General features: G+C 67.3%; 63 protein-coding genes and 1 tRNA gene (2 of these 64 cut by a window edge). 44 read left to right on the top strand and 20 right to left on the bottom strand.

The genetic code is table 11. From position 1 onward, the window contains the following. Positions 1-753, bottom strand: the 5' portion of a protein-coding gene (gene dacB, locus ABID97_RS01685; protein WP_354396844.1) for a D-alanyl-D-alanine carboxypeptidase/D-alanyl-D-alanine endopeptidase. The gene continues 681 nt to the left of window position 1, outside the view; only the first 753 of its 1,434 coding nucleotides appear in the window; its start codon is at positions 751-753; its stop codon lies off the left edge, out of view. A 7-nt stretch (positions 754-760) separates the two neighbouring features. Further along, positions 761-1,348, bottom strand: coding sequence for an NUDIX hydrolase (locus tag ABID97_RS01680; RefSeq protein WP_354396843.1), 588 nt, complete (start codon positions 1,346-1,348; stop codon positions 761-763). Between the two features lie 80 nt (positions 1,349-1,428). Here ABID97_RS01680 and ABID97_RS01675 point away from each other — a divergent pair, with 80 nt between their 5' ends. From ABID97_RS01675 to pyrF, 6 genes are read left to right on the top strand one after another with little or no spacing between them, the layout of a single operon-like run. Further along, positions 1,429-2,193, top strand: coding sequence for a DeoR/GlpR family DNA-binding transcription regulator (locus ABID97_RS01675; protein ID WP_354401641.1), 765 nt, complete (start codon positions 1,429-1,431; stop codon positions 2,191-2,193). 57 nt (positions 2,194-2,250) lie between these two features. Further along, positions 2,251-3,267, top strand: a complete 1,017-nt coding sequence (locus ABID97_RS01670) for a DMT family transporter (protein WP_354396842.1) — start codon at positions 2,251-2,253, stop codon at positions 3,265-3,267. After that, entirely contained in the window at positions 3,260-3,988 is a 729-nt protein-coding gene (gene tsaB, locus ABID97_RS01665; RefSeq protein ID WP_354396841.1) for a tRNA (adenosine(37)-N6)-threonylcarbamoyltransferase complex dimerization subunit type 1 TsaB, read from the top strand. Before ABID97_RS01670 ends, tsaB begins: the two co-directional genes overlap by 8 nt. Next, entirely contained in the window at positions 3,985-4,527 is a 543-nt protein-coding gene (gene rimI / locus ABID97_RS01660; RefSeq protein ID WP_354396840.1) for a ribosomal protein S18-alanine N-acetyltransferase, read from the top strand. Before tsaB ends, rimI begins: the two co-directional genes overlap by 4 nt. Then, positions 4,524-5,270 carry a uracil-DNA glycosylase family protein gene (locus ABID97_RS01655; protein WP_354396839.1) on the top strand — a complete coding sequence of 249 codons (747 nt, stop codon included), beginning with the start codon at positions 4,524-4,526 and terminating at the stop codon, positions 5,268-5,270. Before rimI ends, ABID97_RS01655 begins: the two co-directional genes overlap by 4 nt. Before the next feature lie 33 nt (positions 5,271-5,303). Then, a complete protein-coding gene (gene pyrF, locus ABID97_RS01650; protein WP_354396838.1) occupies positions 5,304-6,128 on the top strand; it encodes an orotidine-5'-phosphate decarboxylase in 825 nt (274 codons plus the stop codon). Between the two features lie 12 nt (positions 6,129-6,140). Here pyrF and ABID97_RS01645 read toward each other — a convergent pair whose 3' ends face one another. Beyond that, positions 6,141-6,875, bottom strand: coding sequence for a helix-turn-helix domain-containing protein (locus ABID97_RS01645; protein WP_354396837.1), 735 nt, complete (start codon positions 6,873-6,875; stop codon positions 6,141-6,143). A gap of 138 nt (positions 6,876-7,013) precedes the next feature. Between ABID97_RS01645 and ABID97_RS01640 the strand changes: the two genes are divergently transcribed. The 7 genes from ABID97_RS01640 to ABID97_RS01610 all read left to right on the top strand — a co-directional run bounded on the left by ABID97_RS01640 (position 7,014) and on the right by ABID97_RS01610 (position 13,452). Continuing rightward, the gene (locus ABID97_RS01640) at positions 7,014-7,868 is read left to right on the top strand and encodes a hypothetical protein (protein ID WP_354396836.1); all 855 of its coding nucleotides are present in this window, start codon (positions 7,014-7,016) and stop codon (positions 7,866-7,868) included. A gap of 52 nt (positions 7,869-7,920) precedes the next feature. After that, complete coding sequence (locus ABID97_RS01635) at positions 7,921-9,876, top strand: MFS transporter (protein ID WP_354396835.1); 1,956 nt, start codon at positions 7,921-7,923, stop codon at positions 9,874-9,876. 148 nt (positions 9,877-10,024) lie between these two features. Beyond that, complete coding sequence (locus ABID97_RS01630; protein ID WP_354396834.1) at positions 10,025-10,528, top strand: YiaA/YiaB family inner membrane protein; 504 nt, start codon at positions 10,025-10,027, stop codon at positions 10,526-10,528. Between the two features lie 37 nt (positions 10,529-10,565). Next, on the top strand, positions 10,566-11,027 hold the full coding sequence (locus ABID97_RS01625; protein ID WP_354396833.1) for a hypothetical protein: 462 nt from the start codon (positions 10,566-10,568) through the stop codon (positions 11,025-11,027). Further along, on the top strand, positions 11,024-11,818 hold the full coding sequence (locus ABID97_RS01620; RefSeq protein WP_354396832.1) for a DUF2145 domain-containing protein: 795 nt from the start codon (positions 11,024-11,026) through the stop codon (positions 11,816-11,818). The genes ABID97_RS01625 and ABID97_RS01620 overlap by 4 nt, the downstream gene beginning before the upstream one ends. A 47-nt stretch (positions 11,819-11,865) precedes the next feature. Then, positions 11,866-12,975: a serine endopeptidase gene (locus ABID97_RS01615; protein WP_354396831.1), complete on the top strand. Its 1,110-nt coding sequence runs from the start codon at positions 11,866-11,868 to the stop codon at positions 12,973-12,975. 90 nt (positions 12,976-13,065) lie between these two features. After that, positions 13,066-13,452 carry a DUF3597 domain-containing protein gene (locus ABID97_RS01610; RefSeq protein ID WP_354396830.1) on the top strand — a complete coding sequence of 129 codons (387 nt, stop codon included), beginning with the start codon at positions 13,066-13,068 and terminating at the stop codon, positions 13,450-13,452. A gap of 74 nt (positions 13,453-13,526) precedes the next feature. Here ABID97_RS01610 and ABID97_RS01605 read toward each other — a convergent pair whose 3' ends face one another. After that, positions 13,527-14,315, bottom strand: coding sequence for an SDR family NAD(P)-dependent oxidoreductase (locus ABID97_RS01605; protein WP_354396829.1), 789 nt, complete (start codon positions 14,313-14,315; stop codon positions 13,527-13,529). A gap of 153 nt (positions 14,316-14,468) precedes the next feature. Here ABID97_RS01605 and ABID97_RS01600 point away from each other — a divergent pair, with 153 nt between their 5' ends. Next, on the top strand, positions 14,469-14,825 hold the full coding sequence (locus ABID97_RS01600) for a hypothetical protein (protein ID WP_354396828.1): 357 nt from the start codon (positions 14,469-14,471) through the stop codon (positions 14,823-14,825). Positions 14,826-14,845: 20 nt separating this feature from the next. On the opposite strand, the gene tgt is transcribed toward ABID97_RS01600, so the two are convergent. Beyond that, the gene (tgt, locus tag ABID97_RS01595) at positions 14,846-16,018 is read right to left on the bottom strand and encodes a tRNA guanosine(34) transglycosylase Tgt (RefSeq protein WP_354396827.1); all 1,173 of its coding nucleotides are present in this window, start codon (positions 16,016-16,018) and stop codon (positions 14,846-14,848) included. Positions 16,019-16,029: 11 nt separating this feature from the next. Next, on the bottom strand, positions 16,030-17,076 hold the full coding sequence (gene queA, locus ABID97_RS01590; RefSeq protein WP_354396826.1) for a tRNA preQ1(34) S-adenosylmethionine ribosyltransferase-isomerase QueA: 1,047 nt from the start codon (positions 17,074-17,076) through the stop codon (positions 16,030-16,032). A 128-nt stretch (positions 17,077-17,204) separates the two neighbouring features. Between queA and ABID97_RS01585 the strand changes: the two genes are divergently transcribed. From ABID97_RS01585 to ubiA, 6 genes are all read left to right on the top strand, one after another. Next, complete coding sequence (locus ABID97_RS01585) at positions 17,205-17,876, top strand: DUF4166 domain-containing protein (protein ID WP_354396825.1); 672 nt, start codon at positions 17,205-17,207, stop codon at positions 17,874-17,876. After that, the gene (locus ABID97_RS01580; RefSeq protein ID WP_354396824.1) at positions 17,873-19,369 is read left to right on the top strand and encodes a TIGR01777 family oxidoreductase; all 1,497 of its coding nucleotides are present in this window, start codon (positions 17,873-17,875) and stop codon (positions 19,367-19,369) included. The genes ABID97_RS01585 and ABID97_RS01580 overlap by 4 nt, the downstream gene beginning before the upstream one ends. An 11-nt stretch (positions 19,370-19,380) precedes the next feature. Beyond that, positions 19,381-21,495 (top strand): ATP-dependent DNA helicase RecG, encoded by a 2,115-nt coding sequence (recG, locus tag ABID97_RS01575; protein ID WP_354396823.1) that lies wholly within the window; start codon positions 19,381-19,383, stop codon positions 21,493-21,495. Positions 21,496-21,545: 50 nt separating this feature from the next. Then, positions 21,546-22,511, top strand: a complete 966-nt coding sequence (locus ABID97_RS01570; protein WP_354396822.1) for a LysR substrate-binding domain-containing protein — start codon at positions 21,546-21,548, stop codon at positions 22,509-22,511. Between the two features lie 139 nt (positions 22,512-22,650). Next, on the top strand, positions 22,651-23,223 hold the full coding sequence (locus ABID97_RS01565) for a Dps family protein (RefSeq protein ID WP_354396821.1): 573 nt from the start codon (positions 22,651-22,653) through the stop codon (positions 23,221-23,223). Positions 23,224-23,292: 69 nt separating this feature from the next. Beyond that, a complete protein-coding gene (ubiA, locus tag ABID97_RS01560) occupies positions 23,293-24,153 on the top strand; it encodes a 4-hydroxybenzoate octaprenyltransferase (RefSeq protein WP_354396820.1) in 861 nt (286 codons plus the stop codon). 25 nt (positions 24,154-24,178) lie between these two features. On the opposite strand, the gene proC is transcribed toward ubiA, so the two are convergent. Then, on the bottom strand, positions 24,179-25,036 hold the full coding sequence (gene proC, locus ABID97_RS01555; protein WP_354396819.1) for a pyrroline-5-carboxylate reductase: 858 nt from the start codon (positions 25,034-25,036) through the stop codon (positions 24,179-24,181). Then, on the bottom strand, positions 25,033-26,214 hold the full coding sequence (locus ABID97_RS01550) for an esterase-like activity of phytase family protein (RefSeq protein ID WP_354396818.1): 1,182 nt from the start codon (positions 26,212-26,214) through the stop codon (positions 25,033-25,035). Before ABID97_RS01550 ends, proC begins: the two co-directional genes overlap by 4 nt. Positions 26,215-26,428: 214 nt before the next feature. Between ABID97_RS01550 and rplN the strand changes: the two genes are divergently transcribed. The 19 genes from rplN (at position 26,429) to ABID97_RS01455 (ending at position 35,975) form a co-directional block, all read left to right on the top strand. Further along, complete coding sequence (rplN, locus tag ABID97_RS01545; protein ID WP_009124801.1) at positions 26,429-26,797, top strand: 50S ribosomal protein L14; 369 nt, start codon at positions 26,429-26,431, stop codon at positions 26,795-26,797. A 13-nt stretch (positions 26,798-26,810) separates the two neighbouring features. Next, entirely contained in the window at positions 26,811-27,143 is a 333-nt protein-coding gene (gene rplX / locus ABID97_RS01540) for a 50S ribosomal protein L24 (RefSeq protein ID WP_015867799.1), read from the top strand. Between the two features lie 11 nt (positions 27,144-27,154). Then, positions 27,155-27,694: a 50S ribosomal protein L5 gene (gene rplE / locus ABID97_RS01535; protein ID WP_013544114.1), complete on the top strand. Its 540-nt coding sequence runs from the start codon at positions 27,155-27,157 to the stop codon at positions 27,692-27,694. Positions 27,695-27,702: 8 nt separating this feature from the next. After that, positions 27,703-28,008: a 30S ribosomal protein S14 gene (rpsN, locus tag ABID97_RS01530; protein WP_015867798.1), complete on the top strand. Its 306-nt coding sequence runs from the start codon at positions 27,703-27,705 to the stop codon at positions 28,006-28,008. A 20-nt stretch (positions 28,009-28,028) separates the two neighbouring features. Continuing rightward, complete coding sequence (gene rpsH, locus ABID97_RS01525; RefSeq protein ID WP_354396817.1) at positions 28,029-28,424, top strand: 30S ribosomal protein S8; 396 nt, start codon at positions 28,029-28,031, stop codon at positions 28,422-28,424. A gap of 24 nt (positions 28,425-28,448) precedes the next feature. Then, positions 28,449-28,982, top strand: a complete 534-nt coding sequence (gene rplF / locus ABID97_RS01520; RefSeq protein ID WP_028258412.1) for a 50S ribosomal protein L6 — start codon at positions 28,449-28,451, stop codon at positions 28,980-28,982. A 14-nt stretch (positions 28,983-28,996) separates the two neighbouring features. Then, positions 28,997-29,362: a 50S ribosomal protein L18 gene (gene rplR / locus ABID97_RS01515; protein WP_038111818.1), complete on the top strand. Its 366-nt coding sequence runs from the start codon at positions 28,997-28,999 to the stop codon at positions 29,360-29,362. Between the two features lie 18 nt (positions 29,363-29,380). Beyond that, positions 29,381-29,899, top strand: a complete 519-nt coding sequence (gene rpsE / locus ABID97_RS01510) for a 30S ribosomal protein S5 (protein WP_354396816.1) — start codon at positions 29,381-29,383, stop codon at positions 29,897-29,899. A gap of 28 nt (positions 29,900-29,927) precedes the next feature. Then, positions 29,928-30,113 (top strand): 50S ribosomal protein L30, encoded by a 186-nt coding sequence (gene rpmD / locus ABID97_RS01505; RefSeq protein WP_009124818.1) that lies wholly within the window; start codon positions 29,928-29,930, stop codon positions 30,111-30,113. A gap of 11 nt (positions 30,114-30,124) precedes the next feature. Further along, a complete protein-coding gene (gene rplO, locus ABID97_RS01500; RefSeq protein ID WP_055807818.1) occupies positions 30,125-30,556 on the top strand; it encodes a 50S ribosomal protein L15 in 432 nt (143 codons plus the stop codon). Between the two features lie 26 nt (positions 30,557-30,582). Further along, positions 30,583-31,896, top strand: coding sequence for a preprotein translocase subunit SecY (gene secY, locus ABID97_RS01495; RefSeq protein ID WP_354396815.1), 1,314 nt, complete (start codon positions 30,583-30,585; stop codon positions 31,894-31,896). Positions 31,897-31,971: 75 nt separating this feature from the next. Beyond that, positions 31,972-32,085 carry a 50S ribosomal protein L36 gene (gene rpmJ / locus ABID97_RS01490; protein WP_013544106.1) on the top strand — a complete coding sequence of 38 codons (114 nt, stop codon included), beginning with the start codon at positions 31,972-31,974 and terminating at the stop codon, positions 32,083-32,085. A 23-nt stretch (positions 32,086-32,108) separates the two neighbouring features. Further along, positions 32,109-32,474: a 30S ribosomal protein S13 gene (rpsM, locus tag ABID97_RS01485; protein ID WP_013544105.1), complete on the top strand. Its 366-nt coding sequence runs from the start codon at positions 32,109-32,111 to the stop codon at positions 32,472-32,474. A 12-nt stretch (positions 32,475-32,486) separates the two neighbouring features. Next, positions 32,487-32,891, top strand: coding sequence for a 30S ribosomal protein S11 (rpsK, locus tag ABID97_RS01480; protein WP_009124825.1), 405 nt, complete (start codon positions 32,487-32,489; stop codon positions 32,889-32,891). A 130-nt stretch (positions 32,892-33,021) separates the two neighbouring features. Beyond that, complete coding sequence (gene rpsD, locus ABID97_RS01475; RefSeq protein WP_013544104.1) at positions 33,022-33,645, top strand: 30S ribosomal protein S4; 624 nt, start codon at positions 33,022-33,024, stop codon at positions 33,643-33,645. 128 nt (positions 33,646-33,773) lie between these two features. Further along, positions 33,774-34,763, top strand: a complete 990-nt coding sequence (locus ABID97_RS01470) for a DNA-directed RNA polymerase subunit alpha (protein ID WP_028258417.1) — start codon at positions 33,774-33,776, stop codon at positions 34,761-34,763. 84 nt (positions 34,764-34,847) lie between these two features. Next, the gene (gene rplQ / locus ABID97_RS01465; protein ID WP_354396814.1) at positions 34,848-35,246 is read left to right on the top strand and encodes a 50S ribosomal protein L17; all 399 of its coding nucleotides are present in this window, start codon (positions 34,848-34,850) and stop codon (positions 35,244-35,246) included. Between the two features lie 18 nt (positions 35,247-35,264). Next, a tRNA-Met gene (locus ABID97_RS01460) sits at positions 35,265-35,341 on the top strand. A 76-nt stretch (positions 35,342-35,417) separates the two neighbouring features. Continuing rightward, positions 35,418-35,975 (top strand): AacA4 family aminoglycoside N(6')-acetyltransferase, encoded by a 558-nt coding sequence (locus ABID97_RS01455; RefSeq protein ID WP_354396813.1) that lies wholly within the window; start codon positions 35,418-35,420, stop codon positions 35,973-35,975. Between the two features lie 86 nt (positions 35,976-36,061). Here the strand turns inward: ABID97_RS01455 and ABID97_RS01450 are convergent, their stop codons facing one another. Genes ABID97_RS01450 through ABID97_RS01425 form a run of 6 tightly spaced genes read right to left on the bottom strand, consistent with a single transcriptional unit; the run spans position 36,062 to position 42,963 of the window. After that, entirely contained in the window at positions 36,062-36,460 is a 399-nt protein-coding gene (locus ABID97_RS01450; RefSeq protein ID WP_354396812.1) for a RidA family protein, read from the bottom strand. Next, complete coding sequence (locus tag ABID97_RS01445) at positions 36,457-38,082, bottom strand: AMP-binding protein (protein ID WP_354396811.1); 1,626 nt, start codon at positions 38,080-38,082, stop codon at positions 36,457-36,459. The genes ABID97_RS01450 and ABID97_RS01445 overlap by 4 nt, the downstream gene beginning before the upstream one ends. Before the next feature lie 5 nt (positions 38,083-38,087). Continuing rightward, positions 38,088-39,281 (bottom strand): acyl-CoA dehydrogenase family protein, encoded by a 1,194-nt coding sequence (locus tag ABID97_RS01440; protein ID WP_354396810.1) that lies wholly within the window; start codon positions 39,279-39,281, stop codon positions 38,088-38,090. 4 nt (positions 39,282-39,285) lie between these two features. Beyond that, positions 39,286-40,140, bottom strand: coding sequence for an enoyl-CoA hydratase family protein (locus ABID97_RS01435; RefSeq protein WP_354396809.1), 855 nt, complete (start codon positions 40,138-40,140; stop codon positions 39,286-39,288). Continuing rightward, positions 40,137-40,613 carry a MarR family winged helix-turn-helix transcriptional regulator gene (locus ABID97_RS01430; RefSeq protein ID WP_055807832.1) on the bottom strand — a complete coding sequence of 159 codons (477 nt, stop codon included), beginning with the start codon at positions 40,611-40,613 and terminating at the stop codon, positions 40,137-40,139. The genes ABID97_RS01435 and ABID97_RS01430 overlap by 4 nt, the downstream gene beginning before the upstream one ends. Before the next feature lies 1 nt (position 40,614). Then, positions 40,615-42,963 (bottom strand): bifunctional salicylyl-CoA 5-hydroxylase/oxidoreductase, encoded by a 2,349-nt coding sequence (locus ABID97_RS01425; protein ID WP_503012800.1) that lies wholly within the window; start codon positions 42,961-42,963, stop codon positions 40,615-40,617. 155 nt (positions 42,964-43,118) lie between these two features. Here ABID97_RS01425 and ABID97_RS01420 point away from each other — a divergent pair, with 155 nt between their 5' ends. Together ABID97_RS01420 and ABID97_RS01415 are read left to right on the top strand one after the other, a co-directional pair. Beyond that, positions 43,119-44,387, top strand: a complete 1,269-nt coding sequence (locus ABID97_RS01420; protein ID WP_354396807.1) for a class I SAM-dependent methyltransferase — start codon at positions 43,119-43,121, stop codon at positions 44,385-44,387. Between the two features lie 12 nt (positions 44,388-44,399). Continuing rightward, positions 44,400-44,723 (top strand): DUF1840 domain-containing protein, encoded by a 324-nt coding sequence (locus tag ABID97_RS01415; protein WP_354396806.1) that lies wholly within the window; start codon positions 44,400-44,402, stop codon positions 44,721-44,723. Between the two features lie 71 nt (positions 44,724-44,794). On the opposite strand, the gene ABID97_RS01410 is transcribed toward ABID97_RS01415, so the two are convergent. Continuing rightward, a complete protein-coding gene (locus ABID97_RS01410; protein WP_354396805.1) occupies positions 44,795-45,808 on the bottom strand; it encodes a Bug family tripartite tricarboxylate transporter substrate binding protein in 1,014 nt (337 codons plus the stop codon). A gap of 63 nt (positions 45,809-45,871) precedes the next feature. After that, complete coding sequence (locus ABID97_RS01405) at positions 45,872-46,798, bottom strand: LysR family transcriptional regulator (RefSeq protein ID WP_354396804.1); 927 nt, start codon at positions 46,796-46,798, stop codon at positions 45,872-45,874. Positions 46,799-46,915: 117 nt separating this feature from the next. Between ABID97_RS01405 and ABID97_RS01400 the strand changes: the two genes are divergently transcribed. Beyond that, on the top strand, positions 46,916-47,677 hold the full coding sequence (locus tag ABID97_RS01400; RefSeq protein WP_354396803.1) for an SDR family oxidoreductase: 762 nt from the start codon (positions 46,916-46,918) through the stop codon (positions 47,675-47,677). A gap of 7 nt (positions 47,678-47,684) precedes the next feature. Here the strand turns inward: ABID97_RS01400 and ABID97_RS01395 are convergent, their stop codons facing one another. From ABID97_RS01395 to ABID97_RS01380, 4 genes are all read right to left on the bottom strand, one after another. Next, on the bottom strand, positions 47,685-48,107 hold the full coding sequence (locus tag ABID97_RS01395; protein ID WP_354396802.1) for a MarR family winged helix-turn-helix transcriptional regulator: 423 nt from the start codon (positions 48,105-48,107) through the stop codon (positions 47,685-47,687). Positions 48,108-48,119: 12 nt separating this feature from the next. Further along, positions 48,120-49,082 (bottom strand): alpha-ketoacid dehydrogenase subunit beta, encoded by a 963-nt coding sequence (locus ABID97_RS01390; protein ID WP_503012799.1) that lies wholly within the window; start codon positions 49,080-49,082, stop codon positions 48,120-48,122. After that, the gene (locus ABID97_RS01385; RefSeq protein ID WP_354396800.1) at positions 49,079-50,104 is read right to left on the bottom strand and encodes a thiamine pyrophosphate-dependent dehydrogenase E1 component subunit alpha; all 1,026 of its coding nucleotides are present in this window, start codon (positions 50,102-50,104) and stop codon (positions 49,079-49,081) included. The genes ABID97_RS01390 and ABID97_RS01385 overlap by 4 nt, the downstream gene beginning before the upstream one ends. Positions 50,105-50,217: 113 nt before the next feature. Continuing rightward, positions 50,218-51,165 carry a LysR substrate-binding domain-containing protein gene (locus tag ABID97_RS01380; RefSeq protein ID WP_354396799.1) on the bottom strand — a complete coding sequence of 316 codons (948 nt, stop codon included), beginning with the start codon at positions 51,163-51,165 and terminating at the stop codon, positions 50,218-50,220. Positions 51,166-51,400: 235 nt separating this feature from the next. On the opposite strand from ABID97_RS01380, the gene ABID97_RS01375 reads away from it, so the two are divergent. Continuing rightward, on the top strand, positions 51,401-52,549 hold the full coding sequence (locus tag ABID97_RS01375) for an ABC transporter substrate-binding protein (protein WP_354396798.1): 1,149 nt from the start codon (positions 51,401-51,403) through the stop codon (positions 52,547-52,549). Between the two features lie 54 nt (positions 52,550-52,603). After that, positions 52,604-52,842, top strand: the beginning of a protein-coding gene (locus tag ABID97_RS01370; RefSeq protein WP_354396797.1) for a cytochrome P450. It continues 979 nt past the right edge of the window; the window shows 239 of its 1,218 coding nt (coding positions 1-239); it begins with the start codon at positions 52,604-52,606; the stop codon falls past the right edge of the window.

The following is a 52,842-nucleotide window of genomic DNA, read 5'->3' as shown; positions in this document are numbered from 1 at the left end:
TGGAAGTGCGCCCAGGAAGCGGATGCGGTTCGGATCGCTGAAGTCCGGCTTGATCGCCGCGCGCCAGTCACCGCATTCGCCGGGCGCGAGCGCCACGGCGGGCTGCATCGACACGCTGGCCAGCGGCGGCTCGTAGCTCACGCGCGCCTGCTGGCCGCCGCGCTCGGGCGTGAAGATCATGTTGACCGACTTGAAGTTGACCAGCAGCGCGTCGGGCGAGGCGTTGTAGGGGCGCAGCGGCTCGCCGTCGAACGCGGCCGGATCGTTCTCGATCGTGTTCTCGAAGGCGCTGCGGTCGAGCACGATGTCGCCGCTCACCGTGGTGATGCCCAGGCCCTGCACGCGCCGCAGCAGCAGCCAGGCGCGTTCCAGCACCAGCTTGGGATCGCCCTGGCCCTTGATGTAGAGGTTGCCGTTGAGCACGCCGTTGCTCACCGTGCCGTCCACGTAGACCGGCGTGCTCCAGCTGTAGGCCGCGCCCAGCATGTCGAGCGCCGCGTAAGTGGTCACCACCTTCATGATCGACGCCGGATTGACCGGCACCTGCGTGCGCCAGGCCAGCCGCGGCGGGCGCGTGCCGTCGGCGTCGGCCACCAGCATCGTCACCGAGTCGCGCGGCACCTTGGCGCGCGCGAGGGCGCTCTCGACTTCGGGAGGGAAGGCCTGCTGCGCCAAGGCGGATGAAACGGCCCCCGCGGCGAGGGAGAGTGCGCAGGCGCAATGAACGAAGGAGCGGCGAAGAAGAACGGGCATCGCCCGATTATCCCGGCCCGAAAACATGCAGTTGCGCGTGATACAGCAGCATGACCGTCTTCGCATCGACGATGCGCCCGTCGGCCACCATGGCCAGCGCCTCGCCGATGCCGAGTTCGAGCACCTCGATGTCCTCGCCCTCGTCCGCCAGGCCGCCGCCTTCGCCGATGCGCATCGAAGGGTCGTACTCGGCGATGAAGAAGTGCAGCTTCTCGGTGACCGAACCCGGGCTCATGAAGGCTTCGAAGATCTTCTGCACCGCGCCCAGCCGATAGCCGAGTTCTTCTTCCACCTCGGCACGAATGCGGTCTTCGGGCGCGGCGTTGTCCAGCAGCCCCGCCGCCGCCTCGATCAGCAGGTCGTCATGCCCGTTGACGAAGGCCGGGTAGCGGAACTGGCGGGTCAGCAGCACCGTGCGCTGCGCCAGGTTGCAAGGCAGCAGCGTGGCGCCGTTGCCGCGGTCGTAGGTTTCGCGGTGCATGCGCTGCCACTGGCCGTCGTTGCGGCGCCAGTCGAAGGCGGTCGTCTTCAGCGTGTACCAGTTGTCGGAGAGCAGGGTGACTTCGTGCACCCGGACGCGGTCGTGGATCGTCATGGCGCCGAGCTTATGCGTAAATTCGTGCATAAACAAGAAAATTCGTGCACATCCCGATCCGTCCCGCTACCATCGCGGCCATGCTCACCAGCCAGCGCAAGCAACACATCCTCTCGGTCCTGCAGCGCGACGGCAACGTCGTCGCCAAGTCGCTCAGCGAGGCCCTGGCGCTGTCGGAAGACACCATCCGCCGCGACCTTCGCGAGCTGGCGGCCGAGGGCCTGCTGCGGCGCGTGCACGGCGGCGCGCTGCCGCTCGCCCGGGCCGAGGCCGACTTCGCGGGCCGCCTGCAACTGGCCACCGCGGAGAAGGTCGCCATCGGCCGGGCCGCGGCGCGCCTGGTCCGGCCGGGGCAGGTGGTGTTCGTGGACGGCGGCACCACCGCGGTCCAGCTGGCACGGCACCTGCCGAAGAGCCTGCGCGCCACGGTGGTCACGCACAGCCCGTCGGTCGCGGTCGAGCTGGTGGGGCATGCCGACGTCGAGGTGGTGCTGATCGGCGGGCGTCTCTTCAGGCATTCGATGGTGGCGGTGGGCGCGTCGGCCATGGACGCCATCTCGCGCATCCATGCCGACATCTGCTTCCTGGGCGTCACCGGCGTCCATGCCGAGGCCGGGCTGACCACCGGCGATGCCGAAGAGGCGGCGATCAAGCGCGCGCTCATGGCGGCCGCGGCCGAGACGGTGGTGCTGGCCTCGTCGGAAAAGATCGGCGCCGCCTCGGCGTGGGTGGTCAACCCCGTGTCGGCCGCGACCAGCCTGCTGGTGTCGCCGGAAGCGCCCCCCGCGGCGCTGGCGTCGCTGCGCAAGGCCGGGCTTGCCATCGTGCGCAGCGACGGCGGCTGAAGGCGCCGCATTCGCCCTGCGCGCGCGCGGCCCGGGCGACCCCTCGATAATCGGCGGATGCCCGCCACGCCCCGTTTTTCGCCCCGCACGCTCGGCATCGGCGCGGCCGTGGTCACCGTGCTGGTCTGGACCGCCTTCATCGTGATCGCCCGGGCGTCGGCCGGACGCTCGCTCACCCCGTTCGACCTGGCGCTGGCGCGCATCTGCGGCGCCAGCCTGGTGCTGGTGCCCTGGGGTGCCTGGATGGTCATGAAGGACCTGCGGCAAAAGGACGGCAGCACCGCCTCCTCGCTGTTCGGCCTCTCGCCCCTGTCGCTGCGCGTGACCGCCATCGCCGGCATCTTCGGCGGCGTGGCGTATGCCGCGCTGGCCTACAGCGGCTTCTTCTTCGCGCCCGCGGGCCATGCCTCGGTGCTGATGCCCGGCAGCCTGCCGCTGTGGACCACGCTGCTGGCCGCGCTGGTGCTGCGCGACCGCATCACGCCGGGCCGTGCCTTCGGGCTGGCGCTGATCGTGGCCGGCGACCTCGTGGTCGGCGGGCGCAGCCTGCTGCATGCGTTTGAGGGCGGCGAGGTCTGGAAGGGCGACCTGCTCTTCATGTCGGCCGCCTTCTGCTGGGCCTGCTACAGCGTGGTGGCGCGCCGGCATGGCCTGGACGCGGTGCGCGCGACCATCGCCATCACGGTGTTCGCGCTCCTGGCCTACGTGCCCGTGTACGGCCTCCTGGTGGCGGGCGGCGCGGTCGTGAGCCGCATCGGCTCCGCGCCCTGGGGCGAGGTGGCGTTCCAGATGCTGTTCCAGGGCGTAGGCTCCGTTGTCATCTCGGGCATCACCTTCACGAAGATGATCCAGTACTTCGGCCCGGTGCGCAGCACCATGATCACGGCGCTGGTGCCTGGCCTCTCGGCCTTCGGCGCGGTGATCTGGCTCGGCGAACCGCTGTACTGGAACCTCGTTGCCGGGCTGCTGCTGGTGACCGCCGGCATCCTGTTCGGCGTGCAGAAACAAGCTGGCGCGCGCCCGGCCGTGATGCCCGCGGTGCCTGCCACCGCCCTGGGACGGCGCGATGCCTAGGCTCCTGGCTTTCGACACCAGCACCGAACACCTGTCGGTGGCGGTCCGCCATGGCGAGCGCGTGTTCACGCACAGCGGCGCCGGCGGCGCGCAGGCGTCGGGCACGCTGATCCCGCTCATCCTGCAATTGCTGGCCGAGGCCGGGCTCCCATTGGCAGCGCTCGACGCCATCGCGTTCGGCCGCGGTCCGGGTTCGTTCACGGGCCTGCGCACCGCCTGCTCGGTGGCGCAGGGCCTGGCCTTCGGCGCCGGCGTGCCGCTGCTGCCGGTCGATACGCTGCTGGCCGTGGCGGAGGAAGCCCGCCACGCCTTCGGCGCGCGCCAGGTGGTGGCCGCGCTCGACGCCCGCATGGACCAGCTCTACGCAGCCCGGTACGACTTCGATGCCGGGGGTGCGCTCGGCGCGCTGCCAGGCGACGCCGGCGAGCCGCTGCTGATCGCGCCCGAAGCCTTGGACGTGCCCGCCGGCTGGTCGCTGGCCGGCAACGCCTTTGCCGCCTACGGGCCGCGCCTGGCGCCGGCCGCCGCACGCCTCGAGGTGCTGCCGACCGCCACCGCCATGCTCCGACTTGCGCCTGCGCTGCTGGCGGCCGGCCGCACGGTGGATGCGGCGCATGCCTGGCCGCTCTATGTTCGCGATAAAGTGGCGCAAACGACCGACGAGCGCGCCGCCATCAAGGCTGCGGCCGCGGCCGCGATTTCACCTGCCAGCAGCCCATGAGCGCCGTGCTCCAGCCCGTCGAAGCCCGCCTCGAACCGCTCACCGTCGAGCGGCTCGATGCGGTCTGCGCGGTCGAGCCGACGGCCTACAGCCACCCCTGGACACGGGCCAACTTCATCGATTCCATGGCTGTGGGCTACCACTGCCAATGCCTGCTGGCGCCGGTCTCCGTGCCCGGCCTGGCGACGCCGGTGACAGGCCTCGGCGAAACGCTGATCGGCTACTTCGTCGCCATGAAGGGCGTGGACGAAGTGCACCTGCTCAACTTCACCGTGGCGCCGGCTTTCCAGCGCCAGGGATGGGCGCCGCTGATGCTGGCGGCGCTGACCGGATGGTCGCGCGCCGAGGGCGCCCAGTGGCTCTGGCTCGAGGTTCGCCAGAGCAACCAGCGTGCGCTGGACGTCTATGTGCGCCAGGGCTTCCGCAGCGTGGGCGTGCGCAAGGGCTACTACCCGGCCCATGACGGCAGGCGCGAAGACGCGGTCGTCATGAGCCTGAGATTGAACGAGACAGGCACCGCCTGGGGAGCCTTGCGATGAGCGCGGTACAGACATTGAAGCTCGATGCGCGGCAGCGCGCGATGCTCGACGAGATGGGCGTGAAGGTCTGGTGGCCGATGCCCGAGGTGGTGGAAGCCGCCGCCGTGCCCGCCGTCGAGGCGAAGGCCGTGGTCGCGGAGCCGCTTGCGGCCGAAAGGCCCACCGCCGTGGCACCGGCCCCCGCCCTCGCCGCACGCCCTGCGCCCGCGCCGCTGTCCCATGGTGCCGCCGTGCTGGTCGACGCGCCCCGCCGCCTTTACGCCGAGGCCGGCGCCGCACCGGTCCAGGGCGGCTGGCTGGTCGTTGCCGACATGCCGCCCGAAGCCGACGGCCGCCACGGCGAGCCCTTCGCGGGCGACGCCGGCAAGCTGCTCGACAACATGCTGCGCGCCCTGAAGCTGCACGACGGCAGCACGCCGGTGCACCTGATGCGCACGCACCGCGGCGTGGCGGCCGGCCAGCCCGGCAGTCCGCGTCCCATGGCCGAGGCCTTCCAGGCGCAGGCCGCGGCGCTCGCACCGGCGCTGGTGCTCGCCATGGGCCCGCTGGCCGCCCAAAGCCTGATGCAAAGCGTCGACCCGCTCGGCAGGCTGCGCGGCCGCGCCGTGCCGCTGGCGTCGATCGAGGGAGTCGCGGTCGTGGCGACCTACCACCCGGCCTACCTGCTGCGAAACCCCGCGGACAAGGCGCGTGCCTGGGCCGATTTGTGCCTGGCCGCTGAACAGCAAACGACGCCGAACTGAGGGCCGGCGGCCGGGTCCGTAAAATCGGACCCCATGACTTTCCTCGACAAGCTGGCCACCGCACAGCAAAAAAACGGTTCGTTGCTCTGCGTGGGGCTCGATCCGGAGCCAGCCAGGTTCCCGGGGCAGCTCAAGAACGATGCGGGCCGCATCTATGACTTCTGCGCGCGCATCGTCGATGCGACCGCCGGCCTGGTCATCGCCTTCAAGCCGCAGATCGCCTATTTCGCGGCCCACCGCGCCGAAGCCCAGCTCGAACAGCTCATGGAGCACATGCGCCGCAACGCGCCCCATGTGCCCGTGATCCTGGATGCCAAGCGCGGCGACATCGGCTCCACGGCCGAGCAGTACGCCATCGAGGCCTTCGAGCGCTATGGCGCCGACGCGGTGACGCTGTCGCCCTTCATGGGCTTCGACTCGGTGGCGCCGTACCTCAAGCACCAGGGCAAGGGCGCCTTCCTGTTGTGCCGCACCAGCAACCCCGGCGGCGCCGACCTGCAGGGCCAGCGGCTGGCGGGCATCGAAGGCCAGCCTTTCCTCTACGAGCATGTCGCCAAGCTGGCGCAGGGCCCATGGAACCTCAACGGCCAGCTCGGCCTGGTGGTGGGCGCCACCTATCCGGCGGAGATCGAACGCGTGCGCGAACTCGCGCCCACGGTGCCGCTGCTCATTCCCGGCGTCGGCGCGCAGGGCGGCGATGCGGTGGCCACGGTGCGTGCCGGCTGGCGCCCTGACGCGCCGATCATCGTGAACTCGTCGCGCGCCATCATCTATGCGTCGTCGGGCGACGACTTTGCCGCAGCGGCAAAGAACGCCGCGCGCGCTACGCGCGACGCATTGGAAGAAGCCAAGGCCTGAAAACCCGCAGGTTCAGGCTCGGCGCAGGCGCGTGAAAGCCTCGAACTCCCAGTTGCGCATGCCCAGGAGCAGCGTGTAGCCCTCGCGGTCCTTGGCCGAGAGCTTCTGGTCGGTCTGGTGCTGCTGCGCAAAGTCCTGCGCCACGCGCTGCAGGCGCTCCAGGAACGCCGGCGCCAGCGAGCGGCTGATGGAGCCGTGCACCAGCAGCAGCCCTTCGGCCGGCCCGTCGAAACCGCCACGGTAGTAGTCGAGCACCACGTTCTCGCGAAAGAACTCCATCACCGGCCCATGCGGCCGCCAGCGGAAGGTCTTGGCCAGCTTCAGCCGGTAGCGGTTGAGCGGGCGCAGCTCGATGATGCCGATGCGGTCCAGCTGCGCAAGGAAGCCGATGCATTCGGCCTCGCTGATCCGGTAGGAGGAGACGATCTGCTCCAGCGTCCACTGGCTCAGCACGCTGATCGCCACCAGCAGCAGCTTCTTGTCCTTGACCACGGCCCTTTCCTGCTCCTGCGTGAGCTCCTTGAGCAGCGGCTGGGCGTCGGCCACGCGGCGCGCGAGTTCGGCAAAGTCGATCTTGAGCGCACGGCAGATCGCGTCGACGCGCGACAGCGGCATGTCGCTCTTGGCCAGCATGCGCTTCACGCTGGACTCGGCCATGTCGAGCGACCGGGCGAGGTCGGCATAGGTCATTCGGGCGCTCTTGAGTTCGTTCTTGAGGGCTTGGACGAGGTCGACCGTGGTGCTCATGAAAGTGGCTTGCAGAAAAAGAGTATTAAAAAAAGATACCCAAAGGGTTGAATCCATGTCTCGTATCGATTCTGGATGCCTGCAGAGAGGCTGGCAACTAAATTCCGCGGCTCGTACCACCCACCCATGAGGCCCGCCATGCACCCGCCCCCCCTCAGCCGCCGCGAACGCGGATTGCTCTTCACCTTTGCGCTGCTGGCGCTGGTGGCCCTCTTCGGGCCCGAGCTCCCGGCCGCCGACGTCGCGATCGCCTCGGTGTTTGCCGACGGGCGCGCCTGGAACGGGCTGCCCAACGCCATGGACGTGCTCAGCAACCTGCCGTTCGCGCTGGTCGGCGGCTGGGGCCTGTACCGGCTGCACCGGATCGATCGCGCCCACCAGCAGGCGCTGGCGGAATTCCCGTTGGCGCCGCCCGCCAGCGATCCGCCGGACAACACCCTGGACTGCGCCTGGCTCTTCTTCGCCGGGCTGATCGCCACGGCCGCGGGCTCGGCCTTCTTCCACCTGATGCCCGATGCGTCGCGGCTCGCGGCCGACCGGGCCGGCATGGCCGTGGCCTTTGCGGGCCTGATCGGCGTGGCGGTCTGCGAGCGCGTGAGCCAGCGCGCCGGCTGGCCCGCCGCCTGGTTCGTGCTGGCGGCCGGCCTGCTGGCAGCCGAGGTGTTCCATGAAAGCGGCAATGTCCTGCCCTGGGCGGTGGTTCAGTTCGGCGGCATGGCGCTGGTGCTGACGCTGGCGCTGGCAACGCCGATGCGCGGCGCGGTCGGGCTCAGGCTCGGCTGGGTGATCTTCTTCTATGCGCTGGCCAAGGGCTTCGAACTGGCGGACGAAGCGATCTACGAGGTGACGGGGCAGCTGATTTCCGGCCACAGCCTCAAGCACCTGGCCGCATCGCTGGCCGGCCTGCCGGTGCTCGCGGCACTCAGGAAGCTCGATATCGGCTGGCGGGCCACGTTGCTGCGGCACAATCCCGACGCCGCCCTGACGACATAGGCTCGCTCTGCGGGGCAGCGTGCAGACAACAAGACAAGAGGAGTTGCTTCGAATGACAAACCCCGCCGCTGCCACTGCCGCCACGCCGCCTCACGAAGCGAACGCGCACGCCAACCAGTTCGCGCTCCTCGGGCAGCGGCGCTTCGCACCCTTCTTCTGGACGCAGTTCGCGGGCGCGGCGAACGACAACCTCTTCAAGTTCGCCTTCACTGTCATGGTGACCTACCAGCTCCAGCTGAGCTGGATGCCGCCGGCCATGGCGGGCCTGGCGATCGGCGCGCTGTTCATCCTGCCGTTCCTGCTGTTCTCCGCCACGGCGGGGCAGCTCACCGACAAGTTCGACAAGACGAAGATCATCCGCTTCGTCAAGAACCTCGAGATCGCGATCATGCTGCTGGCGGCCTGGGGCTTCGTCCGGGCCGACGCGCCGGTGCTGCTGGGCTGCGTGTTTCTCATGGGCCTGCATTCCACGCTGTTCGGGCCGGTCAAGTTCGCCTACCTGCCGCAGGTGCTCGATGCGCGCGAGCTCACGGGCGGCAACGGCATGGTCGAGATGGGCACCTTCGTCGCCATCCTGCTCGGGCAGGTCGCGGGCGGGCTGCTGGTGGCCTTGCCGCAGGTCGGCCATACCACGGTGGCGGTGGCCTGCGTGCTGCTGGCACTGGTGGGGCGCGGGGTGGCACAGGCCATTCCGGCGGCGCCCGCCACCGACCCGGGGCTGGTGATCAACTGGAACCCGTTCAGCGAGACCTGGCGCAACCTCAAGCTCGCGCACGGCAACATCGTGGTGTTCCGCTCGCTGCTGGGCATCTCGTGGATGTGGTTCTTCGGTGCCGTGTTCCTGAGCCAGTTCCCCAGCTTCGCGAAGGAAGTGCTGCATGGCGACGAGCAGGTGGCCTCGCTGCTGCTGGTGGTGTTCTCGGTGGGCATCGGCGTGGGCTCGCTGCTGTGCGAGACGCTGAGCCGCCGGCAGGTGGAAATCGGCCTGGTGCCGCTGGGCGCCATCGGCATGAGCGTGTTCGCCATCGACCTGTACTTTGCGTCGCGCGCGCTGCCGCCCGTGGCGGTCATGGGGCTCGGCACCTTCGTGGGCCAGGCCGCGCACTGGCGCGTGATGGCCGACCTGGCGCTGCTGTCGCTCTTCGCGGGGCTGTACAGCGTGCCGATGTACGCACTGATCCAGCTGCGCAGCCAGCCCACGCACCGCGCGCGCATCATCGCGGCCAACAACATCCTCAATGCGCTGTTCATGATCGGCAGCTCGGTCATTGCGGGTGCGCTGCTCGGCGCCGGCTTCACGATCCCGCAGATCTTCCTTTTCACCGGCATCGCCAACGCGGTGGTGGCGTTCTACATCTTCATGCTGGTCCCGGAGTACCTGCTGCGCTTCATCGCGTGGATGCTGTCGCACTTTGTCTACCGCTTCGAGATCAAGGGCGACGAGCACATCCCGACCGAAGGCGCGGCGGTGCTGGTGTGCAACCACGTGAGCTTCATCGACGCCATCCTGCTGATGGCCGCGAGCCCGCGCCCGATCCGCTTCATCATGGACCACCGGATCTTCAAGGTGCCGGTGCTCGGCTGGCTGTTCAAGCTGGCCAAGGCCATCCCCATCGCGCCGCAAAAAGAAGACCCGGCGGCCTACGAAGCCGCCTTCGCCAGGGCGCTGCAGGTGCTGCGCGAAGGCGACCTGCTGGCGATCTTTCCCGAGGGTGCCATCACCCGCGACGGCAAGCTGCAGCCCTTCAAGGGCGGCGTGATGAAGATCATCGAAAGCGCGCGCGCCGAAGGCATCGAGCCGCCGGTGATCCCGATGGCGCTGACCAATCTCTGGGGCTCCTACTTCAGCCGCATCGAGCTGCGCGGCGGTGAGAACGTGGCCATGGCGAAGCCTTTCCGCCGCGGCTTCTTCAGCCGTGTCGGGCTGCGTGTCGGCAACCCCGTGCCGCCGTCCGACGTGCGGCCGGAGGCGCTGCAGCAGCGCGTGAGCGGCCTGCTGGGGGCCTGACGCGCGCCAGCGCTGGCGCTCACGGCGCCAAAAAGTATCTTTTAAAGATACTGGTAGCGGCTCAAACCAGAACTGGTCCAAGCATTCGAGCCCCGCGGTGCGGAAGCGAACCATCATTCGCTCACCTTCACTACGCCGCGAGGCTTCCATGCAACCCCTCTCATCCACCACCGTCTCGATCCAGCGCGACACGCGGGCCTGGCAGTTCCAGGTCTGGGCTTCCTTCGCTGTCGCCGTGTTCCTCTGCGCCACCGGCCTGAGCTGGCTGCCGGGCGAGGCGCTGGACCGTGCGTTCATGGTGATGGGCTATGTGTTCTGCCTCAGCACCGCCTTCATGCTGGCCAAGTTCGTGCGCGACAGCCAGCACGCGGACGCGGGCGGCACCGGCCGCGACGTGCCGATGTGGCGCCTGGTGGTCTGGGGCAGCTTCTTCACCGCCATGGGCCTGACCGGCTGGGGCCTCGTGCGGATGGAGATCAACGACGCGTACAAGGCCTTCCTGGGCGTGAGCTGGATGTTCCTCGTCAGCTCGGCCTTCACGCTGGCCAAGACGCTGCGCGACCGCCACGAAGCCGACCTGATCGAAGCGCGCCTGCAAGGCAGACGTGCCGCCCGCCAGGAAGCGGCCGGTTCCTCTGCATCGGCTGAGTGAGCGCCTCTTTTTCGCATCCAATCAACGAAAGACCGTCATGAAAAAGTCCATTGCTTCTCTCCTGGTCGCCGCCTGCACCGTGTTCGCCGGCGCGGCGCTGCCCCTGCAGGCCCAGGCCCGGGGTTCCGAGGCTTCGGCCGCGCTCTCCCTGTTGCCCGTGGCATCGGTGGTGGGGGCGGCGTCCGCCGTCGGCGCTTCCGCGACCGCGGTGGTCGCGGTGCCGGCCGCGCTGTCGGTGGGCGGCTCGGTGCTCACGGTGATTGCGGTCGAGGCTTCGGCCGATGGCACCGTCTATGTGCTGGAGCGCGCCTCGGACGGCGCCCGCGCCAGCGTCAGGGTAATGGGCCGCGCCGCCAACGGCGTGTCCGCCGCGGTGGGCACGGGCGTGCTGGTCAGCGTGATCGGCACCGGCATCGTGCTGTCGGCCGCGGGCCAGGTGCTGGCCTTCGTGCCCAACGCCATCGGCCGTGCGCTGTTGCACAACGAGAGGCTGTCATGAAGCGCGCATGCTTTCCCGCGCTGCTGCTGGCGCTTGTGGCCGCACTGCCGCTGCAGGCGCAGGCCGGCCGCTCCTGCGAGCAGGCCAGGCCGACCGCCGAGCTGATCGTCAAGGGCATGCAGCTGGCCGAGCGCACGTCGCAGCAGCTGGACGCGAGCGGCGCGCGCGTGGTGCTGCTGGCCAGGGCCGGGCAGGACCTGAGCAAATACGGCCTGCGCTACTCGCACCTGGGCATCGCCTACAAGACCGACGAGGGCCCGTGGCGCGTGGTGCACAAGCTCAACCAGTGCGGCACGGCCGAGGCCGCGGTGTACCGGCAGGGGCTGGGGGAGTTCTTCCTGGACGACCTCTGGCGCTACGAAGCGGCCTGGTCGGTGCCCACGCCGCAGGTGCAGGCACAGCTCCTGGCCGCGCTGCGTGAATCGCCGGCGCGCATCACCCGGCTGAACGTGGCGCCCTACAGCATCGTGAGCTACGCCTGGGGCCAGAAGTACCAGCAGTCGAACCAGTGGGCCGTCGAGACGCTGGCCGCCGCCATGGAGCCCGCCACCGTCGGCAGCCGCGCGCAGGCCCAGGCGTGGATGCAGTTCAAGGGCTACGAACCGACGACACTGCGGCTCGGCCCATTGACTCGCCTCGGAGGCCGCGTGGGCTCGGCCAACGTGGCCTTCGACGATCATCCGAGCGACAAGCGCTTTTCGGACCGGATCGAAACGGTCACGGTGGATTCCGTGTTCGCCTGGCTGCCGCGCGCAGGGCTGGGTGCGGCGCCGGTGGCGTTCAGGCTGTAGCTGCAACGGGGCGTGCGCGCCCCAGAAGAAAAAAGAGGAAAAAAGAAATGAGCAAGTCATTGCGTCTGTCAGAGAAGTGGTTCCGTCGCGGCCTGTGGCTGGTGGCCCTGGTGTTCGCGAGCTTCCTGATCGGGCTCGGCGGCACCGTCGTGGGCGACCTGCCGAAGGTCGAGCGTGCGCTCCAGCTCGACGATTTCATCGACCGCACTGCGGCCGCGCCGCTGCGCGAGACGATCAACGCGGCGGAAAAGGCCGAACGGGCGGCGTCACGGGAGCTCGAGCAGATCAGCCTGCAGCTCGGTACCGCGCAGCAGGCGAGCGCAAACGCCCGCGAGACCTTCGGCAACTGGCTTGCCACCCGGCGCGCCACCGCCCAACCGGACCAGGACACGGAGCTGATCGCGCGCACCAAGGCGCTCGACGCGCTCAAGAGCAAGGAAGACGCGGTGCAGCGCAAGGTGGATGCGCAACACCAGATCGTGCTCGATGCGCAGCAGGGCGAGCAGCGTGCCCGCGAATCGCTCGCGGTGCTGGAGCGCGCGGCCCAGGAGAAGCTGGAGGCCGAGTACCGCCGCGTCGAACTGCGCGTGTTCCTCTACCGGCTCGCACTCACGCTGCCCCTGCTGGTGGCTGCGGCCTGGCTGTTCGTGAAGAAGCGCAAGGGCACCTACTGGCCCTTTGTCTGGGGCTTCATCTTCTTTGCGCTGTTCGCATTCTTCGTCGAGCTGGTGCCCTACCTGCCGAGCTACGGCGGCTACGTGCGCTACGTGGTGGGCATCGTGGCGACGGTGCTCGTGGGGCGCTACGCCATCGTCGCGCTGAACCGCTACCTCGCACGCCAGAAGCTGGCCGAGCAGCAGCCCGACCAGGTACGGCGCGAGGAGCTCAGCTATGACACCGCGCTCACGCGGCTCGGCAAGAACGTGTGCCCCGGGTGCGAGCGGCCGGTCGACCTGAAGAACAACGAGATCGACTTCTGCCCGCACTGCGGCATCGGCCTGTTCGACCACTGCGGCCAATGCGAAACCCGCAAGAGCGCGTTCTCCAAGTTCTGCCATGCCTGCGGGACTTCCGCCGCGCCGCGCGTGCCGCCCGCATCGCCGGGAAGCTCCGCGGATTCGTTCACACCCGGCGCGCCGGTCCTGCCTGCCGTGTAGCGGGGCGCCACACAGCCGTGCTACAACGTCCGGCTGCGCCACTGACGTGACCGCGGGCTTTTCAGTTACCAACCTCGACGGAGCACCAGCATGAGCATTTTCGGCAGCATTCTTTCCAAGATTTTCCCGTCCGCACACGCCGCCAACGCACCTGCGGCTGCCCCGGCACCCGCCCCCGCCCCCGCGGGCGCGCCGGCCGCCGCGGCACCGCCGCCGGCCATCACGGTGGTCGACGTCGAGGCCCTGCTCGACGGCATGCCCGGCGCGAGCAGCCTCAACTGGCGCACCTCCATCGTCGACCTGATGAAGCTGCTCGGCCTGGACAGCAGCCTCGACGCACGCAAGCAGCTGGCCGCCGAGCTCAGCTATGGCGCCGACACCAGCGACAGCGCCAAGATGAACATCTGGCTGCACCGGCAGGTCATGACCAAGCTGGCGGCCAACGGCGGCAAGGTGCCGGCCGAACTGCGCGACTGATTCGTCCCGCGCGCACGCAAAAAGCCCGGCATGCCGGGATTTTTTGTTTTTCGACGCCGATGGCGCGCGGGGGCTCAGGTCCAGCCGGCGTCCACGACGAAGTCTTGCGCGGTGCACATCCTCGAATCGTCCGCCGCAAGGAAGAGCGCCATGGCGGCGATGTCCTCGGCCATCACGCGGCCCGGCAGGCACTGGGCGGCATCGATCTCGGCACCCGATTCCGGCTTGACCCAGAGCTTGAGCTGCCGCTCGGTCATGACCCAGCCCGGCACGATCGAATTGACGCGGATGTTCTCCTTGCCCAGGTCGCGCGCCAGCGAGCGCGTGAGGCCGCGTGCCGCAGCCTTGCAGGCCTGGTAGACGGGGTAGCCGCGGCCCTTGATCATCCAGCTGATCGAGCCGAAGTTGATGATCGAGCCGCCGCCCAGTGCGCGCATGTCCTCCGCAACCGCCTGCGCCGCGAAGAACTGGTGCTTGAAGTTGACGGCCACCAGGCGGTCGAAGTCTTCGCTCGTCACGTCGGCCATCTCGTGGCGCCGGTCGTTGGCCGCGTTGTTCAGCAGAACGCCGACCGGCCCGAACTGCGCGCGGACCGCGCCGATGGCGGCGGTGAGCGCGGCCGTGTCGGTCACGTCGCATTCGCAGAACAGCGCCGGGTGGCCGCCCTGCAGCCGGGACGCGAGTGCGCGGCCCGCGGCGGCGTCCAGATCGCAGAAGCCGACTTTCGCGCCCTGCGCGTGGAACGCCCGCACCAGCGCCTCGCCGATGCCGGTGGCGCCGCCCGAGATGAACACGGTGCGGCCGGCCAGCGAGGGGTAGCGGGCGGTGCAGGCGGCGGTTGATGAAGATGAAGCGGTGGTCATGGCTTTCAGCGTAGCAAATGAACGCATCGGCGTGCACCCGGTTTACTTCTGCATACCTCCGGCGTACGTGGCGTATGGCTTCCGGCATGTGGGCAACGGGCGCCCGCGTGGCTACGCTTGCCGCCCATGAACATCCTTTACCGCCGCCGTGCAATGAACGGCCTCGCCGCCCTGGCGCTTGTCCCCCTGGCCTTTGCCGCTCGCCCGGTCCGGGCCCAGGCCGCGGCGCCCATCCAGCTCTTCAAGATCGTCTCGCCGCGCGACGAGATCGTGGTCGGCGTGGAGGCCGCGCAACTTGGCAGCGGTGCGGGCCCCGCCGTGCAGCGCCTGGCCGAAATGCTGGCGGCCCAGGGGCAGCTCACGCTGTGGCAATACGCATCGCAGAAGGACGCCAGCGGGGCGCTGGTGCAGGCGCCGCTGCGGCAGGTGGCGGTCTTCAAGAACGAACTGCTGCGCATCGAGCCCTACACCACGCCGCTGCCGGTCAAGGCGCCGGCCGCCGCCAAGTAGACGGCACGCCGTGCGTGCGGCTACACGCCGCGCGCGCGGTCGGCCTTGAAGCGGGCCCGGAACGACGTGAAGCTGTCCGCCTCGAGGGCTTCGCGGATCTCGCGCATCAGGTTCAGGTAGTAGTGCAGGTTGTGGATGGTCGTGAGCATCGGCCCGAGCATCTCGGCGCAGCGGTCCAGGTGATGCAGGTAGGCGCGGCTGAAGCCCTCGCGCCCGCCGTCGTTCCACGAGACGCCCGAGGTGCCCGCGCACGCGTGGCAGGTGCAGCTCGGGTCGATCGGCTGCGGATCGTTCTTGTGGCGTGCGTTGCGCATCTTCAGGTCGCCGAAGCGCGTGAACAGCGTGCCGTTGCGCGCATTGCGCGTGGGCATCACGCAGTCGAACATGTCGACGCCGTCGGCCACGCCCTGCACCAGGTCTTCGGGCGTGCCCACGCCCATCAGGTAGCGCGGCTTGTGGGCCGGCAGCCGGTGCGGCGTGTGGGCCATGATGTGCAGCATCTCTTCCTTGGGCTCGCCCACGCTCACGCCGCCGATGGCATAGCCCGGGAAGTCCATCTCGACCAGCGCCGCGAGCGACTCTTCGCGCAGGTTCTCGAACATGCCGCCCTGCACGATGCCGAACAGCGCGTTCGGGTTCTCCAGCCGCGCGAACTCGTGCTGGCAGCGCCTGGCCCAGCGCAGGCTCAGTTCCATCGAGATGCGCGCCTCGGCCTCGGTCGTGATGTGACCCTTGGTGTCGTAGGGCGTGCACTCATCGAACTGCATCACGATGTCGCTGTTCAGGATGGTCTGGATCTGCATCGAGACCTCGGGCGTGAGGAACAGCTTGTCGCCGTTGACCGGCGAGGCGAACTTGACGCCCTCTTCGCTGATCTTGCGCATCGCGCCCAGCGACCAGACCTGGAAGCCGCCCGAGTCGGTGAGGATCGGCTTGTTCCACTTCTCGAACTGGTGCAGCCCGCCGAAGCTCGCCATCACGTCGAGGCCGGGCCGCATCCACAGGTGGAAGGTGTTGCCCAGGATGATCTGCGCGCCCATTTCCTCGAGGCTGCGCGGCATCACGCCCTTGACGGTGCCGTAGGTGCCCACGGGCATGAAGATCGGCGTCTGCACCACGCCATGGTTGAGCGTGAGCGTGCCGCGGCGCGCGTGGCTCGCGGGGTCTGCCTTGAGGAGTTCGAAGTTCAGCATGGTCGTCGCCTTCAATCTTGTCGTTGTCTTGCCAGCAGCATGGCGTCGCCATAGCTGAAGAAGCGGTAGCGGTGGGCGATGGCATGGGCATACAGCGCCATCACGCGCTCGTAGCCCGCAAAGGCCGACACCAGCATCATCAGCGTGCTCTTCGGCAAATGGAAGTTGGTCACCAGCACATCGACGTGCGCGAAGGCGAAGCCCGGCGTGATGAAGATGCGGGTGTCTCCGCTGGTCTCTCCACTCTTTGCCCACGATTCGAGCGTGCGAACCGTGGTGGTGCCGACCGCGACGATGCGTCCGCCGCGCCCCTTGCACTCGGCGACCGCGCGCTGCGTGGCTTCGGGCACTTCGTAGCGCTCGGCATGCATCGTGTGCTCGGCGATATTCTCGGTCTTCACCGGCTGGAAGGTGCCGGCGCCCACGTGCAGCGTGACGTTGGCGCGCCGCACGCCGCGCGCTTCGAGCGCGTCCAGCAGCGCCAGGTCGAAATGCAGTGCGGCCGTCGGCGCGGCCACCGCGCCCGGCACGCGCGCGAACACGGTCTGGTAGCGGCTCTCGTCGTCGGCCGAATCGGTGTGGGTGATGTAGGGCGGCAGCGGCACGTGGCCGCAGCGGGCCATCAGCGCATACGGGTCTTCGCCCGCGTCGCTTTCGAAACCGAAGCGGAACAGCGCGCCGTCTTCCTCCGGCCAGCGGCCCAGCAGCGTGGCGCGGAAGCCGCCCACCATCTGCAAGGTGGTGCCAACAGGCGGCTTCTTGCTCACCTTCATGTGCGCCACCACCTCATGCCCCTGCAGCACGCGCTCCACCAGCAGTTCGAGCTTGCCGCCGGTCGGCTTCTCGCCGAACAGCCGCGCCTTGACCACGCGCGTGTCGTTGAAGACGAGCAGGTCGCCTTCGCGCAGCAGCGAGGGCAGGTCCTTGAAGATGCGGTCGGCCGGGGCGCCGCCCGTGCCGTCGAGCAGGCGGGAGGAGGTGCGTTCGGGGGCCGGGTGTTGCGCCACCAGTTCGGGCGGCAAGTCGAAATCGAAATCGGAAAGCGTGAAGGCGCGCATGGTGCTTGAGGGCCGGACGGGCCCCGTGCCAAGGAGGCGTGAGAAAAGGTTGACGGGAAGCGGGCGGAATTGTCCCATGTCCCGAAAGCCGGCGCGCCCGGGTGGGTCGGCCAAGGCAGAATCGGTGAATGGTCGATTCACTAGCCGCGCGCATCACGCCCGGGTCCGGTCCCTCCGAAGGCGAGCTCTTCAAGAAGATACTCGGCAGCGCCTGGCAGGGGCTCCACCCCGACATCCGCCGGCGCTTCGACAAGAACCCGCTGCCCGGCAAGGCGCTGCACTACCTCGGCGCGCTCAGCGAGCTGCGCTGCTCGCGCTTCGGCAAGCTGCTGGGGCACCTGACGCAGCCCTTGATCCAGGGCGCGCTGATTCCCTACTGCGACGCCGGTTTTCCCGTCGAGATCCAGGTCTACGCCCGGCCGCAGGACCCGGCCATCTACAAGCAGCGCATCTACCGCCTGCATGGCCGCCGGCCGATCCGCTTCACCAGCTTCATGCGCGAGAGCGAGCGGGGCGAAGTGCTCGAATACGTGGGCATGGGACTCGGCATGAAGCTGGTGCTCAGCGTGGAGAACGGCAGCCTGCATTTCCAGAGCAACGGCTACTTCTGGGAGGTGCTCGGTTTCCGCATTCCGCTGCCGGGGCTGTTCACCCCCGGCAAGACCTTTCTCTGGCACCACAACGAGACGCCCGAGCGCTTCAACATCCGCATCGAGATCCGCCACTGGTTGATGGGCACCACCTTCACGCAGGTCGGCGTGTTCGAGGAAGCGGCCGAGCCGAAGGCGGCCGCCGCGTGATCGATACGCACCTGCTCGCGCTGCAGCTCATGGCGGCCCAGGGCCTGCTGGGCGCGTTCGACACCCTCTATCACCACGAGGGGACCGAGGCGCTGGCGCAGCGCGACACCGCAGGGCGCGAGCTGTCCATCCACGCGGTCCGTTCGTCCCTCTATTGCGCGCTGTTCATCGGGCTCTCGTCGTGGGCCTGGCATGGTGCCTGGGCCTGGGTGCTGCTGGCGGTGTTCGGGGTCGAGATCGTGCTCACGCTCTGGGACTTCGTGGTGGAAGACCGCAGCCGCCTGCTGCCGCCCACCGAGCGCGTCACGCACACCGTGCTGGCCATCAATGCCGGCGCCTTCATCGCTTTGCTGGCCCTCGCTGCGGTCGACTGGGCGGTGCAGCCGACGGCGCTGGCGTGGCAGCCGCAAGGCTGGCTGGGCGCATTCCTCGCCTTGTGCGGCGTGGGTGTGGGGCTCTCGGGGCTGCGCGACGCTTTGGCGGCGCGGGCGCTGCTGCGCCGCGCGGCGAACGAAGAGGCGCGCGCAACCGAGGCGCCGGTGCGCTTCGGCACCAGGCCGCAGCGCGTGCTGGTGACCGGCGGCACGGGCTTCATCGGCCAAACCCTGGTGCGCCACCTGCTGGCGGACGGCCACGCAGTGACGGTCTGGTCGCGCGATGCGCGCTCCGCCGCATGGGGCTTCGGGGGCGCCGTGCGCTGCGTGCAGCGGCTCGACCAGATTCCCGAAGCCGATCCGTGCGACGTGGTGATCAACCTGGCCGGAGCGCGCATCCTGGGCCGGCGCTGGAGCGCGCGGCGCCAACGCGCGCTGCGCCAGAGCCGCGAAGGCCTCACGGCCGCGCTGGTCGCGTGGATGGCCGCGCGCCCGCGCAAGCCATGGCTTTTGCTGTCGGCCTCGGCCATTGGCTACTACGGTGTGCAGCCGCAAGGCGACGCCACCGAACTGGCGGAGGATGCACCGCCGCAGGACATCTTCATGTCGAGCCTGTGCGAGGAATGGGAGCGAGCGGCCAACGTTGCCGCGTTGCATGGCGTGAACGTGGCCTGCATGCGCTTCGGCTTCGTGCTGGGCCACCAGGGCTCGCTGCCGCAACTGCTGTTGCCGGTTTCGCTCGGCATGGGCGGGCGGCTGGGCAGCGGACGCCAGTGGCTGTCGTGGGTCCATGTGCATGACGTGATCCGCGCAATCGCACATGTGTGGGGCCTTGCCGAAGAGGCCCCCGCAGGCCAGCCTGCAACCACCCAGGCCTACAACTTCACCGCGCCGGGTGCGCTCAGCCAGGAAGAATTCACCCGCGTGGCCGCCAGCGTGCTGCGCCGCCCGTGCTGGATGCCGACCCCGGCCGGGCCGGTCAGGCTGCTGTTGGGCGAGCAGGCCGACCTGCTGCTCGAGGGGCAGCGCGTGGTGCCGGCGCGCCTGCTGCAAACCGGCTTCCGCTTTGCGTTTGCCGATGCCCGCGCCGCCTTGACGGACCTTTGCAGGCCGCGCTAGAAGCTTTGCCCGTGCCCGCCAGGAAAGCCCCGCCCCCTTCTGTTCCGGCCGCCGCGCCGCAGCCGCCCGGTGCCGGCCTGAGCGCTGTGCAGCGCGCGCTGCGCAAGCTCGGCCTCGTGCGCGACATCGACTTTGCACTCTACCTGCCGATGCGCTACGAGGACGAGACGCGCATCGTGCGGCTGGCCGACACGCGCGACGGCGACATGGCGCAGGTCGAAGGCGTGGTGACCGAATGCGAGGTGGTGTTCCGCCCGCGCCGGCAGCTCATTGCCACCATCGACGACGGCAGCGACACCTGCCAGCTGCGCTTCTTCAATTTCTACCCCTCGCAGCAGAAGCAGCTCGCGGTCGGTGCGCGGGTGCGCGTGCGCGGCGAAATGCGTGGCGGCTTCGTCGGGCGGCAGATGATGCACCCCACCGTCAAGGCGGCCGGCACTGCGCTGCCCGAGGCGCTCACGCCCGTGTACTCGACCGTGGCCGGGCTGCCGCAGCCGGTGCTCCGGCGCGAGGTGCGCTCGGGCCTGGCGCGCGCCGTGCTCGACGAGACGATTCCCGTGCAGATCGGCCTGCGCGGCGCATGGGACCTGCGCAGCGCGCTGACCTTCCTGCACTACCCCACGCCCGACGTGGCGATGGCCACGCTCGAAGACCACAGCCATCCGGCCTGGCAGCGCATCAAGGCCGAGGAACTGCTGGCGCAGCAGCTGTCGCAACTGCAGGCGCGGCTGGAGCGCGCGGCGCAGCGTGCGCCGATGCTGCCTTTTTCACCCAAGCCGAAGCCGACGTCGCTGCATGCCCAATTGCTTGCCGTGCTGCCCTTCGGCCTCACGGGTGCGCAGCAGCGCGTGGGCGAGGAAATCTCGCACGACCTCGCCCGCGAGATTCCCATGCACCGCCTGCTGCAAGGCGACGTGGGCTCGGGCAAGACGGTGGTGGCGGCGCTCGCGGCGGCGCGCTGCATCGATGCGGGCTTTCAATGCGCGTTGATGGCACCGACCGAAATCCTCGCGGCCCAGCACTTCGGCAAGCTGGTCGGATGGCTCGATCCGCTGCTGGCCGAGCGCGGCCTGCGCGTGGCCTGGCTCACGGGCAGCCAGAAGAAGAAGGAGCGCGACACCATGTCGGCCGCGGTCGAAAGCGGCGAGGCGGCGCTGGTGATCGGCACGCATGCCGTCATTTCGGAAAAGGTGCGCTTCAAAAACCTCGCGCTCGCGATCATCGACGAGCAGCACCGCTTCGGCGTGGCGCAGCGGCTGGCGCTGCGCGGCAAAGCTGTCCGTCACCTCGAACCGCACCTCTTGATGATGAGCGCCACGCCCATCCCGCGCACGCTGGCGATGAGCTACTACGCCGACCTCGATGTATCCACGCTCGACGAGCTGCCGCCGGGCCGCACGCCCATCGTCACGAGGCTGGTGGCCGACCACCGGCGCGACGAGGTGATCGCGCGCATCCAGGCGCAGCTCGGGCAGGGTCGGCAGGTCTACTGGGTCTGCCCGCTGATCGAGGAGAGCGAGGCGGTCGACCTGCGCAACGCGACCGAAACGCGCGACGAACTCGCGGATTCACTCGGCCAGGCCGTCAATGTCGGGCTGCTGCATTCGCGCATGCCCACGGCCGAGAAGCAGGCGGTGATGGCGGCCTTCACCGCGAACGAAATCCAGGTGCTTGTGAGCACCACGGTGATCGAGGTGGGCGTGGACGTGCCCAACGCCTCGCTCATGGTGATCGAGCATGCCGAGCGCTTCGGCCTCTCGCAATTGCACCAGCTGCGCGGGCGCGTGGGCCGCGGCGCCGCGGCCTCAGCCTGCGTGCTGCTCTATGCGCCTGGCGACAGTGGCCGCGTGGGCGAGGCGGCGCGCGCGCGGCTCAAGGCCATGGCCGAGACCGGCGATGGCTTCGAGATCGCGCGGCGCGACCTCGAGATCCGCGGCCCGGGCGAGTTCCTCGGTGCGCGCCAGTCGGGCGCGCCGCTGCTGCGCTTTGCCGACCTCGCCGCCGACGCGATGCTGCTCGACTGGGCGCGCGAGCTGGCACCGGTCATGCTCGAGAAACACCCCGACCTGGCCCAGCGCCACGTCGACCGCTGGCTCGGCACCAAGGCCGAGTACCTGAAGGCTTAGGCCCCAGGCCATGCCCGGTCACGGGCGCTTGCGCATAATTGACGCAAGCTATGACTCTCACCGAACTCAAATACATCGTCGCAGTGGCCCGGGAACGCCACTTCGGCAAGGCAGCCGAGGCCTGCTACGTCTCCCAGCCGACGCTCTCCGTGGCCATCAAGAAGCTCGAGGACGAGCTCGAGGTCAAGCTCTTCGAGCGCAGCGCCGGCGAGGTGACCGTGACGCCGCTCGGCGAACAGATCGTGCAGCAGGCGCAGAGCGTGCTCGACCAGGCCGCGAGCATCAAGGAGATCGCCAAGCGCGGCAAGGATCCGCTGGCGGGGCCCCTGAACCTTGGCGTGATCTACACCATCGGGCCGTACCTGCTGCCCGACCTGGTGCGCCAGGTGATCGCGCGCACGCCCCAGATGCCGCTGGTGCTGCAGGAGAACTTCACCGCCAGGCTGCTCGAGATGCTGCGTGCCGGCGAGATCGACTGCGCGATCATGGCCGAGCCTTTTCCCGACACGGGGCTGGCGATGGCGCCGCTCTACGACGAGCCCTTCATGGCGGCGCTGCCCACCAAGCACAAGTTCGCAGACCTCGAATCCATCACCTCGGACCAGCTGCAGAACGAGACCATGCTGCTGCTGGGCACCGGCCATTGCTTTCGCGACCATGTGCTGGAGGTGTGCCCCGAGTTCGCGCGCTTCTCGAGCAATGCCGAGGGCATTCGCAAGAGCTTCGAGGGCTCGTCGCTCGAAACCATCAAGCACATGGTGGCCTCGGGCATGGGCGTGACGCTGGTGCCGCGCCTGTCGGTGCCTGCCGACGCGCTCAAGCCCAAGGTCAAGGGCCGCAGGGAGCCCGAGCAGATGGTGCGCTACCTGCCGGTGCGCGATGCGCAGGACCGCGACCCGCCGACGCGGCGCGTGGTGCTGGCCTGGCGCCGCACCTTCACGCGCTACGAGGCGATCGCCGCCTTGCGCAACGCCATCTATGCGTGCGAGCTGCCGGGCGTCAAGCGGCTGTCATAAGAATCAATTTGCGAAATCGGCCTACGCGGCGGCCGTTCGAATTCATTCATCGCTGGGATAGAGTGACGCTGTTGCGAAGCCGCCCGCCGGCTTCCAGAATCGGCACCTTGTCCCCAAGTTGAAGAAAGAGTTTCACGCCATGGCCAAAGCATCGAAGAAAACATCGTCGTCTTCGCAGGGCAAGCTGCCCAAGAAGGGCGAGGCGCTGGTGGCGCAGGAGTCCGGCAGCCGCAACGCGCCGATCATCAACATCGGCATCGAGCGCCAGGACCGTGCGGCCATTGCCGAAGGCCTGAGCCGCGTGCTGGCCGACACCTACACGCTCTATCTCACGACGCACAACTTCCACTGGAACGTCACGGGGCCGCACTTCAACTCGCTGCACGCGATGTTCATGGGGCAGTACACCGAGCTCTGGGGCGCGACCGACGTGATCGCAGAGCGCATCCGCGCGCTGGGCCACTATGCCCCGGGCTCGTATGCCGAATTCAGCAAGATCGCCACCGTGCCCGATGTGCCGCAGGCACCGCCCAAGGCGATGGAGATGGTGCGCATCCTCGTCAAGGGCCACGAGACGGTGTCGCGCATCGCGCGCGAATTCATTCCGGTGGCCGAAGAGGCCGGCGACGACCCGACGGCCGACATGCTGACCGCGCGCTGCACGGTGCACGACCAGACCGCCTGGATGCTGCGCTCGCTGCTCGAAGACTGATGTTGCAGGGGGCCCGCCGGGCCCCGGCACCGGGAGCGGCACAATGGCCGCTCTTTTTTTGCCTGCCGCATGCTCGCCCGCCGTTTTGCGCTCTATCTCGACCTGATTCGCTGGAACCGCCCCGCGGGCTGGCTGCTGCTGCTCTGGCCCACGCTGGGGGCGCTCTGGTTTGCCGCCGGGGGCTGGCCCGGATGGCACCTGCTGGTGGTGTTCGTGCTGGGCACCATCCTCATGCGCAGCGCGGGCTGCTGCGTCAACGACGTGGCGGACCGCGACTTCGACCGCCATGTGAAGCGCACCGCCAAGCGGCCGGTGACCAGCGGCGCAGTGTCCGTCAGGGAGGCGCTGGTGCTGGGCGCGGTGCTGGCGCTCGCGGCGTTCGGGCTGGTGCTCACGACCAACCGGGCCACCATTGCCTGGTCGTTCGCCGCGCTGGCCATCACGCTGGCCTATCCGTTCGCCAAGCGCTTCGTGTCGGTTCCGCAGGCGGTGCTGGGCATCGCTTTCAGCTTCGGCATCCCGATGGCGTTTGCGGCGGTGCAATCCACGGTTCCGGTGTTCGCGGCCTGGCTGCTGGCCGGCAACCTGTTCTGGGTGCTGGCCTACGACACCGAATACGCCATGGTCGACCGCGACGACGACCTGAAGATCGGCATGAAGACCTCGGCCATCACCTTTGGCCGCTTCGACGTGGCGGCGGTGATGGCGAGCTACGCGATCTTCTTGGCCGTCTGGGCCTGGGCCGGCGCGAGCCGCGGCCTGGGCGCGGTGTTTTTCGCGGCCATCGGCGTGGCCGCGGCGCAGGCGCTCTGGCACTGGCAGCTGATTCGCGGCCGCACGCGCGACGGCTGCTTCAAGGCCTTCCGCCTGAACCACTGGCTGGGCTTTTCGGTGTTTGCCGGCATCGCGGCCGGCTATGCGCTGGCCTAGACCGCGGGCGAAGGCCGCGCCGCACTCAGTCCTTGCCGAATTCCTCGCCCAGTTCGGCCGCGCGCTTCTGCGCCGCGCGGATCGCGGTCTTGAACTTCGCCTTGACGTCGGCGCCCTCGAGCGAGGTGAGCGCCGCGTAGGTCGTTCCGCCCTTCGAGGTCACGCGCTCGCGCAGCACCGAGGGCGGCTCGGTCGCGCTGTGCGCCAGCGCCGAGGCGCCGGTGAAGGTGCCGATGGCCAGCCGCTGGGCCTGCTCGGGCGACAGGCCCATTTCGACACCGGCCTCGGTCATGGCCTCGATGAAATAGAAGACATAGGCGGGACCCGAGCCGGACATGGCCGTGACCGCATCGAGCGCGGCTTCGTCGTCGACCCAGAGCAGTTCGCCGGTCGGCGCCAGCAGCTGCCCGACCAGCGCGCGGTCGGCGGCGTCCACGCCCGCGCGTGCATAGAGCCCGGTCATGCCCTGTCCCACCAGCGCGGGCGTGTTGGGCATGGCCCGCACCACGCGCTCGCTGCCGAGCCAGCGGGCGATGCTGGTGGACGGAATGCCCGCCGCCACGCTCAGGTGCAGTGCGCTTCCGGCAAAGGCGCGCACCGGCTTCGCGGCGTCCGCGAAGGTCTGCGGCTTGACTGCCCACACCACCACGGCGCAGCGCGACAGGGCCTCGCCGGCCTCGGCCTGCGCCGTGATGCCGAACGATTGCGCGAGCTTCTGGCGGGCCTCCTCGAATGGCTCGACCACCTCGAAGGCGTCGGCCGGGGTGCCCTGCTTGAGGAGGCCGCCGATGATGGCGCTGGCCATGTTGCCGCCGCCGATGAAGGCGATCGGGGGGAGCGGCGCCGGGCCGGTGCGGGGCAGGAAAGTGACGGCGATGGTCATGGTCGGTCGGTGTATTCGAATGCCGCGAACTGGGTTGTCTGCAGCGGGTTGAAATTGTCGTCGCTCACCACCACCAGCAGGCGCTTGCCGTCCGGAAGCGGCGGTCCCCAGCACATCCCTTCGGTGTTGTCGAGGCGCGAAAGGCCGAGGTGGGCGAAGTCGGCAACCAGCGTCTTGGCGGCCGGGCGATGGTTGCCCGCGGCGAGCGTCTCGGTCTCCAGCACGTCGGTGGCGCCCCGGGTATCGATCTCGTAGAGACGCAGCGAGTTTCCGGCCCCGGTGGCATAGGCGCGCTCCAGCACCAGCATGCGGTCGGCATCGAGCATCAGGATCTCGCTGATGCCGTTGTCCGCAAGGGTGCCGGGAATCAACGGGCGCAGCGGAATCGCATCGGGCACATAGGCGATCTGGCGCGTGGCCCGGCCGGTCGCCAGGTCCATCCGGGTCAGCCGGCAGGGGCCGCCCGGCGCGCTGGCGGTGGGAATGGGGCCGTCCTGGATCAGCGCGTTTTCCATCGCCAGCCAGGCGTGGCGCCCATCGGGCGTCAGCGCGAGGCCCTCCAGGCCCAGGTTGTCGCGCGGGCCGCGGCGCTGCAGGGCATCGGCGTCGAACATCGAGGGCAGGGCGAATTCGCGCAGCAGCCGGCCGTCGCGCGCCGATTCGTGGAAGGCCGGCCCGAATCCGCGCGCCACGTCGCCTTCGCTGGTCCACAGAAGGGTGCCGGTGCCGGGCCGAAGGCGCAGGGCCTCGGGATCCGGCACCGGGGTCCGAGCCTCGGCGCGGCGCCGGGCCGGCCAGGGGCCGCCGCCGCCGGGGCGTTGCAACTGCACCACGCCCTTCGGCGCGGGCGGTTGCAGCCAGGGCGCAGCCCATTGGGCCGTGTAGAAGCGGACAGGGTCCAGGTCCGATCGGTCATCGCTGAGAAGGATGTACTCACTTCTTTCAGCGTCGAAGTCGATTGCGGAGAGGCCCCCCGCCGTGGTGCCCTGTATATTCAGCCGGTGCGGCCAGTGCGACTCGGCCAGGCGCCGCAGCCGCGCCCCTGGCTGGGGCGGATACGCCGGACTGCCGCAGCCGGCCATGCCGCCGACCCCGGCCACGGCGGCGGTTATGCCCAGCAGCAGCCGGCGGCGCAGGGGCGATGCGGGAGCCAAGAGGCCTGGAAGGACGGTGCGCACCCCGCCAAGTCTAGTTCCCCCGCATTTCGTGCCATAAGCCGGTTGACACGCTCTTTTGTGCGTGCCACAATCGCAGGCTTCGCTTCAAAAAGGCGAAGCTTTCAGCCCAAAGCGGAAGTGCCTCGAGTGGTTCGAGGTGCAGACGACGGGCCCAAGACTGACCGCAGCGTTTCCCTCCTGGAGGCGCATCGGTACAAGTTGGGAACTACTAGCAATGATCCAAACTGAATCCCGGCTCGAAGTGGCCGACAACACAGGCGCGAAGTCCGTCCTGTGTATCAAGGTGCTCGGTGGCTCCAAGCGGCGTTATGCCAGCGTGGGCGACGTCATCAAGGTCAGCATCAAGGAAGCCGCTCCGCGTGGTCGCGTCAAGAAGGGCGAGATCTACAGCGCAGTGGTGGTCCGCACCGCCAAGGGCATCCGTCGCGCCGACGGTTCCCTCGTCAAATTCGATGGCAACGCAGCCGTGTTGCTCAACGCCAAGCTGGAGCCAATCGGCACCCGCATCTTCGGACCGGTGACGCGCGAGCTGCGTACCGAAAAGTTCATGAAGATCGTGTCGCTGGCACCCGAAGTTCTGTAAGGACAACAACGCCATGAACAAGATTCGCAAAGGCGACCAGGTCATCGTGTTGGCCGGGCGCGACAAGGGCAAGCGGGGCACCGTCTCGCTGCGCAAGGACGATTCGCACCTCGTCGTCGAGGGCGTGAACATCGTCAAGAAGCACGCCAAGCCGAACCCCCTCAAGGGTACGACCGGCGGCATCGTCGAAAAGACCATGCCCATCCACCAATCCAACGTGGCGATCTTCAATGCCGCGACCGGCAAGGCCGATCGCGTGGGCATCAAGATCACCCAGGGTGCTGACGGCAAGCGCGTAGCTGTTCGCGTCTTCAAGTCCAGCGGCGACGAAATCAAGTTCGCCTAAGAGGTACTCACATGGCACGTCTCCAACAACACTATCGCGAAAAGATCGCGAAAGACCTGACGGAAAAGTTCGGCTACAAGTCGCCGATGCAGGTCCCCCGCCTCACCAAGATCACGCTCAACATGGGCGTGGGTGAAGCTGTCGCCGACAAGAAGGTTCTCGACAACGCTGTCGCCGACCTGACCAAGATCGCCGGCCAGAAGCCCGTGGTCACCAAGTCGAAGAAGGCCATCGCCGGTTTCAAGATCCGCGAGAACCAGCCCATCGGCTGCATGGTCACGCTGCGTGGCGTGCAGATGTATGAGTTCCTGGACCGTTTCGTGACCATCGCGCTGCCGCGTGTTCGCGACTTCCGCGGCATCTCCGGCCGTGCGTTCGACGGCCGTGGCAACTACAACATCGGCGTCAAGGAACAGATCATTTTCCCCGAGATCGAATACGACAAGGTCGATGCCCTGCGCGGTCTCAACATCAGCATCACGACGACGGCCAAGACCGACGAAGAAGCCAAGGCGCTTCTCGCTGGTTTCCGTTTCCCGTTCAAGAACTGAGGCGAACCGTGGCTAAACAATCCCTGATCCAACGCGAACTCAAGCGCGACAAGCTGGTCGCCAAGTACGCTGCGAAGCACGCGGAACTGAAGGCGATTTCCAACGACCTGAAGAAGAGCGACGAAGAGCGCGCTGCTGCACGCCTGGGCCTGCAAAAGCTCCCGCGCAACGCGAACCCCACGCGCCAGCGCAACCGTTGCGAAATCACCGGTCGCCCGCGTGGCACCTTTCGTCAATTCGGTCTGGCCCGCGCCAAGATCCGCGAACTGGCTTTCAATGGCGACATCCCCGGTGTCACCAAGGCCAGCTGGTAAGCCAGGCAGGAGCAAACAACATGAGCATGAGTGATCCCATTGCCGACCTGCTGACGCGTATCCGTAACGCGCAGATGGTGGCGAAGCCCACTGTGTCGATCCCGTCTTCCAAGGTGAAGGCCGCGATTGCACAGGTCCTGAAGGACGAAGGCTACATCGACAGCTTCGAAGTGAAGACCGAAGCCGGCAAGTCCGAGCTCGTCATCACCCTGAAGTACTACGCTGGCCGTCCGGTCATCGAGCGCATCGAGCGCGTGAGCCGTCCCGGCCTGCGCGTCTACAAGGCCAGCGCTTCCATTCCGCAAGTCCAGAACGGCCTCGGCGTTGCGATCGTCACGACCCCCAAGGGCGTGATGACGGACCGCAAGGCGCGCGCTACCGGTGTCGGTGGCGAAGTGCTGTGCTACGTCGCCTAACCGAGACATCGAGGAGTAACTGAAATGTCCCGAGTAGGAAAAATGCCGATCACCATCCCCGCAGGCGTGGATGTGTCGATCAAGGAAGACCAGATCAGCGTCAAGGGCACGGGCGGCACGCTCAACCTTGCACGCAATGCACTGGTCAAGGTCGTCAGCAATGACGGCAAGCTGAACTTCGAGCCCGCCAACGAGTCGCGTGAAGCGAATGCGATGAGCGGCACGATCCGTCAGCTGGTGAACAACATGGTGGTGGGCGTGACCAAGGGCTTCGAGAAGAAGCTCAACCTGGTCGGCGTCGGCTACAAGGCCGCAGCGTCCAACAACAAGTTGAACCTGCAAGTCGGTTACTCGCACCCGGTCAACATCGAAATGCCGCAAGGCATCACGGTGGCCACTGCGACCCCGACCGAAATCGTGATCAAGGGTGCTGACCGTCAGCGCGTTGGTCAAATCGCCGCTGAGATCCGCGCTGTTCGTCCGCCTGAGCCTTACAAGGGCAAGGGCATCCGTTATTCGGACGAGAAGATCGTGATCAAAGAGACCAAGAAGAAGTAAGGGGCAGCAAAATGATGTTGACCAAAAAAGCACAGCGTCTTCGCCGCTCGCGCCAGACCCGCATCCGCATCGCGACGCAGGGCGTGGCCCGCCTGACGGTGAACCGCACCAACCTGCACATCTATGCCACCGTCATCTCCGACGACGGCACCAAGGTGATTGCCACCGCATCGACGGCCGAAGCCGAAGTGCGCACCGCCCTGGGCGGCTCGGGCAAGGGTGGCAATGCCGCCGCTGCAACGGCCATCGGCAAGCGCATCGCTGAAAAGGCGAAGGCTGCCGGCGTCGAGAAGGTCGCCTTCGACCGCGCAGGTTTTGCGTACCACGGCCGCGTCAAGGCGCTGGCCGATGCGGCTCGCGAAGCCGGTCTGCAGTTCTAACCGGACACGAGATTCAAAATGGCAAAGATTCAAGCAAGAACGCAGAACGAAGGCCCTGAAGACGGTTTGCGCGAAAAGATGATCGCGATCAACCGCGTCACCAAGGTGGTGAAGGGTGGTCGTATCCTCGGTTTCGCAGCACTGACCGTCGTGGGCGACGGCGAAGGCCGCGTCGGCATGGGCAAGGGCAAGTCGAAGGAAGTGCCTGCTGCCGTGCAGAAGGCAATGGAAGAAGCTCGCCGCAACCTGGCCAAGATCGCGATCAAGAACGGCACGCTGCATCACCGCGTGACGGGCCATTGGGGCGCTGCCTCGGTGGTCATGATCCCGGCTCCGAAGGGTACCGGCATCATCGCCGGCGGCCCGATGCGCGCCGTGTTCGAAGTCATGGGCATCACCGACATCGTGGCCAAGAGCCATGGTTCGTCGAATCCCTACAACATGGTTCGCGCCACGCTCGACGGGTTGAAGAACTCGACGACCGCGTCCGAAGTGGCTGCCAAGCGCGGCCTGACCGTCGAAGAAATCTTCGCCTGAGCGCAAGCTCTCTGAAGGAAGCATTCAAATGACGACGCAACAACAAACCCTCAAGGTGCAATTGGTCAAGAGCCCGATTGGCACCAAGGAATCGCATCGCGCGACCGTGCGTGGCCTCGGCCTGCGCAAGCTCAACAGCGTGAGCGAGCTGCAAGACACCCCGGCGGTGCGCGGCATGATCAACAAGATCAGTTATCTGGTCAAAGTTCTGTAAGAGAGACTGATATGGAACTCAATGGCATCAAGCCGGCCGATGGCGCCAAGCACGCCAAGCGCCGTGTCGGCCGCGGTATCGGCTCCGGTATCGGCAAGACCGCAGGCCGCGGTCACAAGGGTCAGAAGTCGCGCGCAGGCGGCTTCCACAAGGTCGGCTTCGAAGGCGGTCAAATGCCGCTGCAGCGCCGCCTGCCCAAGCGCGGCTTCAAGTCGCACCTGCTGAAGTTCAACGCCGAAGTCACGCTGACTGCCCTCGAGCAGCTCGGCCTGGCCGAAGTCGATGTCCTGGCGCTCAAGCAAGCCGGCCTCGTGGGCCAGCTCGCCAAGGTCGTCAAGATCATCAAGACCGGTGAACTCACCAAGGCCGTCAAGCTGACGGGCGTGGGCGCAACCGCTGGTGCCAAGGCTGCTATCGAAGCAGCCGGCGGCAGCATCGCCTGATCACACCGGACTGAAAGAAGTTCTTCGTGGCAACTAACGCGGCAACGATCGCAAAGACAGGCAAGTTCGGTGACCTCCGTCGCCGGCTGGTCTTCTTGCTGCTCGCGCTCGTGGTCTACCGGATCGGCGCGCACATTCCTGTGCCGGGCATCAACCCGGACCAGCTGGCTGCGTTGTTCCAGGGCCAGCAGGGCGGCATTCTGAGCCTGTTCAACATGTTCTCGGGCGGGGCGCTGTCGCGCTTCACCGTGTTCGCGTTGGGGATCATGCCGTACATCTCGGCGTCGATCATCATGCAGCTGATGACCTACGTGCTTCCGACCTTCGAGCAATTGAAGAAGGAAGGCGAGGCCGGACGCCGCAAGATCACGCAGTACACGCGCTACGGCGCGCTCGGCCTGGCCCTGTTCCAGTCGTTCAGCATCGCGGTGGCCCTCGAGTCGTCGGCTGGCCTCGTCATCGCTCCCGGCTTCGGCTTCCGCCTCACGGCAATGGTGAGCCTCACGGCGGGTTCGATGTTCCTGATGTGGCTCGGCGAGCAGATCACCGAACGCGGCCTGGGCAACGGCATCTCGATCCTGATCTTTGCAGGTATCGCGGCCGGCCTGCCGAATGCGATCGGCGGCCTGGCTTCGCTGGTGACCACCGGTGCGATGAACCCGATCATTGCGCTGTTCATCATCGCGGTCGTGGTGCTGGTCACCTACTTCGTGGTGTTCGTCGAACGCGGCCAGCGCAAGATCCTCGTGAACTATGCGCGGCGCCAGGTCGGCAACAAGGTCTATGGCGGCCAGTCGTCGCACCTGCCCTTGAAGCTGAACATGGCCGGCGTGATCCCGCCGATCTTCGCCTCGTCGATCATTCTGCTGCCCGCAACGGTGGTCGGCTGGTTCAGCACCGGCGAAGGTGGTTTCCGCTGGATCAAGGACATTGCCGGCGCACTGCGTCCGGGCGAGCCGATCTACGTGCTGCTGTACGCTGCCGCGATCGTTTTCTTCTGCTTCTTCTACACGGCACTCGTGTTCAACAGCAAGGAAACGGCCGACAACCTGAAGAAGAGCGGTGCATTCATCCCGGGCATCCGTCCGGGTGACCAGACCGCTCGCTATATCGACAAGATTCTGGTTCGCCTGACGTTGGCCGGCGCGGTGTACATCACCTTCGTCTGCCTGCTGCCCGAGTTCCTGATCCTGAAGTACAACGTACCGTTCTACTTCGGTGGTACCTCCCTGCTGATCATCGTGGTCGTCACGATGGACTTCATGGCCCAGGTGCAAAACTACATGATGTCCCAGCAGTACGAATCGCTGCTGAAGAAGGCCAACTTCAAGACATCGTAGGGCTTTGAGTTTTTCGGTATCGAGATTTGGGTAGGGGCGGTGTACCGCCACGTTAAACAGTTTTAGGAGAATGAAATGAGAGTTTCGGCTTCGGTCAAAACCATCTGCCGTAATTGCAAGGTCATCCGCCGTAAAGGTGTGGTGCGTGTGATTTGCACCGACCCGCGCCACAAGCAGCGCCAGGGTTGATTGAAGAGTATTAGAGGACGCACATGGCACGTATTGCTGGCATCAACATTCCGCCGCACAAGCACGCTGAAATCGGCCTGACCGCCATCTTCGGCATCGGTCGCACGCGCGCCCGTCAAATCTGCGAAGCGAGCGGCATCGAATATTCGAAGAAGATCAAGGATCTGACCGACGCCGATCTCGAAAAGATCCGCGACCAGATCGCTCTCTTCACCATCGAAGGCGATCTGCGTCGCGAGACGACGATGAACATCAAGCGTTTGATGGACATCGGTTGCTATCGCGGCTTCCGTCACCGTCGCGGCCTGCCGATGCGCGGCCAGCGCACGCGCACCAATGCCCGCACCCGCAAGGGTCCGCGCAAGGCTGCGCAGTCCCTGAAGAAATAAGGATAGACCAGCATGGCTAAAGCACCTGCAAACAACGCCGCACAGCGCGTTCGCAAGAAGGTTCGCAAGAACGTTGCGGACGGCATCGCCCACGTGCATGCCTCGTTCAACAACACCATCATCACGATCACCGATCGCCAGGGCAACGCCCTGTCGTGGGCTTCGTCGGGTGGCCAGGGCTTCAAGGGCTCGCGCAAGTCGACCCCGTTCGCTGCGCAGGTGGCTTCCGAAGTGGCCGGCCGTGCTGCTGTCGAACAAGGTATCAAGAACCTCGACGTCGAGATCAAGGGCCCCGGCCCCGGTCGCGAATCGTCGGTGCGCGCACTGGCTGCGCTCGGCATCCGGATCAATTCCATTGCCGACGTGACGCCCGTTCCGCACAACGGCTGCCGTCCCCAGAAGCGTCGCCGCATCTGATCGTCAGTCCGCAAGGCGCAGCCGGCTTTTGAGCGGCTGCGCATTTGTTTTTTTACTAAGCCCACCGCCATCCGCGTCCTCGCCGATGGCTCCCGCAGGCAACTGCGGCAGATGACACAAAGGAAAACTCGTGGCACGCTACCTCGGCCCCAAGGCCAAACTCTCCCGCCGTGAAGGCACCGACCTGTTCCTGAAGAGCGCCCGCCGCTCCATCCAGGACAAGGCCAAGTTCGATTCCAAGCCCGGCCAGCACGGCCGCACTTCGGGTCAGCGTACCTCCGACTACGGCCTGCAGCTGCGCGAGAAGCAGAAGGTCAAGCGCATGTACGGCGTGCTCGAGAAGCAGTTCCGCCGCTACTTCGAAGAAGCCGACCGCCGCCGTGGCAACACCGGCGCCAACCTGCTGTTCATCCTCGAATCGCGCCTGGACAACGTCGTCTACCGCATGGGCTTCGGCTCGACGCGCGCCGAAGCACGCCAGCTCGTGTCGCACAAGGCGATCACGGTGAATGGCCAGTCGGTCAACATCCCGTCGTACCTGGTGAAGACCGGCGACGTGATTGCCGTGCGCGACAAGTCGAAGAAGCAGACCCGCATTGCCGAAGCGCTCCAGCTCGCCCAGCAAGTCGGTATTCCGGCATGGGTCGAAGTGAACGCCGACAAGGCCGAAGGCACCTTCAAGAAGGTACCCGATCGCGACGAATTCGCAGCCGACATCAACGAATCGTTGATCGTCGAACTGTACTCGCGCTAAACAGACGCTATCGGGCCGCCCTTCGCGGCCCGCATTTGATTTTTTTGTTCCCATCGGGAGGCACTCCCGACGGGTGCTTCACCAGCCTTACCGGTGTAACGAGCCGGGGGTATTGAGAGGAAGTCTGCATGCAAACCACCCTGCTGAAACCCAAGACCATCCAGGTCGAGCAACTTGCCGCCAACAAGGCCAAGGTCACGCTCGAGCCTTTCGAGCGCGGCTACGGCCACACGCTCGGCAACGCGCTGCGCCGCGTCCTGCTGTCGTCGATGGTCGGTTATTCGGCCACTGAAGTCACGATCGCCGGCGTCCTGCACGAGTACTCGTCGATCGACGGCGTGCAGGAAGACGTCGTCAACATCCTGCTGAATCTCAAGGGCGTGGTGTTCAAGCTCCACAACCGCGACGAAGTCACGCTGAGCCTGCGCAAGGACGGCGAAGGCCCGGTCCTCGCTTCGGACATCCAGACCCCGCACGACGTCGAGATCATCAACCCCGACCACGTGATCGCGCACCTGTCGCAAGGCGGCAAGCTCGACATGCAGATCAAGGTTGAAAAGGGCCGCGGCTACGTGCCCGGCACGATGCGCCGCTACGCCGACGAGCCGACCAAGTCGATCGGCCGCATCGTTCTGGACGCCTCGTTCTCGCCCGTCAAGCGCGTGAGCTACACGGTCGAAAGCGCCCGCGTCGAGCAGCGCACCGACCTGGACAAGCTGCTGGTCGAAATCGAAACCAACGGCGCGATCACGGCCGAAGACGCAGTCCGCGCCTCGGCTAAAATCCTCGTCGAGCAACTGGCCGTGTTCGCACAGCTCGAAGGTGGCGAACTCGCTGCATTCGATACGCCGGCACCGCGCAGCGCACAGCAATTCGACCCGATCCTGCTGCGCCCTGTCGACGAGCTCGAGCTCACCGTGCGTTCGGCCAACTGCCTGAAGGCCGAGAACATCTACTACATCGGCGACCTGATCCAGCGCACCGAGAACGAGCTGCTCAAGACCCCGAACCTGGGTCGCAAGTCGCTCAACGAAATCAAGGAAGTGCTTGCCTCGCGCGGCCTGACCTTGGGCATGAAGCTCGAAAGCTGGCCGCCGGCCGGCCTCGACAAGCGTTGATTTTTTGAAAGAGGGCCCATGAGGGCCCGTGCACCGGGCAGTACCTGATACGGCTGCCTGTTTAATAAAGTAAAGGAAAGCACCATGCGTCACGGACACGGACTCCGCAAACTCAACCGCACCAGCTCGCACCGCCTTGCGATGCTGCAGAACATGATGAATTCGCTCATCGAGCACGAAGTCATCAAGACCACGGTCCCCAAGGCCAAGGAACTGCGCCGCGTCATCGAACCGATGATCACGCTCGCCAAGAAGCCCACGCTCGCCAACAAGCGCCTGGCCTTCGACCGCCTGCGCAGCCGCGACAGCGTCGTCAAGCTCTTCGGCGAACTCGGCCCGCGTTTCGCGGCGCGTCCGGGCGGCTACACCCGCATCCTGAAGATGGGTTTCCGCGTTGGCGACAATGCACCCATGGCGCTCGTCGAACTGGTCGACCGTGCAGAAATTAAAGAAGAAGCAGCCGAACAAGGCGCTGCCGAATAAGGTATAATTCCATCTTGCCGCGCGATGGAGCAGCCTGGTAGCTCGTTGGGCTCATAACCCAAAGGTCGCAAGTTCAAATCTTGCTCGCGCAACCAATTTAAAAGGCCCTTTGATTTTCAAAGGGCCTTTTTTCTTTGGTCCTTCGTCTTGGTTCGGAGAAGCCAATTGTCGATGTCCGCCGGCAACCCACCCGTGACTTTGCGTCCCATGACGGAGCACGACCTCTCTATGCTCCATGAATGGCTCAACCGGCCGCACATCGCCCGATGGTGGGGCGGCGACGAAGCGCGGCCTACCCTTGCCGAGGTCCGTGCGCAGTACGCACCGCAGGTCCTGGCCGAAGCGTCCGTCACCCCGTACATCGCCATGCTGGGAGAGGAGCCGATCGGCTACGCGCAGTCGTACGTGGCAATGGGAAGTGGCGACGGCTGGTGGGAGGACGAGACAGATCCGGGCGTGCGCGGCATCGACCAGTCGCTGCGCAGTGAGTCGCTTCTGGACAAGGGACTCGGCACCCAGCTCGTGCGTGCGATGGTCGCTTTGCTCTTCGCCGATCCGCAGGTCACAAAGATCCAGACCGACCCGTCCCCGGAGAATGCACGCGCCATTCGCTGCTACGAGAAAGCAGGTTTCGTGCAGGTGAAGACGGTGACGACGCCGGACGGGCCCGCCGTCTACATGGTGCAGACACGCGAGGCATTCGAGCGTGCGTCCGGGCGCCCGGCCTGAGCCCCGGGCTGTCCGGCGCCGGCATCGAAGACTCCAGAAAATAACGCCCTCGCGAGGAGGGCGTTCGTGTCGGCTCGTCGCCTCGGTCAGTCCGGAATGACGGCCGTGACTTCGATCTCGATCTTGGCCCGCGGCTCGACCAGCGCCGCCACCTGCACGCAGGTCATGGCGGGAAAGTTGCGCCCCATGGCCTCGCGGTATACCGGCCCGAGTTCGGCCAGTCGCCGGGTGTATTCGTCGCGGTCGGTCACGTACCAGGTCATGCGCACCATGTGCTCGGGGCCCGCGCCGCCTGCACGCAGCACTTCTGCAATGTTGCGCAGCGCGAGCCCGCACTGGTCGATGAAGTCGTCGGACTCGAACTGTTGTTGCGCATTCCAGCCGATCTGGCCGCCGACGAAGACCATGGTACCGCGCGCGGCCACGCCATTCGCATAGCCCTTGGGGGGCAACCAGCCCGGTGGCTGCAAGAGTTTGTTCATCATGATGTGGTGGTGTCGAGTTGTCTCAGTTTGAATCGCTGGAGCTTGCCGGTCTCGGTGCGCGGCAGCACCGGCACGAATTCGATCTCCCGCGGGTATTTGAACGGCGCAATGGTGGCCTTCACGTGGTCCTGCAGCGCCTTGACGAGTGCGGCATCGCCATCGACGCCGGGCTTCAGGACGCAGAAGGCCTTCACGATCATGCCGCGGTCCGCGTCGGGCTTGCCGATCACGCCGCACTCGGCCACGGCGGGATGCTTGAGCAGTGCATCCTCCACTTCCGGCCCGCCCACGTTGTAGCCGGCCGTGATGATCATGTCGTCGGCACGCGCCTGGTAGAAGAAGTAGCCGTCGTCATCCTGCACGAACGAGTCGCCGGGGTAGTTCCAGCCGTTCTTCACGTAATCGGACTGGCGCGGATCGTCGAGGTAGCGGCAGCCCACCGGCCCCTGGAGCGCCAGCTTGCCGACGGTGCCGCGCGGCACTTCGTTGCCTTGGTCGTCCACCACCTTGGCCGTGAAGCCGGGCACCACCTTGCCGACCGCGCCGCGGCGCACCTGGTCGCCCGCGGCGGAAATGTAGATGTGGAACACCTCGGTGCCGCCGATGCCGTCGAGCATCTCGATGCCGGTGGCTTCCTTCCACAGCTGCCGCGTGGCGTCGGGCAGCGCCTCGCCGGCGCTCACGCAGATGCGCAGGCTCGGCGCGCCGTGCTGGCGCACGAAGGGCGCCATCTGGCGATAGAAGGTGGGCGCGGTGTAGCAGATGGTCGCGCCCACTTCGTTGATCAGCTTCACCAAGCCCTCGGGTGTGAAAGGCGCATCGGCAAAGTACACCGAGGCGCCGGTCCACATCGGGAATACCAGCAGTCCGCCGAGCCCGAAGGTGAAGGCGAGCGGCGGCGAGCCGATCACCACGTCGTCGCTACGCGCCTTCAGCACATGGCGCGGCCAGGTTTCGCACATCGCCAGCACGTCGCGGTGCGTGGTGACGGGCGCCTTGGGCTTGCCCGTGGTGCCCGACGTGAAGGCGAGCAAGGCAATGTCGTCCGAGGCCGTGGGGCATGCGGTGAACACGCCGCTCTTGGCGGCCGCGCGCGCCGACAGTGAATCGGGTGCGTCGGGCTTGTTGAACGCGAGCACCGTGGCCAGCACCGGATGGTCCCGTTGCGCGAGCACGAGTTCGTCGAGCAACCGGCCATCGCACAGCGCCGCCACGGGGCGAGACTTCTCGATGATGTCGCCCAGTTCCTTGGCGCGCAGCAGCGGCATGGTGGCGACTGCGATGAGGCCTGCCTTCACCACGGCGAGCCACGACAACGCCATGGCCACCGAATTGCCGCCGCGCAGCAGCACGCGGTTGCCGGGCACGAGGCCGAGGTCTTCGGTCAGCACCTGCGCGATGCGATTGACCTCGAGCGCGGCCTGCGCGTAGGTCAGCGTGCCGGCGGGCGAGCGCAGCATCGGCTTGTCGCCGAAACCCTTCGCAGGCGCCTTGTCCAGGAGCTCCTCGACGAGGTTCAGCTGGTCGGGCAGCTGCAACTCCGGAAGGTCGTAGCGGAAGACCGGCAACTGCCCGGCGGGCGGCAGGCGGTCATGAACGAAGCGATCGACTTGTGCAGACACGATGTTTATCCCCGCAGAACGGATTTGCCGATGATCAGCTGTTGAACTTCCGTCGCGCCTTCATAGATGCGCAGCGAGCGGATGTCGCGGTAGAGGCTCTCGATCTTCGTGCCCACCTTCACGCCGAGGCCGCCGTGCATCTGCAGTGCCATGTCGATCACGCGGCTGGCGTTCTCGGTGGCGCACATCTTGGCCATGGCCGCGGCCGCCGACACGTCGCCCACCGCGGCAGCGCCGCGCTGTTCGGCGTCGTCGCGCATCCACGCGGCGCGGTAAGTGAGCAAGGCCGCACTGTCGATCAAGGCCGCCATCTCGCCGAGCTTGGCCTGCGTGAGCTGGAAATCGGCCAGCGTCTGGCCGAACATGCGCCGGCCCTTTGCGTGCGCGATCGCTTCGGCCAGCGCACGGCGGCCCATGCCGAGTGCAGCCGCCGCGACCGAGGCGCGGAAGATGTCGAGCGTGCGCATCGCCAGCTTGAAGCCGCCGTTGAGTTCGCCGAGCTGCGCGGTGCGCGGCACGATGCAGTTGTCGAAGCGCAAGGTCGCGAGCGGGTGCGGCGCCATCACGTCGATGTGCTGCGAGGTGTCGAGCCCGGCGGTGTCGGCATCGACGATGAAGGCGGTGATGCCGCGCGTGCCGGCCGCCGGCTCCGTCTTCGCGAACAGGCAATAGAAGTCGGCGATGCCGCCGTTGCTGATCCAGGTCTTTTCGCCATGGAGCCGCCAGCCGTCGGGCGTGGCTTCGGCGTGCATGGCCATGGCGGCCACGTCGGAGCCGGCCTCGGGCTCGCTGAGTGCAAAGGCCGCGATCTTGCCGCCCTGGCCCACGGCCGTGAGGTAGTTCGACTGCTGCTCGGGGGTGCCTGCGAGCGTGATCGCGCCGCTGCCGAGGCCCTGCATCGCAAACGCGAAGTCGGCCAGCGGCGAGTGGAAGCCGAGCGTCTCGCGCAGCAGCACCAGCGCACGCGAATCGAGGCGCTCGAGTGCGCCGCCCGCGCTGCCGGGGACGGCGTAGCGCAGCCAGCCGCCGTCGCCGAGCCGGCGCACCCATTCGCGGCATGCGGCGCGGTCGTCGCGCTCGTCGATCTCCTGGGCTGCGCACCAGGGCAGCAGGTCGCGCGCGAGCGAGCGATGGGCTTCATCGAAGAAGGGCAGCGCAAGGTGCGCTGTCGAAGGCGGTGCGGGGATCTTCGTCATCATGGCTTCAGTCTCCGCCGAACACGGGCTTGCGCTTGGCTGCGAATGCTTCGTAGGCGCGCTTGAAATCCTCGGTCTGCATGCAGATCGCCTGCGCCTGCGCTTCGGCCTCGATCGCCTGGTCGATGGTCATCGACCACTCCTGCGACAGCATGGTCTTGGTCATGCCGTGCGCAAAGCTCGGGCCTTCGGCCAGCTCGCGCGCCACCTTGGTCGCGGCGTCGAGCAACGCGTCGCTCTCGTGCAGCGCATTGAAGAAGCCCCAGGCGTGGCCTTCCTGCGCCGTCATTGCGCGGCCGGTGAACAGCAGCTCCGATGCGCGGCCCTGGCCGATCACGCGCGGCAGCAACGCACAGGCACCCATGTCGGCGCCCGCGAGTCCTACGCGGGTGAACAGGAACGCCGTGCGCGTGGCAGGCGAGCCGTAGCGAAGGTCGCAGGCCAGCGCAATCATCGCGCCCGCGCCGGCGCACACGCCGTCGATGGCGCCGACGATCGGTTGCGGGCACGCCCGGATCGCCTTCACCAGGTCGCCCGTCATGCGCGTGAACTCCAGCAGCTCGGGCATGCGCATGCCGGTGAGCGGGCCGATGATCTCGTGCACGTCGCCGCCGGAGCAGAAGTTGCCGCCCGCGCCGGTGACGACGATCGCCTTCACGTCGGTGGCGTAGTTCAGTGCGCGGAACAGGTCGCGCAGCTCGGCATACGAGTCGAAGGTGAGCGGGTTCTTGCGCTCGGGGCGGTTCAGCGTGACGGTGCCGACGCCGGCCTCGTAGTGCCATGCGAAGTGCTTGGCGACGTAGGGCGCCTTGGCCTCGAATTGCGCGTGCATGGGATTGCCCGCACCGATGTAGTGTTTCATTCGGCCTCCGCCATCTGGCTGTGTGAGTGTTGCTTGACCTTGCCGAGCAGCTTGTGAAGCTGCGCGATCTCCTTGGCGCTGAGGCCCGCGAAGGCATCGACGATCCAGTCTTCGTGCTGCTGCGCCATGTCGTTGAAGAGCTTGCGGCCGCGGGCGGTGAGCCGCACGCGCCAGGCGCGGCGATCGCCCTCCACGTTGATGCGTTCGACCAGCCCTTCGGTCACCAGCTGGTCGGTGATCCCGGTCACGTTGCCGCCCGTCACCATCATGCGGCGCGAGAGCTCGTTCATCTTCAGGCCATCGGGCGAGCGTTCGAGCTGCGACATCAGGTCGAAGCGCGGCAGCGTGGTTGCGAACTGCGAGCGCAGTTCGTTGCGCACCTGCTTCTCGATCAGCTGGGTGCAGGTGAGCAGCCGCAGCCAGAGGCGCAGGGCCTCGGGGTGCTCGCTGTGGGCGCGTGCTTCGAGGTCCATGTCAGTGTGTCTCCTCGGGGTTTTGCGCCGCCAGTGCCGCATTGGCGGCCGCAGCCATCTGCTGCTGCTTCGCGATCTCGCGGTAGAGCTGGTCGCGTCCGCTCAGGTACTGCTTCGGCCAATCGACGTCGCGGCTTTGGAGCTTGGCCGCTTCGTGCAGCGTCCACGCAGGGTCGGCCAGGTGCGGGCGCGCGATGGCGCACAGGTCGGCGCGGCCGGCGGCGATGATGCTGTTGGCCTGGTCGGCGTCGGTGATCGCGCCCACGGCAATGGTCGAGATGCCGACCTCGTTGCGGATGCGGTCCGAGAACGGTGTCTGGTACATGCGGCCGTACACCGGCTTGGCGGCGCGCGTGGTCTGGCCGGAGGAGACGTCGATGAAATCGGCGCCGGCTTCCTTGAAGAGGCGGGCGACGATGACCGCGTCGGCATCGGTGTTGCCGCCGGGCGCCCAGTCGTGCGCCGAGATGCGCACGCTCATCGGCTTGTCGGCCGGCCACACGGCACGCATGGCGCGGAACACCTCGAGCGGGTAGCGGCAGCGCGCCTCGATGCCGCCGCCGTATTCGTCGGTGCGCAGGTTGGTGAGCGGGCTGATGAAGGACGACAGCAGGTAGCCGTGTGCGCAGTGCAGCTCGAGCCAGTCGAAGCCGCATTCGGCGGTGCGGCGCGTGGCGTCGACGAAGCGTTCGCGCATGTCGTCCATCTGCTCGCGCGTCATCGCGGCCGGCAGCTGGTTCTGCTCGCCATAGGCGACGGGGCTGGCGGACAGCAGCGGCCAGTTGCCGCTCTCCAGCGGCTCGTCGGTGCCTTCCCAGCCCACGCGCGTCGAGCCCTTGGCTCCGCTGTGGCCGAGCTGCATTGCGATCTTCGCGCTCGACTGCGTGTGCACGAAATCGACGATGCGCTTGAACGCCGCCTGCTGCGCGTCGTTGTACAGGCCCGTGCAGCCGGGCGTGATGCGGCCCTCGGGCGTCGGGCTCGTCATCTCCACGCACACCATCGCGGCGCCGCCCAGGGCGCGCGCGCCCAGGTGCACCAGCAGGAAGTCCTGCGGCACGCCGTCCACTGCGCTGTAGGTGGCCATCGGCGAGACAAGGATGCGGTTCTTCAGCGTGACGCCGCGCACCGTGAGCGGCATCAGCATGGGCGCCACGGGCTTGCCGCCGGCGAGCCACCGCTCGTAGCCGCCGAGCCATTCGGTGTCGCGCACGCGCAGGTTCTCGTGGCTGATGCGCTGCGAGCGGGTGAGCAGCGAATAGGCGAACTGCTCGATCTGCATGCCGGTGTAGCGCGGCACGTTTTCGAACCACTCGGTCGAGTTGCGCGCCGCGTTCTGGATCTTGAGCACTTCGACGCTGCGGCGCGCCTCGTAGCCTTCGAGCACATGGTCGACCGTGCCGCCGCGCTCGAACTCGTTCGCCAGGTCGATCGCGTCTTCCAGCGCGAGCTTGGTGCCCGAGCCGATCGAGAAGTGCGCCGTGTGCGCCGCATCGCCCATCAGCACCACGGGCACCGAGCGGCCCTCGACGTCGATGCGGTGCGTCCAGCGCTCGCACACCACGCGCGGAAAGCGGATCCAGTTGGCCGAGCCGCGCAGGTGGGTGGCGTTGCTGATGAGCGGATGCCCGCCCAGGTACCTGGCAAACAGCTTCTCGCAGAAGGCGATGGCCTCGGGCTGCTCCATCTGGTCGAGGCCGTGGGCTTTCCATACCTCTTCCGGCGTCTCGACGATGAAGGTCGAGGTCTTGTCGTCGAACTGGTAGGCGTGGGCCTGGAACCAGCCGTGCTCGGTCTGCTCGAAGGCGAAGGTGAAGGCGTCGAAGGTCTGGTGCGTGCCCAGCCAGACGAAGCGGCAGTTGCGCAGGTCGATGTCCGGCTTGAACACGTCGGCGTAGCGCTGGCGGATGCGGCTGTTGAGGCCGTCGCTGGCAATCACCAGGTCCGCGTTGTATTCGGCTGCGATGGCCTGGTCGTCCGTGGCGTCGGTCTCGAAGACCAGCTTCACGCCGAGTTCAAGGCAGCGCTCCTGCAGGATGTTCAGGAGCCGCTTGCGTCCGATGCCGCAGAAGCCGTGACCGCCCGAGCGCACCTGGCGGCCCTTGAAGAACACCTGGATGTCGTCCCAGTGATGAAATTCGTTACCGATGAGCGCGGCGGTGTCGGCATCGGCCGCGGCCAGGTTGGCGAGCGTCTGGTCGCTGAGCACCACGCCCCAGCCGAAGGTGTCGAAGGGGCGGTTGCGCTCCACCACGGTGATCTCGAGCGCCGGGTTGCGCGCCTTCATCAGCAGGGCGAAGTAGAGGCCTGCGGGCCCCCCGCCGATGCACAGGATTCGTTGGAGGTCCATGGCGGGTGCGGCGGAAAGGCCGGCGTTGAGGCTGTTCATGGTTCAATAGTTTAAGCATAAACAATCTGCTGTCAACGGGGCTACTACCACAGGGGTACCCCACGGTTGCGCGGCATCATGCAAAAAACCGAAAAAATCAATACCATGGGCTCACCATGCAAAGCTTGATACCCAAGATCGAGTCGCAGCTTGCGTCGCTGCCCGTGCCCATCGCGCTGGAACTGCCGGATGGGCGAAGAGTTGCCAAGCCGGGATCGCGCGTGACCCTGGCGTTCAGCGATTGGTCCGCGCTGGCCAAGCTGGCGGCGCGGCAGGTCGGGGCCATCGGCGAGGCCTACGTGGAAGGCAAGGTACAGATCGAAGGCGCCATGCGCGACCTGATCGACGCCACGGTCGGCATGCTGCCCGGCAACCCGGCCGAAACCGACACCGCCTGGTGGACCCGCCTGATGCGGCTGGCCAAGTCCCGCGGCGCCCATTCACTGAACAAGGATGCGGAGCAGATCCAGTTCCACTACGACGTCTCCGACGATTTCTACGCGCTGTGGCTCGATCCACGGCGGGTTTATTCATGCGCGTACTTTCGTACGCCCGAACTCAGCCTTGCCGAGGCGCAGGAAGCCAAGCTCGACCACATCTGCCGCAAGCTGATGCTGCAGCCCGGCGAGCGCTTCCTGGACATCGGCTCGGGCTGGGGCGGCCTGCTGCTGTGGGCGGCGGAGCACTACGGGGTCGATGCCACCGGCATCACCCTGTCGAAGAACCAGCACACCCATGTGCAGCAACTCATCGAGGAAAAAGGCCTGCAGGGCCGCGTGCGCGTCGAACTGCGCGACTACCGCGAGCTGTCGGCCGACGCGCCCTTCGACAAGATTTCGTCGGTCGGCATGTTCGAGCACGTGGGTTCGGCCTTCATGCCCACCTACTTCCGCAAGATCCATTCGCTGCTCAAGCCCGGCGGCCTGGTGCTGAACCACGGCATCACCTCGGGCCAGCTCGACTACCGGCAGTTGGGAGCGGGCATGGGCGATTTCATCGAGAAGTACATCTTCCCGGGCGGCGAGCTGCTGCACGTGACGCATGTGCTGCGCGAAACCGCCGCGGCAGGCCTGGAGATGGTCGACACCGAAAGCCTGCGCCCCCACTATGCACGCACGCTGTGGGCCTGGTCCGATGCGCTCGAGGCGCAGCTCGGGACGGCGCGCAAGGTGCTCGAGCGTGCGGGCGGGCGGCAGGGCGAGAACGCGGAGCGCATCCTGCGCGCCTACCGCCTCTACCTGGCGGGTTCCGCAATGAGTTTCGAGCAAGGCTGGATCTCACTGCACCAGATGCTTTCCACCCGGCCGGACGGCAGGGTCGAGCATGGTGTTTTACGCGGTTCGCAATCGGTGTACCCTTTTGCCCGTGACTACATCTACAAGTGAGTGAACAAAACCATGCTGTACCGATTCCAGTCCCGGGCCTCCCCCGATTTCGTGATGCTCGAGGTGCATGCGCGCCAGCTGTTCGACATCGTCGGCAAGACGCCGGCACCCCAGGGCATCATCACCGTCGAACAGATTCCCGCCGCCATCGCGGCGCTCGAGTCGGCCCTGGCCCGCGAGGCCAGCAACCCCCACAACCATGACGACTACGCCGTCGAAGGCCACGCCAACGAGGCCGAGAAGCAGCACGTGGGACTGCACCAGCGCGCAGCCCCGCTCCTGCACATGCTGAGGGATTCCTTGGCCGAGAAGAAAGACGTCACCTGGAAGACGTGACGCGCCGGCAACTCATCCGTTCTTGAACAAGGGGCGCGGCGCAGGCGCGCGGCCCCCTCGCAGGCCCAAGGTCAGTCGACCTTTGCGCCGGAATCCTTCACCACCTTGGCCCACTTCACGTGTTCGCTGGCAATCAGCCGGGTGAACTCGGCCGGGGTGTTGCCGCTCGGGATCGCGCCCTGGGCCAACATTTTTTCCTTGATGGCAGGCGTGGCGAGCGACTTGGCCACCTCCTGCTGGATCCGGTTCACGATGTCGGGCGAGGTGCCTGCGGGCGCCAGCAAGCCGAACCACGAGCTGGCCTCGAAGCCCTTGAGCGACGGGCCGCCGGCTTCCTCCACCGTCGGCAGGTCGGGCAGCGCCGGCGAGCGCTGGGCGCTGGTCACGGCCAGGGCCGTGAGCTTTCCGCCCTTGATCTGCGCCATCGACGAGGGCAGGTTGTCGAACATCACGTCGGCACTGCCGCCCACCATGTCGAGCAGCGCCGGGCCCGACCCCTTGTACGGGATGTGCGTCATGAAGGTGCCCGTCATGCTCTTGAAGAGTTCGCCCGCCAGGTGGATCGAGGTGCCGCTGCCGCTGGACGCCATGTTGAGCTTGCCCGGGTTCGCCTTGGCGTACTTGATGAAGTCCTGTACGTTGCGGATGTTCAATGCCTTGGCCTTGTCGGCGTTCATCTCCATCACGTTCGGCACGGCGGCCACCAGCGTGATCGGCACGAAGTCCTTGATCGGGTCGAATGGCAGCTTGGGATAGAGCGCGCGGTTGATGCCGTGCGTGCCGACCGTGCCCATCAGCAGCGTGTAGCCGTCGTTCGGCGCGCGCGCCACGATCTCGGCGCCCACGTTGCCGCCCGCGCCCGCGCGGTTGTCGACGATGAACTGCTGGCCGAAGGCCTTGGACAACTCGGGCGCAACGGCGCGCGCCAGGATGTCGGTGGTGCCGCCGGCCGCAAATGGCACGACGATGCGCACCGGCTTGGTCGGCCAGGTGCTCTGGGCCCAGGAGGGCGCTGCGGCAAGGGCGATGGCCGCGGAAGCCGCAAGCGCGGCCCGGCGGTTCATTTTGAGAATTGAAGAAGTCATGCGCCTGTTTGTACAGGCGAACGGCGGCAGGCGCCGCCGGTAAAACCCCAGCGGTGCGCCGGCCTACGCCGCCCGCATCCGCTCGGCAAAGCGCTCGCTTCGGAATCGCGCCAGCACGAAGTCGATGAAGACGCGCGTCTTGGCCGGCAGCAGCTTCTTGCTCGGGTAGTAGAGCCAGACCGCGCCCGCATCGAAATGCCATTCGGGCAGGAGGCGCACCAGCTCGCCGCTTCGCAGCCCGCGCTCGACGAAAGGCATGGGCAGCATGGCCACGCCCAGGCCCATCAGCGCGGCGTGCGCAATGGCTTCGGGGTCGTTGAAGATCGCGCGCGGCCGGGGCAGCTCGACCGTGGCCTGGTCGCCGCTCGCATGCTGCAAGGTCCAGCTGCGCAGCCGACCGGTGGGCGAGGAGCGGCGCATGAGCGCATCGAAGCCCACCAGTTGCGAGGGATGCGCGGGCAGCGCGCGGCCTTCCAGATACCCGGGGGCCGCCACTGCCACCACGTGGATGCGCGCCAGCTCGCGCGCCACCATGCCGGGCGACAGCTCGATGCCGCCGCCGATGGCCGCGTCGAAGCCTTCGCCCACCAGGTCCACCTGCTGGTTGTCGAAATGCCAGTCCGGCACGATAGACGGGTAGCGCGCCAGGAATTCGCCCATCATCGGCAGCACGTGCTCGCGGCCGAACGCCTGGCCCATGCTCACCTTGAGCGTGCCCGCGGGCTGGCCGTCGTCCTTCGACACATCGGCCACGGCGTCGTGCAGCGTGGCGAGCGCGCCGCCGATCCGGCCCAGGAAGCGTTCGCCGCTTTCGGTGAGCGTGAGGCGGCGCGTGCTGCGCTGGAACAGCCGCACGCCCAGCCGGGTCTCCAGCCGCGCGACGTTCTTGCTGACGGCCGCAGGCGTGAGCCCGAGCCGCCGCGCCGCGGCAGAGAAGCTGCCGCTTTCGGCGCTTTGCACAAAGGATTCGAGGTGGCTGAGCGGTTCCATGAGCCGCCATTTTCAACCAACAGTTGAATTTGATTGCGCCAACCGATGGCTACCGCAAAGGGAATGGAATCACGACACTGAAGGCCTTCAACCCCACAACCGACAGGAAAACCCATCATGGCTTCCAGCAAATCCACCGCTCCCGTGCTCGCAGGCAAGGTCGCTTTCGTCACCGGCGGTTCGCGCGGCATCGGCGCCGCCATCGTGCGCCGCCTGGTGCAGGACGGCGCCGCCGTCGCTTTCAGCTACGCCAGCTCGAGCGCCCCGGCCGACGAACTCGTGCGCAGCATCGAAGCCGAAGGCGGCCACGCCCTGGCGCTGAAGATCGACAGCGCCGACGCCGCCGCTCTCACAGCCGGCATCGACGAAGCCGCACGCAAGTTCGGCCGCATCGACGTGCTCGTCAACAACGCCGGCGTTTTCATGCCTGGCACCCTGGAAGATTTCTCGCTCGAGGATTTCGACCGGACGCTGGACATCAACGTGCGCGCCGTGTTCGTGGCCGCCAAGGCCGCCGTGCGGCACATGGGCGAGGGCGGCCGCATCATCAACATCGGCAGCACCAACGCCGAGCGCATGCCCTGGCCCGGCGGCAGCGCCTATGCCATGAGCAAGTCGGCGCTCAAGGGGCTGGTGCAGGGCTTGTCGCGCGACCTGGGGCCGCGCGGCATCACGGTCAACAACGTGCAGCCCGGCCCGGTCGACACCGACATGAATCCCGTCGACGGCCCGAACGCCGCCGCCATGCACGGCCTGATGGCGCTGCCCCGCCACGGGCACCCCGAGGAGATCGCCGGCATGGTGGCCTACCTGGCCAGCCCCGAAGCGGCCTTCGTGACCGGCGCCAGCCTCAACATCGACGGCGGCTTCGCGGCTTGAAGAAGGCTCAGCCGGCACGCTGGACGGCGGCAATCAGCTTGTCCAGCGTGGCGTCCAGCCGGGCCAGTTCGCCGGCATTCACGCCTTCGAACAGAACGGCCTCGCGCTGGCGGCCCAGTGCGCCGACGGTCTCGTGCAGCGCCTTGCCGGCGGCCGTGAGATAGAGCCTGGCGCGCCGACGGTCGGCCGGGTCGCCCAGGCGCTGCACGCGCCTGTGGCGCTTCAGCCCCGCGAGAGCGCGGCTCACCGCCATCTTGTCGAGGCCGGTGAAGTCGGCAATCTGCGTCGCGTTGAGCCCGGGCTCGCCGCCCAGCACCACCATCACGCGCCACTCGTTCAGGGTGAGATGGTGTTCGCGGCCGACCTTCTCATGGAAAGGCCGGGCCGTGAGGTTGACCACGCGCACCAGCTTGAAGAACAGCGGGTCCATGGCGCGGGCGGTTCAGCCCAGCAGTCTTCTCGCAGCCGCCGCGATGGCGTCGGTGCCCACGCGAGATTGCGCCTCCAGCACCGGCGCATAGCCGACCGGGATGCGCGGCGCGCCGAGCCGCGCCACGCGGCAGCCCGTGGCCTCGGCGGCGCTGGCCGCGATCTCGGCGCCGAAGCCCGCCACCTGCACCGCCTCGTGCACCACCAGCAGGCGCTGCGTGCGCGCACACGATGCGAGCACCGTCTCGCGGTCCCACGGCCAGAGCGTGCGCAGGTCGATCAGGTCGACCGCGATGCCTTCGGCCGCGAGCGTGTCGCAGGCCGTGGCACACGCCTGCATCTGCCGGCTCCAGCTCACGAGCGTGAGCGCGTTGCCTTCGCGCACGCGACGTGCCTTGCCGAGCGGCACAGCCAGGTCTTCGTCCACCTCGCCGCGAAATCCCCAGAGCGTCTTGTGCTCGATGTAGACCACCGGGTCGCCGCATTGCAGCGCCGCGCGCAAGAGGCTGTAGTTGTCCTGCGGCGTCGCGGGGCTCACCACCACCACGCCCGGCAGGTGCGCGAACCACGCTTCGAGCGATTGCGAATGCTGTGCGGCCGAAGCGTCCCAGATGCCGCCCGGCATGCGCGCCACCAGCGGCACGCGGCCCTGGCCGCCGAACATGAAGCGGTTCTTGGCCGCCTGGTTCACCAGTTCGTCCATGCCGCAGAGCGCGAAGTCGACCACGCGCATCTCCACCACCGGCCTGAGGCCCGCGAGCGCCATGCCCACGCCGGCGCCCATGATCGCGGCCTCGCTGATCGGCGTGTCGATCACGCGATCGGCGCCGAAGGCCTGCTGCAGGCCCTTGTACTGGCCGAAGATGCCGCCGCGGCCCACGTCCTCGCCCAGCACCACCACGCGCGCGTCGGCTTGCATCTCGCGCTCGACGGCGAGCACGGCCGCCTCGGAATAGCTGAGTTCTTTCATGGTCAGAGCCATTGGCCTGCTCCAGTGGTCTGCACGTCGGTGAAGGCGTCGCCGGGCTCGGGCCAGGGCGCCGCGTCTGCCACTGCAAGGGCGGCATCGACCTCGTCGCGCGCCGCGTTCTCGATGTCATCGAGTGTGGCCGCGTCCAGGCCCTGTGCAAGAAGCGCACCGCGCGCCCGCGCGATCGGATCCGTCTCGAGCGCGGCGGCGAGTTCGGCGGGATCGCGATAGGCCGCAAGGTCGACCGACACATGCCCCTTCACGCGGTAGGTCAGCGCATGCAACAGGCGCGGGCCGCCGCCGCCGCGCACCTCGGCGACCAGCCGGGCGGCGCTCTCGTGCACCGCGAACACGTCGTTGCCATCGACCTGCGTGGCTGCGATGTCCATCGCGCCGGCGCGTGCCGATGCGCCGTCGCCGGCCGTCATCGGGCCGCTCGCGGTGGTGGCGCTCCAGCGGTTGTCCTCGCAGACGAAGAGCACCGGCAGGCCGTACACGCGCGCCCAGTTCAGCGCCTCGAGAAAGGGGCCGCGGTTGATCGCGCCGTCGCCGAAGAAGCAGACCGTGATGTCGCCTTTCTTCTGCAGGATCTTCTGCGCATGCGCCGCGCCCACGGCAATCGGCAGGCCTGCAGCGACCACGCCGTTGGCGCCCAGCATGCCGACCGAAAAATCGGCGATGTGCATCGAGCCGCCCTTGCCGCCGTTGAAGCCCGTGGCCTTGCCGAACAGCTCGCACATCATGCGCACGAGGTCCGCGCCCTTGGCCAGCGTATGGCCGTGGCCGCGGTGCGTGGAGGTGAGGTAGTCGCTGGTTCGCAGGTGCGCGCACACGCCGGCCGGCACCGCCTCCTGCCCGGTGGAAAGGTGCAGCGGCCCACGCACCTTGGCGGAGCCGGCGGCCTGCTGGCCATACGCGCTCACGCCACCCTGGCTCGCCGCTTCCGCGGCGTTCTCGAAGGCGCGGATGCGCACCATGGCGCGGTACAGGGCCAAGCCTCTGCCGTCCGTTGAAATGCTCGAAGCCATCTTGTCTCCAACGGCCTGGAAGCGGGCCGTTCGGGGAAATCGTATCAAACGAGAACAATATCTCGCACGGGGGCTTACCCCCTGCCGTGGCGTCAGCTCGAGAGCTCAGCGGCTCACGTTCCGATGAACAGTTCTTGCGCCGCTTGCTCCAGGCACTCGGCGAAAGTGGGATCCCCGGCGTACGGCGAGTGTCCGCGCAACCACAGCAGTCCCACCGGGCGGACCAGGCGCGGCATCTCCGTGCGCAGCGGGGCCAGCGTGCCCAGTTCCGCGTACTTGTGCACGAGCGAAGCGGGCAACGTCGCGATCGCGTCGCTGCCCTGCAGGTAGGCGAGCGTGACGTTCAGCGACAGCGTCTCGATGAAACTGATGGGGGGTTCCACGCCGTTCACCTCAAACGCCGTGAGCAGGGGCTGGCGCAGCAGCGAGTCATGGGGCGGCAACACCCACGGACACTCCACCAGTTGGCGCCAGGTCGGTCTGCAATCGCCGCGCGCCAGCGGGTGGCCGTTGCGCGCAACCAGCATGGTCGCATCCTCGAAGAGGGCCTTCTCCTCCAGGTTCGTTGCCGCCAGCTGGGACGGCAAGGTGCCGACGATGAGATCGAGGTGCCCGAGCCGCAGTTCTCCCAGCAGCACGTCCATGGTGGCCTCGCGGACCATGATCGACGACTTGGGAGAGGCATGCTTGAACAGCATCAACGCCTTGGGGAGCAACCAGCCGGCGGACGCCGGCAGCACGCCGACGCGGATCTTGCGGGACGTTCCCGTCGCCAGCGCATGCAGTTCTTCGCCGGCCTCGGACAGGTCCTGCAGGACCTTGCGGGCGTGCCGGATCAGGCATTCGCCGTAGGGCGTCGGCCGCAGTCCTCGGCCGGTGCGTTCGAACAGCACATGGCCCATGGCGGCCTGCAGATCCGACAGCGTGCGGGACAGCGCCGGCTGCGTCACGTTCATGGCGGTGGCCACCTTGCCCTGGTGGCGAAGGTCGTCGAGGGCCACGAGCACCTGCAGGTGGCGCAGCTTCAATCCGGCGCGGATGTACCAATCCAGCTTGGCCATCGGTTGTCTCCTGATATGCATTCCCGCGAAAGCGGCAAGACGCGAATCATCGCAGCAAGGAAGAGGAGCTTGGCTCCGAGGTTCGCGTTTTAACAAAACGGGTATATCGACCCCTTGTTTTTCTAATTGTCACGACGACTTCGCACGCCCATCATTCGGCTCCCGGGGATCGCAAAAGGCCCCAAAAAGTACACAGATCGCTGACCCGACCCACGTTCTGAAGGAGCACGAAAACATGTCGAATCCGTCGCCGCGCTGGGCCGCCGGCCTGGTGCTTGCCGCCACCCTGGTTTCCGGTGCCTGGGCGCAAGCCCCCATCAAGATCGGCTTCCACGCCGGCCTCACGGGTCCCGCCGCCGCCGACGGCAATGCCGCCCTTGCCGCGGCCCGCGTGGCGATCGAGCAGAGCAACGCGCAAGGCGGCATCGGCGGCAGGAAGCTCGTCCTGGTCGTCGAGGACGACCAGGGCAAGCCCGAGCACGCCGCGCAGGTTGCCAACCGCCTGATCGGCGAGGGCGTGCGCGCGGTGATCTCGGCCGCGTACTCCGCGCCGGCGCGCGCCGCCGCGCCGGTGTTCCAGAAGGCGCAGCTGCCCTATGTGGTCGCCGTGTCGTCGGCACCCGAGATCACGCGGGGCGGCGACTACATGTTCCGCGTCACCAGCGTGGGCGAAGTGCAGGGCCGCGCCGCCGCCAAGGCGATGGGCGAATTGCTGCACAAGAAGCGCGTCGTGCTGCTGACCATGAAGACCGATTTCGGCAAGGCGCTGGTTGCGGGCTTCAAGGAGGCGGCCCCGCGCTTCGGGCTGGAGGTCGTGAAGGAATACGAGTACGCGCCGACCGACCGCCAGTTCGGGCCCTTGATCGCATCCATCAAGGCGGACAACCCGCAGGCGATCTATGTCACCGGGTTCTATTTCACGGGCGGGCCGCTGGTGGCGCAACTGCGCAGCGCCGGCGTGTCGGCCGACATCCTGGGGGCGGAATCGCTCAGTCCGCAGCAGTACATCGACATCGCCGGCCCGGCCGCCGAAGGCACGGTGATCACCAACGTCATCGACTGGGGTTCGCAGGACCCGGCGGTCGTGGATTTCCTCGGCCGCTTCAAGGCGGCGACGGGAACGCCCGCAGCGGCGGTGGCCGCGACGACGCATGCGGCGACAACCGTGCTGTTGGCGGCGTTGCGCAATGCGAAGTCGGACGAGCCGGCAAGGATCCGCGCCGCACTGGAAACCACGGACGTCATGACCGTCATGGGCCGAGTCAGCTTCAACAAGCTGCGCGAAGTCAGAAAGAATTTTCCGCTGTCGATCGTGCGCAACGGCAAGTGGCAACGCTTCGGGGTCGTCGACGACGCCGGACTGCTGGCACCCCCCGAGCAGTGAACCCCCGGAAGAGACCATCGCACCCGTTGGTGCGTCAAAGAAGGTGAAACGCAAATGACCTATCACGCCCGAACACGCAAAGTGGCCCACGACGACCTGGCCTGGGACTTCGGCACGCAGACCTACCAGGTCTTCCCGTACGAACACTATCGCTGGTGCCGAGAGAACGACCCCGTCCACCGTGTGGACCTGCCCAATGGAAACGTGGTCTACATGATCACGAAGTACGAGGACATCAAGGCGGCGGCCCTGGATCACAAGCGGTTCTCCGCCGCGGTCACCGACACGGTCGG

The organism is Variovorax sp. OAS795, from assembly GCF_040546685.1.
GTDB lineage: Bacteria > Pseudomonadota > Gammaproteobacteria > Burkholderiales > Burkholderiaceae_C > Variovorax.
Note: the sequence above shows the minus strand (reverse complement) of the source record. Positions and strands in the feature narration are given on the sequence as shown.

What these genes read in the sequence shown, in the direction of transcription:
- ABID97_RS01405 (WP_354396804.1), bottom strand. Translation starts at nt 46,798, where the DNA reads ATGGAACCGCTCAGCCACCTCGAATCCTTTGTGCAAAGCGCCGAAAGC.
- ABID97_RS01630 (WP_354396834.1), top strand. Translation starts at nt 10,025, where the DNA reads ATGCAACCCCTCTCATCCACCACCGTCTCGATCCAGCGCGACACGCGG.
- tsaB (WP_354396841.1), top strand. Translation starts at nt 3,260, where the DNA reads ATGCCTAGGCTCCTGGCTTTCGACACCAGCACCGAACACCTGTCGGTG.
- pyrF (WP_354396838.1), top strand. Translation starts at nt 5,304, where the DNA reads ATGACTTTCCTCGACAAGCTGGCCACCGCACAGCAAAAAAACGGTTCG.
- ABID97_RS01395 (WP_354396802.1), bottom strand. Translation starts at nt 48,107, where the DNA reads ATGGACCCGCTGTTCTTCAAGCTGGTGCGCGTGGTCAACCTCACGGCC.
- ABID97_RS01410 (WP_354396805.1), bottom strand. Translation starts at nt 45,808, where the DNA reads ATGACTTCTTCAATTCTCAAAATGAACCGCCGGGCCGCGCTTGCGGCT.
- ABID97_RS01640 (WP_354396836.1), top strand. Translation starts at nt 7,014, where the DNA reads ATGCACCCGCCCCCCCTCAGCCGCCGCGAACGCGGATTGCTCTTCACC.
- ABID97_RS01605 (WP_354396829.1), bottom strand. Translation starts at nt 14,315, where the DNA reads ATGACCACCGCTTCATCTTCATCAACCGCCGCCTGCACCGCCCGCTAC.
- ubiA (WP_354396820.1), top strand. Translation starts at nt 23,293, where the DNA reads ATGCTCGCCCGCCGTTTTGCGCTCTATCTCGACCTGATTCGCTGGAAC.
- rpsM (WP_013544105.1), top strand. Translation starts at nt 32,109, where the DNA reads ATGGCACGTATTGCTGGCATCAACATTCCGCCGCACAAGCACGCTGAA.
- rpsE (WP_354396816.1), top strand. Translation starts at nt 29,381, where the DNA reads ATGGCAAAGATTCAAGCAAGAACGCAGAACGAAGGCCCTGAAGACGGT.
- ABID97_RS01420 (WP_354396807.1), top strand. Translation starts at nt 43,119, where the DNA reads ATGCAAAGCTTGATACCCAAGATCGAGTCGCAGCTTGCGTCGCTGCCC.
- ABID97_RS01440 (WP_354396810.1), bottom strand. Translation starts at nt 39,281, where the DNA reads ATGATGACGAAGATCCCCGCACCGCCTTCGACAGCGCACCTTGCGCTG.
- ABID97_RS01380 (WP_354396799.1), bottom strand. Translation starts at nt 51,165, where the DNA reads ATGGCCAAGCTGGATTGGTACATCCGCGCCGGATTGAAGCTGCGCCAC.
- rpmJ (WP_013544106.1), top strand. Translation starts at nt 31,972, where the DNA reads ATGAGAGTTTCGGCTTCGGTCAAAACCATCTGCCGTAATTGCAAGGTC.
- rplE (WP_013544114.1), top strand. Translation starts at nt 27,155, where the DNA reads ATGGCACGTCTCCAACAACACTATCGCGAAAAGATCGCGAAAGACCTG.
- ABID97_RS01620 (WP_354396832.1), top strand. Translation starts at nt 11,024, where the DNA reads ATGAAGCGCGCATGCTTTCCCGCGCTGCTGCTGGCGCTTGTGGCCGCA.
- ABID97_RS01415 (WP_354396806.1), top strand. Translation starts at nt 44,400, where the DNA reads ATGCTGTACCGATTCCAGTCCCGGGCCTCCCCCGATTTCGTGATGCTC.
- rplN (WP_009124801.1), top strand. Translation starts at nt 26,429, where the DNA reads ATGATCCAAACTGAATCCCGGCTCGAAGTGGCCGACAACACAGGCGCG.
- rpmD (WP_009124818.1), top strand. Translation starts at nt 29,928, where the DNA reads ATGACGACGCAACAACAAACCCTCAAGGTGCAATTGGTCAAGAGCCCG.
- ABID97_RS01610 (WP_354396830.1), top strand. Translation starts at nt 13,066, where the DNA reads ATGAGCATTTTCGGCAGCATTCTTTCCAAGATTTTCCCGTCCGCACAC.
- ABID97_RS01570 (WP_354396822.1), top strand. Translation starts at nt 21,546, where the DNA reads ATGACTCTCACCGAACTCAAATACATCGTCGCAGTGGCCCGGGAACGC.
- ABID97_RS01435 (WP_354396809.1), bottom strand. Translation starts at nt 40,140, where the DNA reads ATGAAACACTACATCGGTGCGGGCAATCCCATGCACGCGCAATTCGAG.
- ABID97_RS01645 (WP_354396837.1), bottom strand. Translation starts at nt 6,875, where the DNA reads ATGAGCACCACGGTCGACCTCGTCCAAGCCCTCAAGAACGAACTCAAG.
- ABID97_RS01450 (WP_354396812.1), bottom strand. Translation starts at nt 36,460, where the DNA reads ATGATGAACAAACTCTTGCAGCCACCGGGCTGGTTGCCCCCCAAGGGC.
- queA (WP_354396826.1), bottom strand. Translation starts at nt 17,076, where the DNA reads ATGCGCGCCTTCACGCTTTCCGATTTCGATTTCGACTTGCCGCCCGAA.
- tgt (WP_354396827.1), bottom strand. Translation starts at nt 16,018, where the DNA reads ATGCTGAACTTCGAACTCCTCAAGGCAGACCCCGCGAGCCACGCGCGC.
- ABID97_RS01400 (WP_354396803.1), top strand. Translation starts at nt 46,916, where the DNA reads ATGGCTTCCAGCAAATCCACCGCTCCCGTGCTCGCAGGCAAGGTCGCT.
- ABID97_RS01615 (WP_354396831.1), top strand. Translation starts at nt 11,866, where the DNA reads ATGAGCAAGTCATTGCGTCTGTCAGAGAAGTGGTTCCGTCGCGGCCTG.
- rplO (WP_055807818.1), top strand. Translation starts at nt 30,125, where the DNA reads ATGGAACTCAATGGCATCAAGCCGGCCGATGGCGCCAAGCACGCCAAG.
- rplF (WP_028258412.1), top strand. Translation starts at nt 28,449, where the DNA reads ATGTCCCGAGTAGGAAAAATGCCGATCACCATCCCCGCAGGCGTGGAT.
- ABID97_RS01455 (WP_354396813.1), top strand. Translation starts at nt 35,418, where the DNA reads ATGTCCGCCGGCAACCCACCCGTGACTTTGCGTCCCATGACGGAGCAC.
- ABID97_RS01425 (WP_503012800.1), bottom strand. Translation starts at nt 42,963, where the DNA reads ATGGACCTCCAACGAATCCTGTGCATCGGCGGGGGGCCCGCAGGCCTC.
- ABID97_RS01675 (WP_354401641.1), top strand. Translation starts at nt 1,429, where the DNA reads ATGCTCACCAGCCAGCGCAAGCAACACATCCTCTCGGTCCTGCAGCGC.
- ABID97_RS01625 (WP_354396833.1), top strand. Translation starts at nt 10,566, where the DNA reads ATGAAAAAGTCCATTGCTTCTCTCCTGGTCGCCGCCTGCACCGTGTTC.
- ABID97_RS01585 (WP_354396825.1), top strand. Translation starts at nt 17,205, where the DNA reads ATGGTCGATTCACTAGCCGCGCGCATCACGCCCGGGTCCGGTCCCTCC.
- ABID97_RS01680 (WP_354396843.1), bottom strand. Translation starts at nt 1,348, where the DNA reads ATGACGATCCACGACCGCGTCCGGGTGCACGAAGTCACCCTGCTCTCC.
- ABID97_RS01430 (WP_055807832.1), bottom strand. Translation starts at nt 40,613, where the DNA reads ATGGACCTCGAAGCACGCGCCCACAGCGAGCACCCCGAGGCCCTGCGC.
- ABID97_RS01655 (WP_354396839.1), top strand. Translation starts at nt 4,524, where the DNA reads ATGAGCGCGGTACAGACATTGAAGCTCGATGCGCGGCAGCGCGCGATG.
- rpsH (WP_354396817.1), top strand. Translation starts at nt 28,029, where the DNA reads ATGAGCATGAGTGATCCCATTGCCGACCTGCTGACGCGTATCCGTAAC.
- ABID97_RS01565 (WP_354396821.1), top strand. Translation starts at nt 22,651, where the DNA reads ATGGCCAAAGCATCGAAGAAAACATCGTCGTCTTCGCAGGGCAAGCTG.
- ABID97_RS01635 (WP_354396835.1), top strand. Translation starts at nt 7,921, where the DNA reads ATGACAAACCCCGCCGCTGCCACTGCCGCCACGCCGCCTCACGAAGCG.
- rplX (WP_015867799.1), top strand. Translation starts at nt 26,811, where the DNA reads ATGAACAAGATTCGCAAAGGCGACCAGGTCATCGTGTTGGCCGGGCGC.
- rplR (WP_038111818.1), top strand. Translation starts at nt 28,997, where the DNA reads ATGTTGACCAAAAAAGCACAGCGTCTTCGCCGCTCGCGCCAGACCCGC.
- rplQ (WP_354396814.1), top strand. Translation starts at nt 34,848, where the DNA reads ATGCGTCACGGACACGGACTCCGCAAACTCAACCGCACCAGCTCGCAC.
- proC (WP_354396819.1), bottom strand. Translation starts at nt 25,036, where the DNA reads ATGACCATCGCCGTCACTTTCCTGCCCCGCACCGGCCCGGCGCCGCTC.
- ABID97_RS01600 (WP_354396828.1), top strand. Translation starts at nt 14,469, where the DNA reads ATGAACGGCCTCGCCGCCCTGGCGCTTGTCCCCCTGGCCTTTGCCGCT.
- ABID97_RS01670 (WP_354396842.1), top strand. Translation starts at nt 2,251, where the DNA reads ATGCCCGCCACGCCCCGTTTTTCGCCCCGCACGCTCGGCATCGGCGCG.
- rpsK (WP_009124825.1), top strand. Translation starts at nt 32,487, where the DNA reads ATGGCTAAAGCACCTGCAAACAACGCCGCACAGCGCGTTCGCAAGAAG.
- rimI (WP_354396840.1), top strand. Translation starts at nt 3,985, where the DNA reads ATGAGCGCCGTGCTCCAGCCCGTCGAAGCCCGCCTCGAACCGCTCACC.
- ABID97_RS01375 (WP_354396798.1), top strand. Translation starts at nt 51,401, where the DNA reads ATGTCGAATCCGTCGCCGCGCTGGGCCGCCGGCCTGGTGCTTGCCGCC.
- ABID97_RS01385 (WP_354396800.1), bottom strand. Translation starts at nt 50,104, where the DNA reads ATGGCTTCGAGCATTTCAACGGACGGCAGAGGCTTGGCCCTGTACCGC.
- ABID97_RS01470 (WP_028258417.1), top strand. Translation starts at nt 33,774, where the DNA reads ATGCAAACCACCCTGCTGAAACCCAAGACCATCCAGGTCGAGCAACTT.